The following is a 57,671-nucleotide window of genomic DNA, read 5'->3' as shown; positions in this document are numbered from 1 at the left end:
ATCTAACAGAAAATACAGAGAAAGGCATTACCAACTATATTTTTGCAGAGAACAGCAAGCAAATTGAGCGTTTCTATAGTATTTTTGAAGATATGGAGGTGCAGATCAATTGGCATGCAGTTCCCAATGCCATCCACCAAGGTTTTGTTGATCATCACTTAAAAGTTGCTGCTTATACCGATCATCAAATATTTGAACGCTACCATCGTTCTCGTTTGCGTCAAGGGTTCGACAAAAATACAGCCTTAAAAATAAAAGCACTTAGTGAGTTAAAACCTGGGGATTATGTGACGCATATTGACCATGGTGTAGGGCGTTATGGTGGATTAGAAAAAATTGAATTGCAAGGAAAAGAACAAGAGGCAGTTAAGTTGGTTTATAAGGATAATGACATTCTATATGTTGGTATTCAATCCCTACACAAAATCTCTAAATTTACAGGAAAAGAAGGGACTTCTCCTAGTATTCATAAATTGGGTTCCAATGCTTGGGCAAATACGAAGCGCAAGACCAAGAAGAAGATCAAAGAATTGGCTTTTGATTTGATTAAATTGTATGCCAAACGAAAGTCTACGCAAGGAATTGAGTTTCCTGCCGATAGCTATTTGCAAAATGAACTAGAGGCTTCTTTTATTTATGAAGATACCCCTGATCAAGCCAAAGCAACACAGGAAGTTAAAGAGGATATGATGAAACCTTATCCAATGGATCGCTTAATCTGTGGTGATGTTGGATTTGGTAAAACAGAAATTGCCGTTCGTGCTGCTTTTAAAGCTGTTGTTGCTGGCAAACAGGTTGCCGTTTTAGTTCCAACAACTATATTGGCTTTGCAGCATGCACAAACATTTCGAGAACGCCTCCGAAAGTTTGATGTAAAGGTAGAATATATCAATCGTTTTAGAACCTCTAAAGAGAAAACGGCTATTTATAAAGCCTTGGAAGCTGGTGATATTGATTTGTTAATTGGTACGCATGCCATCTTAAACAAAAAAGTCAAGTTTAAAGACTTGGGCTTGTTGATTGTAGATGAGGAGCAAAAGTTTGGTGTAGGGGCAAAAGAGAAACTGAGAAACATGCGTGTTAATGTAGATACATTAACCTTAACAGCAACACCTATTCCAAGAACATTGCAGTTTTCTTTGATGGCAGCTAGAGATTTGTCGGTTATCAATACGCCTCCACCTAATCGTCAACCTATCGAAACAGAAGTTCGAGTGTTTAGTGGCGATATGATAAAGGAAGCTATTGAGAATGAGGTCAATCGAGGTGGTCAAGTATTCTTTGTTCATAATAGAGTACAAAGTTTGGCGGATATGGCCTCTATGATAAAGCAATTGTGTCCGAATACAGATATTGCAATGGCACATGGCAAAATGGATGCGACAGCTTTGGAACAAACCCTGATGGATTTTATCAAAGGGTATTATGAGGTGTTGGTGTGTACCAATATTATTGAAACAGGATTGGATATTTCGAATGCTAATACCATTATTATTAATAATGCCCATCATTTTGGGTTAAGTGATTTGCATCAATTGCGTGGTCGGGTTGGGCGTTCTAACAAAAAAGCCTATTGCTATCTTTTAGCACCACCACTTTCTACATTGACTTCTGATGCAAGAAAACGACTGCAAGTAGTAGAGCAATTTTCGGAGCTGGGAAGCGGTTTTAATATTGCGATGAGAGACTTGGATATTCGGGGTGCAGGAAATATGTTGGGAGGAGAGCAAAGTGGTTTTGTTATGAATATGGGATATGAGACGTATCAAAAAATTCTAAATGAAGCGATCCAAGAGTTAAAGCAGACAGATTACAAGGATTTGTTCAAAGAAGAGTTAGAGCAAAAACGGGAGTTTGTACAAGATGTCAATATTGAATCTGATTTGGATTTAATGATTCCAGATGAGTATGTTGTCAGTATTCAAGAGCGATTGAGTTTGTATCAAGAGCTGAATAAAATAGAAAATGAAGCTGGTATTGCTAAGTTTAAAGCTATGTTGGAAGATCGGTTTGGGCAAATACCAAAAGCTGTCAACAATCTCTTTGAAGCTATTCGCATTCGTTGGAAAGCTAAGGGGCTAGGATTTGAACGAATTATGCTTAAAAATCGCAAGCTACGTTGCTATTTTTTGAGTGATCAACAGTCAAGCTTCTTTGATAGCGATTTCTTTGGAACTTTACTAGCTTACATTCAAAAAAAGAGCGATCATCGCTTCTTTTTGAAACAATCCACGCGTTATTTAATGTTGGTTTGTGAGAATGTCAAAAATTTTCAAGAAACCTACCAAATTTTGGAGCGTTTGGAGAAAGAGGTACTAGAGGTGGTTGAATTGAAGAAGGTGGAGTGATGGATGTCGATATGTTCGGAATAATAGAGTTATAGATAGGGAATATGAGAAATAGGGTTGCCTTTTAGTTTCCAATATAATTTGGAATAATTGTCTTTTCTATTGGTAATAGAAGGGTGTAAGACACTAATGTTATTGTTTCGCAAGTCAAAGTATTGTACAGATAATGTGTCAACAAAAGCAGGTAGTTCTGTAATAGAATTATTTTGTAGGGATAAATGGGTAAAAGAATGTTTGGAGATCGAAATTGGAAGCTGTGTAATTTGATTGTGTGAAGCTGCTAGATTTGAAAGATTGGTTGTTTTAAAAATACTGTCATCTAAAGAGTTTAACTTATTCTTTGATAAGTCTAGTTCCATAAGATTAGGGAATGTTAATGGCAATAATTCAAATGTAGAGAGGGCATTACTAGCAAGATTGAGGCTTCTTAAAACATTACTTGAAGGAATTTTTTTCGCCTCAAAATTTTTAATTTTATTAGATCGAAGGGATAATTCTCTTAACCCTTTTGCATGGAAAATATTATAGTTGATAATTTCAATGTGATTGTTGGATAAGTCAATCTTTTGAAGGCTACTTTGTGCGAGTATATCAGGGATTACCTTGATTTTATTTTGCTTGATTATCAATTCTTGTAGACCTTGATGGTTTAAGATTGATTTAGGAATTTCTTGCAATCTATTTCGCCCTATATTGAGGTACTTTAAATGTGGCAAATGTTCTACGAAACTCCAGTCTGTAATCGAACAACCTTCTAAATTGAGCCACTTTAGGTGGTGTAATGCTTGTAGGCAAGTAGGGTCAATAAGTTGGTTAGAGGAAAGATTGAGGCGTTCTAGTTTGGTCAATAGAGACAACTCTTTTCCAATCTCATATTTACAACCAGCCATATCCAATTGATTTAAGTGTTCTAAATGACTCAATGTTTTTAAAGAAGGATTGATTAAAATGCCAGTTGTTTTTTGCAGGTTAATACGAGTAAATTGATGGCATTCTTTGATTAGGAGAGGGAGAGATGTGTTGTATTCACCATTTAAAGAAAATGTTCCTCTGTAAATATCTTTAATAGTTGTATTCTCGCCAGCAATTAAAGCATGTAAAATTCTAAACGTCATTTCATCTAGTTCTACTTCATGATAAAATAGGCGGTCAATTTTATTTAGAGTACTACCAGAACGCCTAAGAGAAATTTTGGTGTTTTTGATATAATTATAAGTTGTACTAGAACCCAATTTTTTGAATAATTTCTCTGCTTTTTTGGCAATATTTTTATTGGGGTGTGCCATCATTAAAACAGCTAACATTGTTAACATTTTTTCGGTTGCACCACCTCCGTCAATAATTTCTAATGCTAATAAAATATTTTCGGTTTGATTACTAAGAATTAATTTTTGAACTTGAAGAGTAGAGTCTTCATTTTCCTTTTGACGTAACCATGGAGATTCTATTTCTATTAAAACCTCTTTTAGTTGATCTTCTGTAGCTATCTGTTGGGTTAATAAAAGTGCTTGGATGGCAAATTCTATAGATGTTTTTGGGTTAAACAAAACTATATCGTCCTTCATAAAGCCTTCTTTTGTTGTAAAAGATACACTTTGTAAAAGTTTTTTTGTCCTTTTCTTTAAGGAAGGAGATAGTTGGTGAGAAAGGTATATTGTTTGAAAAGGAGTTTCATTTTTTAGGAATGCTTTAAAGGGATTCTCAACAAGTTGATTTACTAAATTTAATTGGTTAGAGTAAACTGCAAATAAAATTTTGCGTTGAAGGGAACTAAAATTATGTGGATTCACTAAGTGTTGAAATTGCTTATTTAAAGGCTTGCTATTCCACCAAAGAGAGAAAGAGGCTTTTTTTAATAAGCCTATGGATAAGAAATCAGTATTTTTATGATATGCTTGTAGTCTGATTTTGGACAGATTATCTAAGGAAATAATTGAATCGCCAATCTGCTTAAAATCGAGTTCAAAATTGAAATAAACTTCTTTAAGAGATTTTGACTCAGCTATTAATTTAACTAAATCAAGATGAGCAATTTTTTTTCCAATTTTTGAATGTAACTGAAGATATTTTAATTGTCTTAACTCACTTATTGCTTGAGGGAGTTGTTTGCCCTTGAAGGTGTCTAATTTTAAGCCCTGAAGTTGCTTAAATTGGTAAAGCACTTCTGAAAGGTCTACTTTATACGCATTTAAGTGCAAGTTTTTGAGATGATGGGCATTGAGTAAAATGACATCAGGGAGCTGGTTTATCTTATTATTCGTAAATTGAATGCTTTGTCGAACAGTTAGTTTATTTAGACTATGTGGAAAAGACGCTATATTTTTGGCATCAATATTCAAAATATCAACAGCTGAAATATTTTCAAAAATATATTCGGGAAGTTCCGTTAATTTACCTTTGAAGTCATAAATGGAAATTTCATTGGGATTAATTTTAACATATTCATCGTAATTCATACCAAATGTTTTAATTGTTAGACACTTAATAGGAGATTTTTAAGGAGTGATTGTCTTATAGATTAGCTCATATAACAAGTTCTAATGTACAAATTAATAGTATTAAATGAGAAGAAGTGTATAGATAGAATCGAATCGAAATAGGTCATGAGTATACATAAAAAAAAGCATCCTGAACGAATTCAAGATGCTTTGTGGCCTCTGGCAGACTCGAACTGCCGACACACGGATTTTCAGTCCGATGCTCTACCAACTGAGCTAAGAAGCCAATACCTTTCCTTTGAAAGCGACACAAATATACGACATATCCTTTCAGTTTTCCAAATTTTTTCTCAAAAAAAGGAAATTATTTTTTCTTCAAAGCAACAATGTTTATTTTATTAGGGTATTTTATATATAAACGCTCTTGTGCAATACAGAGTTGCTCTAGTTTTTCGCTCAATATTGGTAATTTAATTTCTTTTGTTAAAAAAGATAAAAGATGATACGTTTTAAACTTTTTATGCTCAACATAGAAAATTTGCCCTTCGTAAACTTGAAAATAATCCAAATCAAGAATTTCAATTGTCTTGATATAGTTGCCAAAAATATCAAATACTAAGATGCCTATATTCGGAGAGTTGAGATATACCCTAGCATTTGCTTCGATTAATCGGTTGGGATCTATCCCTTCTGTTAACAGTAAACTCAAATCAGGGCTTTCGGCAATCACTTGATTTTGGCTGTCTACTTTTTTTAGGGTATAGGTATTGTTATCGAATATCCAGATATTGTTGTCAGAAGCAGTTCCTAACGCACGAACTTCTGGAATATCCAAATCAGATAAATCATGCCTTTGGATTTCGCTAAGGGTGCGATCTAAAAAAATGACGGTTGCATAATCATTGTAGTAGACCAAAATACGAAACGGGTTGCTAACATCAATATAAGAAATTTCACCAAGGCTATTTTCATTAAATTGGTACAGCAATTCTCCTTCTGGACTATACTTGAGTAAGGTATGGGCATTTTCAACCAAATACAATTGTTTCATTTTGTCAACTTCCATCCAGCGACTAGTTTTCGGAATACTCTTCAGTTCTTTGAAGGTATAATCCTGAGCATAGCCAATGGTTGAGTAACTAAAACATAGCAAAAAAAGTAGTATCGGCATGATGTACATATTTAACGTTATAGGAATTAACGAATGGTGGTTATCTTAAAAGAAGGATTCTCAAATGCTTTTAAATGCAGTTCTTGCCCATCAAATTCTGCATAGGTACATTGGTTGAACCATTCTCCTAAATTGATATAACGACTGTGCTGGTTGTCTAGTAAAATATCTAAGGGCAAATGTCGATGGCCAAAAATAAAGTAATCTATAAAGGGCAATTGTTTGATTTTATAATTAGCATATAGCAACAACCATTCCTTATCTTTTCCTAAAAAATACTCAGGCTCTATTTGTGCGGTACGACTAGCTGAAGACGAACGGTTGGCAATGCGCATGCCTATGTCAGGGTGCAGCCATCCAAAAAGCCATTGGCAGAATCGATTGGTAAAGATTTTTTTTAGTCGTTTGTAGCCATAATCTTCTGGACCTAAACCATCGCCGTGCCCTATGAAAAAATACTTGCCACCTAACTCCAACTGAATGGGGTGGTGGTGTACGGTTACTCCTAACTCATTGGGAAAGTAGTCAAACATCCAAATATCGTGATTACCAACAAAAAAGTGAATATCAATGCCCCGATCACTTAACTCAGCTATTTTTCCCAGTAGGCGAATGGCTCCTTTAGGAACAACTGTTTTATATTCAAACCAAAAATCAAAGATGTCTCCAACTAAAAAAATTGCTTTTGCATCATGCTCAATCCTATTTAGCCAACGTAAAATTTTTTGTTCTCGAAGTCTGCTTGCTTCGGGGGTTGGTACCCCAATGTGAAAATCGGACGCAAAATAAATTTTTTTCATAGTAGCTTCAAAGGCAAACTTTTTGGATGAAATAATGTTAGTTAGTATATGGAAAATGTATTACGTTTGCAATGTTTTGAGAAAGGTTTGATTCAATATTATTATTTAACAAGATAAAAATTGTAAAAATAATACTTTAGCGGTAATAAAAAGCCAATAATTGTCGTTAAGGAACAAATATCAAAAACAAACGTTAATGTTTCTTAAAAAAAAGAATTTATATCTAATGAGGATAGCAATTAGCTTCACTACTTAGTTCAATAAAATAAAAAATTGCTATCAGATGTATTTGCAAAATTACACGCAACTATCACAATCAAAATCAATAATTATAGATGCTTATAGGGAAGAGTATCTAATATTTTCTTAATAAAAAATTAGTATACAGAATCGCTTAAACAATAGTCAATTAGGTATTTTACTATAGTTTTTAATAGGAATTGTATATATTTGCGCTATGAAACTTAATAACCTTATTAAGTCGCAGAATATTAGTCTTTTATGGCTGTTTCTTGTGACAATGTTGACATTAGGAGTGGTTGTTCCATTGGATACAACTGCCAACTATTTTTTGTCTAGTCATGCTATAACAATTATGTTGTTGTTTCTAGGGACTGGATTTGTTGGGTTTGTACTTCGAAATAACACCATTATTTTTCCTAGTTTTTTGGCTTGTATTGTCCTTTGTACTTTTATAAAGGAATCGCTAACGCAAGAATTTACCTATTCGACCCCTACAGACGATATAGAGGTTCGGGTAGCACATCTAGTTTTAGATGACAAAGAAAGTATTACAGCTTTTGCACAGTCATTTTCGGGATTAGAGGCTGATTTTTTGTCCATACAAACGCCAATAGAACCTACATTAGAACTTCGATTAACACAGGAGTTGGGCAAGAAAATGCCTTACTGGAACAAAACAATTTGCAATAACAATACAGCCATGTTTATCTTTTCTAGTTATGAATTAAAAGATTTGGACACGGTTTATTATAATGGCAACCAAGCAGTGAGCTTAGTTGGATCAATGTTTATTGATAGTACACACGATCAAATTTCTTTTTTGAGTACGAGAGTTCCTGTAGACCGAGGTTTGCGCCAAGAAACAGAGAAACATCTTGAACGATTGAGTCAGTATATTAACAATAACTTCCAAGATAAACCGCTTTTGACGCTAAGTGGTACTAAATTGGCTTCTTGGACACCAGAATTGCAAGAGTTTAGAACAGCGCACCGTCTAAATGATAGTGAAATGGATCTGGAACTAAGAACTAGAGACGAACATATTTTCTATTCCAAAGATCTCGTTTGCACAGGGTTCTCAAATATTTTGGATGGAAACGGTGTTTTGGCAACTTATCAATTTAGAACGCCGAAAAAAACAGCATACAATTATAAAAATGATATAAAAGGGGCGGCACTGTAAAGAACAGCATGTCCTCTTTGGAAAGCCTGTTAGATATCTGGTCTAACAGGCTTTTTATTTATAATTGGCGGCATTAGCTATCAAAAAAAGCCGTATTATTGCAGGATAAATGATGTATTGAACTTTGGGGCTTTGGGTATTTTTAATCATGAAAAAGTGATATTGATTGATAATCAATTGAATAGGATGTAAGGTTGAAGGAGTCAAAATGTCGTAGAGTTTTAAAATAATAGAAATATGAAAAATATGCAGGTGGTCTCTTCTTCATGGACCTTAACCTTAAAGTTACTTTTGCCCACCTTTTGGTTTTGCTTTTTTGGTGGTTTAACCTTGGCTTTACTTTTTTATCCACTAGAAAATTTAAAGGAACCTTTTACTCCTACAACAGCTCGTTTGATGATGGTTTCCTTTGTTTTGTCAACCGCTGGAATTTACTACCTTGTGTTTTTGCCAATAAAATGGGTGGCAATGGATGCGGAACATCTTTATGTTTCTAACTTTATGAAATCGTATCAGTATACCTATGATAGTATTGCTAGAGTAGAAGAAAATCGCTTGTTGTTTTGGAATAAAGTTACCATTCATTTTCACCAACCGACTCAATTTGGAAAGACAATTGTTTTCTTTGGAAGCTACTATTGGTATTATTTTTTGAAAAAGCATCCAGAAGTTTTGCAACAATTGTTGCCCCAAGAAATACTTGAAAATTTAGAAAAAAATAAATCACAGGATTAAATTATCACACAATGAGTACATTAAGAGAATCAATAGAAGCCGCTTGGTTAGATCGAGGACTGTTGAAAGAGGCAGCAACACAAGCAAATATTCGTAAAGTATTAAATTTGTTAGACAAAGGGGAGCTTCGTGTCGCAGAACCGACAGAGGATGGATGGAAAGTCAATGAGTGGGTTAAAAAGGCTGTTGTTATGTATTTTCCTATTCAAAAAATGGAAACTATAGAGGTGCCACCTTTTGAGTTTCATGACAAAATTCCATTAAAGAAGAATTATGCAGAATTAGGGGTTAGAGTAGTGCCTCATGCGATAGCAAGACATGGCGCATTTGTAGCACCAGGTGTGATTATGATGCCAAGTTATGTGAATATTGGTGCATATGTAGATTCTGGAACAATGGTAGATACTTGGGCGACAGTTGGTTCTTGTGCTCAAATAGGCAAGAATGTGCACCTGAGTGGTGGTGTTGGAATTGGTGGCGTTTTAGAGCCTTTGCAAGCCGCACCTGTCATTGTTGAAGATAATTGTTTTATAGGATCACGATGTATTGTTGTAGAGGGCGTTCATATTGAAAAAGAGGCGGTTTTGGGAGCCAATGTCACGATTACTCAATCTACTAAAATTATTGATGTATCGGGAAGTGAACCTATTATATACAAAGGGCGTGTGCCTGCTCGTTCTGTTGTAATTCCTGGTAGTTACACTAAAAAATTCCCAGCAGGTGATTATCAAGTCTCTTGTGCTTTAATCATCGGACAAAGAAAAGAAAGTACCAATAAGAAAACTTCTCTAAATGATGCTTTAAGGGATTTTGACGTAGCTGTGTAGTAGAGCAAATAGATAAAAATGAAAGCGATTTCCAAACTTGTAGAGGGGATCGCTTTTTATTTGTCCATTCATTAGCTGAAATGGTCTATTCAGGGGGTATTTTGTATCGCTCATTAACTCGACTTGCAAAGTTGCATCTAGCTGATTATATTAGCTGTATATTTTATCGATTTTAGGTGCTCAAATTATGTAAATGATAATTTATTGGTCGTTGATAATGCGAATTTTGGTTGTTGTTTAATTTAAAACCTAAGATATATTTCGTTCAGAAATTATGAGGGTACGCTTGTTATTTAGTTTCTACTTACTAGTATGTTATATCTTGACGATTCAAGGACAGCACCCCTATGCCTGGAATTTAACCATAGAGGATGGATTACCTAGCTCAGAAGTATACGATTTGTACCAAGATACCAAGGGATATATATGGATAGGAACCGATAAAGGTCTGTGTAAGTATAATGGCAATAAATTTTTTTATTACCAAAATAAGGAGGAATTAAGCGAGGCGGTATCAGGGATACAAGAAGACTCAATGGGGAGAATTTGGGTGCAAAATTTTAAAGATCAAATTTTTTATGTAGAAAATGATAGCTTACACTATTTTGAAATACCTTCCAAAATTACAGTTAAAGATTTTTTAGTAGGGACTACTGGAGAAATTTGGGTTACGGATAAGAGACGGGATAGTCTGTATTGTTATAAACAAGATGGTCGATGGAAAAGTTGGCGCGTCTTTGCTGCCGATACTACGCTAGATAATGGGCGAAAAGGAATCGTAAGCATAATAGAAGGTGCTAATAATATTATTTATCTTACTTCAAGTTATGGTTTGTTTAAATGTGTGGATGATAAGGTGCATTTTATTACCAATAAAAACTTTGCAAGATCCTCTGCCAATAGTCGAAGTATTCTTCCTGTTTATTTATTTAAGGACAATGAAAATTCTTTGTTTTTTCTTCAGAGTGAGAAAGGCAATGCCTACCAAATCAGTCAGTTAATAGGCGAAGATCAGGTCGGAATTGTTTGGAACTCTTTTAGAAGCGATTTTTATGACGCTAGAAACCATACATTAAGAGTTGACAATGAGAATACAATTTGGCAACTTACTTTAGATGCAGGTTTAGGACCTATTTTTAATTCAAGTGCAACCAGCAAAACAGACTCTACTTTGTTGCTATTTCCAAATGAAGGTATTTCAGACTTTGTGATAGATCGAGAGGGAAATTACTGGATCAGTAGTTTATCTAGAGGGGTGCATATTATTCCTAGTTTACAAATATATCAGTATACAACTCAAAACTCTATACTTGAATATGATGGTGTTGGAAAAATTGAAAAAAAGGATGATGAAACAATATTTATTGAAACGGGAAAAGAAAAAATAGTATCGCTTAATGTAAAAGAGAATGTCATTGAAGATGAATTTAAGATACCTAAAGGAAGTTGCAATCAACTGTACTGGAGTCGAGGTATGTTGTTAGTCAATGGAAATATCTATCAAGAGATACATATACCATCTGCTATACCTAGTAAAAAATATGAATTTAAGCCTTTGGTCATCGCTATGCGAAATAGCTTTTTCTATAAAAAAAATAACATAGTTAACCTTACCTCAACTGGGAGTGCTATTAGTTCTTTTTCGCCCAATATAGGCTCTCAACAGCTTGATGAGAACTTATTTTCTTACATCAAGACACAGGAAGTAGTTAATTTTGATGTTATCAAATACAATAAGTTATTGACCAAATTATCTAGTTTTTGTGGTATCCCAGATGCTATAAATAATCGAATCTTAATTGCTAGAGACGACAGCTTAATGTGTTATCCTGAACGTAGTCACCCTTTTGCTATTTTGGATGTAGAGGGAAATGCTATTAGAGGGGTTTATATGGAAAGAGATCAGAAGAAAGATATTATCTGGGTATGTACCATTAATAGTGGAATTTATGGTTTGAATAAAGACTTAAAGATTAAGTATCATTTTTCTATCAGAGATAATTTGATTAGTAATAAAATTCAAAAATTAAAAATTGATGGAGAGCATTTATGGTTGCTATCTAATCAAGGCATTCAACGATTTACTCCTAAAAATAAAGAGAGCCGTATTTATACTGTTGCAGATGGCATTCCTACTCATGAAATTCAAGACATAGCTGTTGTGGGAGACCGTGTGTGGTTGAGCACAGCTAAAGGTCTAGTCTCTTTTGATAAAAAACTACCGAGTCAAAATCTAGTTTCTCCCTCCATTTATCTCAAACGGATTGCTATTCATGATAAAGATACTGCTTTAGCGTCTCATTATCATTTGAATTACAAACAAAATAGTTTGACAATTTACTTAGAAGGAATCTCCTATAAAAGTAGGGGAAACTTTAAGTATACCTATCGAATGCTAGGGATTGATAGTAGCTGGATTTCTCAGCCTAGTACAATCAACGTGATGCGCTTTCCTCAATTGAATCCAGGTAATTATCTCTTCCAAGTAAAGGCAATCAATGAAGATGGAATCGCTAGTAATCGGACAATTGATGTGCAATTTGTGATCGATAAACCTTATTGGAAAATTTGGTGGGTGCAAGGGCTTTTTGGTTTGTCTATTGTACTTGTAATTGTGGCTATTGTGTTGGCTCGTTTCCGAAATAAGCAGCGGGAAGAACAGCAACAAAATAAGATGAATTTGCTTCAGATGCAGGCCTTGCAATCACAAATGAACCCTCATTTTATTTTTAATATTTTAACTGCTGTTCAGAATTTATGGCTTCAGCATAAAAATGAACTCGCAATGGATTTGCAGTCTAATTTTGCAAAATTATTGCGTAAGATTTTTCAATATTCAAGCAAGAAGGTTATTTCTATGGATCAAATTAAGGATTTTTTAGAAAATTACTTAAACCTTGAACAGATTCGTTTTGAGAATCAAGTGCAAATTGACTTCAAGATAGAAGAGGATTTGTTAGATGGCTATTTTATTCCTCCATTATTAATACAGCCTATAATAGAGAACAGCTTCAAGCATGGTCTATTTCACAAACCGACCGATAAACAGTTAAAAATATCCATTCAAAAAGAAGGAGCCTATGTTTACTGTTGTGTAGAAGACAATGGCATCGGTCGACCAGCAAAGACAGACATGGAAAATGTTAAACGTTCTTCTGGGTTAAAAACGACTCAAAAACGCTTGCTTATTCTCCAACAAGATGTCTTGAAGGTGCCTCATCCTTATAATAATTTGAAAATAACAGACTTAAAAACTGCAGATGGCAGTTCTAGAGGAACAAGAGTAGAGTTTTGGATTCCTTTTATTACATCTGATTTATGAGATACTTTCTTTGCATACTTATTACTTTTGCAAGCCTCTCTTTATTGGCACAACACCCTTATTCTTGGACGTTAACAACAGAAGATGGTTTGCCAAGTTTAGAGGTATATGATTTATATGAAGATAGTAAGGGGTATATATGGATAGGAACGGATAAAGGGCTATGTAAATATAATGGTGTAACTTTTTTTTATTATAAAAACAAAGACCAAAAAGGGGAAGCTTTGTCAGGAATACATGAAGATAAACAAGGCAGGATATGGGTACGTAATTTTAAGAAGCAGGTGTTTTATGTTGAAAATGATAGTTTGCATCGTTTGACAGAAATAGATGAATTAGAAATGGTTGATTTGACCGAATTTCTAGTTCAAAAAGATGGTGTAATTAACATCCTTGATAGGCTAGGAGGGATGTTATACCGATTTGAAAAAATAAAGAAAGGTTGGGAGGTTGAAAAGGTTAATTTGCTAACCTTGAGTCAAAAAGATGGATATTTTTTAGTTTACCAAATTGTTTTAGATGAAAAGAATGATTTGTATGTTTTAACAAGCAAAGGTATTTATCAATTAGAAGAAGATAGTTTGAGATTTGTAACGAACCAAAAACTACTTAAAGTTCCTTATAAAGGTAAATCCATTTTTACGGAAGGACAATTGCTTAATGTGGGCAATCATATATATATTATACAGCAAATCAAAGAAAATTACCCTGTTATTAATACATGGTCTGAGGCGACTAACATGATAACAACAAAATTTGCAAATCTTTTTCATTTAAAAGGGAAAAGAACGCTCTATATGCGGAATACTTTAGATGGTAATTATTGGGTATTAACTAGTGATGGAGGAGCTTTAAAGCTGTCTTCTAATCCTCTAGACAAACAGGTGCTCTTTCCCAAAGAAGGTATTTCTGATATATTAATGGATCGAGAAGGAAATTATTGGTTAAGTAGTCTAAAAAAAGGTATACATATTATTGCTAAACCTTCGTTAGAGTTGATTCCAGAAACCCAACTGAGTGTACTAGATTTAAGCCTAGGGGAGATGCTAAAAGGAAAAGACGATAATTTGCTAATAGGGACAGACCAAGGACGTATAATCTCTTGGAATTTTCTAACCAAGCAATTAGGACATTATTATGAAATTCCTAAAAGAAAGGTAGTTCAGTTGAGTTGGAAAAATGATATTTTGTCTATAGAGGGAGACGGTTATCAATGTTATTTTAACAAAGAGCAGAGTAGACCTTTTAAAATGCATGTTGATAGTCCGCAGCTTAAAAGAGTTATTATGTATAAAGATACTCTGAGAATAATAGCAATAGGAAAAGGCGGTTGCTGTATATACATGGAAGGTAATGCTGGAGTTCAACCAATTCCTAATAAGTATTTTGCTTATATTCCAACTACAATATTTAAACATGAAAAACTTCAAAAACTAGTTTATAGGAAATCAGTTGGAAATAAAATTTGTAACTGGGTAATAGGGGATGAGTTACACAATCGATTTATTGCAGCCTATACAGATACATTGATGTGTTATCCAGAGCAAGGGGAACAGTTTCCAATTCTAGACCAAGCAGGAAAAAGCATAAAAGGAACATTCTTAGAAAAAGGCAATAATAATTTAATTTGGATTTGTACTGTGGAGGAAGGTATTTATGCAATAGACGAAGATTTACAGGCTGTCTATCATTTTACAACTAAAGATGGATTAATCAATAATATGATTAAGAAATTAAGAGTGGCTAGAGATGGTACATTGTGGTTGTTGGGAAATGAAGGAGTGCAGTCGTTTCATCCAGAAACAAAAGAAAGTCATTTGTATACGCTTCAAGATGGATTGCCAACACATGAGATACGAGATATACTTTTATTAGATGAAAAAGTATGGTTAAGTACTGCTAAAGGCTTGGTGACTTTTGATCAGAATATGCCTAGTAAAAATAAGGTAGAACCATTAATTTATATAAAAGGGGTGGCGATTCATGATAAAGATACTACTGTTCAAGAGCAATATAATTTGACTTATAATCAAGATAACATTACGATTCAAGTGGAAGGATTAGCTTATCGGAGTAGAGGCGCTTTTCAATACAAATATAGAATGTTGGGAATTGATACTTTGTGGCGTTATCAAGAAGGACAAATAAATTTTATGCGTTTTCCGCAGTTACAACCAGGTGCTTATCAGTTTGAAGTTAAAGCAGTTAATGAGGATGGGATAGAGAGTGAAAAAATAGCAAGTATAGTATTTAATATAGCGCCTCCTTATTGGAAAACGTGGTGGTTCTTCTTGTTATTTATTTTTGGAATAGGTTTGATTCTCTTTAGTATTATTTGGAATTATTGGAGTCGACTAAAGCTAGAAAATCAGAATAGCAATTTGAAGATGGAGGCATTGCAGTCTCAAATGAATCCGCATTTTATATTTAATGTGTTGACAGCCGTACAAAATCTATGGATGCAACACAAGAATGAACTAGCAATGGATTTGCAGTCTAACTTTGCAAAGTTGCTGCGCAAGATTTTTCAATACTCAAGTAAGCGAGCTATTACGATTGAGCAAGTAGAAGAGTTTTTAGAAAACTATTTGAATTTGGAACAAATTCGCTTTGAAAATAAGGTAGACATTGATTTTAGAATAGAGGAGATACTGCTAGAAGATGACTACTATATTCCGCCTCTATTAATACAGCCAGTGATAGAGAATAGCTTCAAGCATGGTTTGTTCCACAAAAAGACGAATCGCCACCTAACTATTGTATTAAAAGAAGCATTTCCATACCTTTATTGTTGTGTAGAAGATAATGGGGTCGGTCGTAAATTGCCTTTAAAGAGAAAGAAAGAAAGACGATCTTCAGGCTTAAGTACTACTCGCGAGCGATTGCTTATTTTGCAACAAAATATTATCAAGAAACCGCACCCTCATCATAACTTAAAAATAACTGATTTGAAAAACCCTGATGGTAGCCCAAAAGGAACTAGGGTAGAACTTTGGATTCCTTTTATTACCTCTAAAAACTAAAATTATAAGAGATGCAGAAAATTAGAGCTATTATTATTGAAGATGAACCACAAGCACGAGAAATGCTAACAACACTGTTGGAAGATTATTGTCAAGATGTCCATATTATTGGTACTGCAAGCAATGTACAAGATGGTGTTGCTGCTATCAAAAAATTAGTACCTGATTTGATCTTTTTAGATATAGAAATGCCCAATGAAAAAGGACTGGAATTGTTTAAATATTTTCCGAAAGTAGATTTTGATGTTATTTTTACAACAGCATATGATCAATATGCTATCAATGCTTTGCGCTTGTCGGCTTTAGATTACTTGTTGAAACCCATTGACTTAAAGGATTTGAGAACCGCACTAAACGCTTTTAGAGAAAAGAAACATCAAACCTATATCAATCAAGCACTACGCTACCAATTTGCTGCTGAACAGCAGTCTTCTCAGTCCAAAAGAATTATTTTACCCAATGGAGAGGGCTATATATTTATTGATGTAGAGGATATTATGTACTGCCAAGCAGAAAAAAGTTATACTTCTTTTATAATGAAAGATGGCAACAAACATTGGGTTTCTAAAACAATAAAAGAATACTCTGATTTGTTGGAGGGATTTGGTTTTTTAAGGGTACATCGATCTTCTTTAATTAACCCTAAATTTGTAACAAAATTAATTAAGACACGCCCAAGTTCTGTTATAATGAAAGATGGCGAGAGTATTACTATCTCTAAAAATAGACGAGATGAATTACTAGAAGATTTGTTGAATATTTAAAGCTATATATAGTATTTTGTTTATTATTTTGATAATTACTTGGATATGGGGTTAAAGAGGTAAGGCATATTGATAACCAGTTTTAATAACTTGAATGAAGTTTTTCTGATGATCAATATGCTGTACTTTTATTAGATGGATAAGAAGCCAAATAGTTATCTCTTTTCTACAATAGGAATCCGTCGAAAATACTTCTTATTGTCTCTAAAGTAGAGATCAAAATTATTCTCCTCTTTAATATAATCTAATGTTATGTTGTTAAAATTGCGGGTAGAAAGGGTTACCTCTAGCTCTTTCCCATTTAATTTTTCTACTCGCATCAACGTATATATCAAATCTGTGTTGGATTCAATAGTGAGCCCTGTAGGAGGTTGTTTGTAATAATAAAAAATCTTATCGTTAATCCACTTATAATTGTACCCTGCATTAGGTTTGATAGCTGTTGGTGTTTTTGAAGCACTTTTGGGGACTTTTAGAAACCCAAACTCTCCTTTTTGTACAAAAAATTGGAGGGACAGGGAGTCATTAGAGTTTTTATCCTCCCACAAGCCATACAAACGAGCTGTTTGGCGTTCTTTGTTTAAATCTAAACGACGGTATCGAGCTTTTCTTTGTCCTATGTAGGGTTTGAAATTTGCTTTGTTTTTTACCAAAGAATCCAGTTTACTTTTTTCTATGTCAATATCGGATAAATGGACGAATAGTAAATCTTTAGAAATAGAATCTATTTGAAGAAATGTATAAGTGGGGGGATATAAGGCAGCTTGCATTTTATTTTCAGAAGGAAATTTAGCATAAGCAAGGATATTATCATCCACCCACTGATAATTGTAGAGCTTGTCTCTAGTCAATTCTAGTGGTGCTAATAATTTAGATTGAGGAATTTTTAAAAATGCGAGTAGCTTATTCTCAAAGATGAATTGATAAGAAGTACTATTATTAGAGGCATCATCTTCCCAACGTCCCAAAAGCTCTGTTTGATACGATTGAGTCATACCCGTATTGATATACAAAAAAAATAACCCGAACAAAATGGAAGTTTTCAACATGGTAGTGATTTATATGTATTAAAAATGTGCTTTTTTTTTCTTTTAGTAAAAAAGCAACGAACTGCTAAGTAGTTAATATAAGACCAATTTTTTTAACTGCCATTTTCCTGTATGTTTAATTGATAAAAAGTGAGCCGCTTTAGCAAAATAGAGGTAATTTAATGTTCGGTTTATTGAAGTATGCGTATTGAGAATAGTTTTATTCTAAATAAAGAGTTCGTTATGAAAATGCTATTTTATTTTATTTTTTTCTTGTTATCTTTACTCAATAGATGCTAAAAAATTGTTGATTTTTTGCTCACTTTCTTTATGCTTATGAAGTTTTGGTTACTTGATTATATTATCACAAAAAAGAAATGCATTGATTCAGCAAATAATAAATAGCAGAAGAGTATTCTACAATAGTTCGTTGGAAAACTTTATTAGTTTGATAATCAACAAGTTGTGAATTTGTTATATTTTTAGATAAAGTATTGATTGTCAAATTAATATAGATGTTGTTTTTTATCTTTTTGGTAAAAAAGTAAAAACTAAGCTTGCGCCCTCATGAGCGTAGCGAACTAATCAACGAACTACTAATTCTAATAATACTGATATAGATTTTTTAACAATTAATAAAACTGAAAATTATGTTACGCATATTGTATTTGGTCCTTTTGGCTTACACATTTGCTGCTTGTGGAGGAAATGAATCGTCAACTACAGCAGAAAACCATGAAGGACATGAGCACCACGATCACGATCATGCTGGTCACGATCATGACCACGACCACGACCATGCAGGGCATGACCACAACCATGACCACGATCAGCCAGAGGGTGATGGCATCCATTATGGTGCTGAAATTACACCTGAAGGAGGTGTGGCTTTGTCTGAAGTGTTGTCAAAGGTGAAAAATGAAGAAGGAGCTACAGAATTAGATTTGGGAGAAGGAAATACTGTAAAAGCAGTTGCTACAAAAGTAGAAGGTGAGGTGTCGGAAGTTTGTAAAAAAGCTGGATGTTGGTTGAAATTGGCTACAGAGGATGGTCAAGAAATTTTTATCACAACTAATCATGAGTTTTTCGTGCCTGTTGATATTGTAGGAAAAATAGTAGTTGTTGATGGACAAGCATACAAATCGGTAACGACAGTAGATGAGTTGCGTCACTATGCTGAAGACGAAGGTCAATCGGCAGAAGAAATTGCAAAAATTACAGAGCCAATTACAGAATATAAATTGTTGGCAAAAGGCTTGGTAATTAAGTCTTAGGAAATGTTAAAATACTAAGAAGCACTAACATGATGCGTGTTAGTGCTCTGTTTTTTGAGGATGGGAAAGTTAGATTGTAGGCATAGCTTCCAATTGTTTTTTTAGTAAAGTAGGTGCTATTTTTTTCTGTCAAAGAAAGATTCTTGGAATGGTTGGAGGAGGCTTGATAAAAGTAATTTTAGATTTTTTTTAAAATAAATCTGAAAAAATTTGCAACTTTTCAAATTATACGTATATTTGCAACCGCTTTAAGGGAATAACATTCAAGCAAAAGGTAGATTCTGTAGCTCAGTTGGTAGAGCATTTGACTTTTAATCAAAGGGTCCTGGGTTCGAATCCCAGCAGGATCACAACTTACTAAAAATAAATTTTTTGCTTGATATACGCTTAACGCAGGTAGATTCTGTAGCTCAGTTGGTAGAGCATTTGACTTTTAATCAAAGGGTCCTGGGTTCGAATCCCAGCAGGATCACACATTAGCTTCTTTTGAACTTCAAAAGAAGCTTTTTTTATGCCCCAAAAGAAGCAGGTTAGTTCTAAAAAACCGTTAGAAGAATATTAATAATTGGTTAAAAAACTGGGACTTAGAGCATTGTCAGAAGCCAAACTTTACTTCAAATTATTTCTTGTTTGAGGGGCAGTTTAGAAATAAAAACACAAGAGTTATATAACTTCGGTTGTTCTCAAAAACCTTGAAATTCTTTGTTTTAGCGCCTGTTTTTAGGGATAAATAAATATTTTACAGTCTAAACATCAATGAGAGAGGATTTTATTATCTTTAGATTGTTATTTCAGAATAAAACAAACTATCTTTGTCAAACTTGAACAAATCTTGTTGATTTAAGGTATAATACTTGCTCATTCCTAGTTAGTTTTGTATTCTTATTGCAAAACTATCTTTTATATAATTTTCAAACAACCAATAACAATAAAGCCAATATCGATGAAATTACATTCACATATTGTCATGCTTTTGATACTTTGTATGTCAGTTGCTCAGTTATCTGCCCAATCAGCAGATGCACTGATCAATAAGGCAAATAAAAAATACAAAGATTTAGAGTTTCAAGAAGCTATTGAACTCTATGAACAAGCATTAAAAAAAGAAACCAAACCCGCTGCGCTCTTTGCTCTTCCTGACTGTTATCGAAAAGTAGGGAACCACCTCAAAGCTGGGCAATGGTACGCAAAAGCTGCTGAACACCCCGAAGCACCTTCTGAAATTTTCTATTACTATGGATTGTCTTTGATGTCTAATGATAAGTTTGAAGAAGCTGAAGCCCAATTTGCAAAATTTAGAGAAAAAGAAAGTGCTCAGTTAAGAGGGCATAATATGATGATCGCTGTTAAACCAGAGGTACATAAAGATTTGCTAAATGCAGGAGCTTTGTATGATGTAGAAGTAGTGCCAAATTTGAATACTCCTTATGATGATTTTGGGGCTGTTTTTTATGATGATGGTGTTGTCTTCAGTTCGGATCGCGATACTACTAAGGTGACGAGTCACAGAGGTTCTTGGTTGTACAAGCCTTACATTCAATCGTATTACATCGATGCTTTTATGAAAGATAAGGATACCAAAGAGTTTGAATATGGTAAACCAAGGCTTTTTAGCTCAGACGTGAATATGAATTACCATGATGGTCCTGTGCGATTTGATGGTCTTCAACAAACAGCCTACTTTACAGTTTACGGCACCAATGATAAAAAATCAAATCGTAGAGCAAATGTCCTAAACACTCAAATTGCATCTAGCAAACGTGTTGGAGAACAGTGGACCAAACCCAATCAAAAACTAAAACTAAACAGTAGAGAATATTCTGTTGCACATCCAACTGTAACTCCTGATGGAGATAAAATGTTTTTTGCTTCTGATATTCCTGGTGGGTTTGGAGGCTTTGATATTTATGTAAGTTACAACGAAGCGGGAGAGTGGTCTAAGCCTATTAATTTGGGACCAGAGATTAATACAGAAGGAGATGAGGTATATCCATTTTGGGGACTAGATGAAAATCTATACTTCTCTTCAGATGGACAAGCAGGATTGGGAGGCTTCGATATTTACTACTCTAATTCTACTGCTGGTAGATGGGCTCCTGTAACCAATTTGGGAGCGCCATTGAACTCTGAAAAAGATGAAATTTCTTATATCATGGATTCTACAGGAACGTATGGTTACTTTTCATCGAATAGAGTAGCGAAACGAAATATGGATATCTATTATTTTAAGCGGGTTGCCTTGGAGTCTCAAATCTTGGTGTTTGATAAAGCAACAGGTCAAGGGGTAGCTGGTGTTGAAGTAACTAGCGAATGCTTGCCTAAAAACCAAAAATGGGTCACGAATATAGATGGTCGCATTTATGCACCACTACCTTTGGAACGCAATTGTAAATTAATGTTGACTTCAGAGTTGTTTACAGATACGGAAAAAGATGTTTCAACAGTAGGTTATGTTCCTGGTTCAGAATTGTTTATTAATGTTCCGTTGCAATTAAAAGAAGCCGAGTTTATCGTAGAAGGAACGGTAAAAAGTGCTGCTACCAATGAACCAATTATTGATGCTACTGTCACTTTGATTAATGGTTGTGGAGAGGAACAAGTGAATATTCCAGTTTCTCATGAAGGAAAGTACTCTATGAAATTGTCTAAAAATTGTTCCTATGTCTTGAAAGTAGAACGAGAAGGATATTTTACCAATACACAGACATTTTCTACCAAAGGCTTGCGTTTGTCAAAAACATTTACAAAAAATATAGCCATGCCAAAATCTGCTGGTTCTTTTTAAGAATTAAGCTTTACGAATATAAAATGCAAAGTCATCCCGAATTTGTTTCGAGGATGGCTTTTGTATTCAATATAAATTATTGAGTTACACTGATAGAATAGACCGCTTAGACTTTATTGATCCATTTAGATAAAGGTAAAAAATGCAAGTTGTCGAAAGCTTGTCTGCTATTGTTGAAGATTTAAGTTGATGTTGTGATGTGTAATAGATGAGACGCACAAAGGAACTGGCTTAATGTACAGGCAGAAAATTTAGCCAAGTCGATTAATTGTTGTTTTAGATTTATATTACTTCATGAGAAAATTAGAAAGGGGGATTACTATTTTTATCGCCAAAGTAGTATAGGTTATTTTTTGTAAAAGAAAACGAAATTCGTATCCTCATAAACACAGAAAATATCATGCAGTAATAGCATAGGCAGCTAAGCCATTTCAAAAAAATACCACGCAATAGCAATTTACTAAATACTCAAACAGTTATAGTTATAATGTTAAAAAAACGTCTCATTTCTCACAATCCTATGATGAATTACCAATCTTTTTTGATTTTCTTTTTTGTCCTTACAAGTATATTTGCTCAAGCACAAAATAATGAATTGGCGCAGGCCAATACCCTTTTTAAAGCATTTCTATTCAAGGAAGCAATTCCTTTGTATGAAACCGCCTTAGAAAAAGACCCTTATTTGGGGGATGCCATGGTGAATTTAGCAAAATGTTATTATTACACTAATAACGCAACGAAAGCAGAGACTTGGTATGCTAGAATATTGCGATATGATGGTTACAAACAATATGCTTTTGATTATGGGCAGGTGTTAAAAATGAACGGAAAATATGCGGAAGCAAAACGTTGGTTCAATACCTCAACCAAGGATGATCATACGCGTGGTATGCATTATGCAAAATCATGTGATTTTGCCACAGGAACAACTCTATTAAGTAATATATACAAAGTAAAAGCACTACCAAAATTGAATTCAAAAAGCGCGGACTTTGCTCCTACTTTATATGATTCCGACTTGATTTTTAGTTCTTCTCGATCGGTAGCGGTAGAAAAACAAGGGCAAGTAGCTTGGACTAATGATGCATTTAACCAACATTATATGGCAGAAAAAGATGCGCAAGGTTTTATTAGTACAGGAAAAGCCCTGCGTTCTTTTATTGGGAATGATATTAATGATGCCCCAATGAGTTACCTTCCTTCTGTTGACATGGTAGCCATTACATCGAATAACTTCATGGATGGTATTCGTCATATTAATGGAAGTGGATTGATGATGGACATTTATTTGTACAATAGCAAATCAAAAAAAGAATGGGATCATAATAGTGAGCAATTTTTTCCCTTTAATGCTAATGTAGATACCAAAACGCCTTTTTCTACGGGGCATCCTTGCTTGAGAGATAATGGAACAACTCTTTATTTTTGTTCTAATAAGGCAGGTGGTTATGGAGGATATGATATTTACGTCAGTCGTCGCACGGCAACTGGTTGGAGTATGCCAGAGAACTTAGGACATCCGATTAACACACCAGGAAATGAAATGAGTCCTTTTGTAGATGATAATGGTCGTTTGTACTTTTCTTCGGATTGGCATTTGGGTTATGGTGGTATGGATGTATTTACAGCAAATCGCTATGCTTATGGATGGGGAAATGTCGAAAATATGGGGAATCAAGTAAATTCTCCAAGTGATGATATGTACTTTGTTTTTGATACAGAGAGAAAGATAGGATACTTATCTTCTAATCGACCTGGTGGAAGAGGAAATGAAGATATTTATCAAGTAATACAGACACAAGATTTGCCTAGGCGCCAATCATTAGCGCTGAATATTGGGGATAAATTTGTTTTGGATGATCGTTATTTTAGACCAGGAGATGGTACCATTCAAAACACAAGTAGTCAGCAACTTTTTGATATCTTGCAACGGTTGATCGACAATCCAACGGCTGTAATTCAGATTAATGGGTACACAGATGCGGCAGGAACAGCTAGTAATAATTTGACACTTTCAAAAGATCGAGCCAATTCACTCCTGCGATTTTTTACATCTAAAGGAATTGATGCCAAGCGTATTAGAAGTACAGGCTATGGAGAGAGTTTTTTAGTCAATCGTTGTAGTGATGACGTGCCTTGTTCTGCTGAAGAGCGAGCTGCTAACCGACGTATTGAAATTTTTGTTGTAGGTATTGTGGATGTAAATGGCGTTGTTAGTATTTCTTACGATGCAGCACCTGCTCCGAATGCTGAAAAAATTGTTGAAGATGCTGTAACACGTGCCGTAGCAAGCAAAAAGGCAGTATCACGTTCTTCTTCTTCTAGCCGTTCTTCTAAGCCTCAACGAAAAGCACACTACGCTATTGGGGATGTTATAGAAGTGGCTAGTGTCTTTTATGAGTTGAGCAAGTCAAAAATTGATGAGCGCAAATCTCCAGGATTAAAGCAATTGTTAGAGATTCTGAAAGAACATGAGCATGTAGTAATTGAGATCGGTGCGCATACGGATGCATCTGGTTCTTCCAAGTACAACCAAGAATTATCAGAAAAGAGAGCCAAAGAAGTGAAAAAGTATCTAGAGAAAAAAGGAATTGCTTCTTCTAGATTGGTTGCCAAAGGATATGGAGAATCAAAATTATTAAATAAGTGCAAAGATGGTGTCAAGTGCTCAGATAGCGAACATGCCCAAAATCGACGAACAGAATTTAAAGTAATTGGTCAAAAAGGGTTTGCAGTGGGCGATATTATTAAAGTAGATAATATCAATTATGAACTCAATAAGGATAAGTTAGATATGAAAGATTCTAGAGGTCTAACAGAAATTATAGAGTTGCTTAAAAATAATAAAATTAGTGTTGAAATTAGATCGCACACCGATTCTAGAGGTTCTTCTAAATACAATCAAGAATTATCAGAAAAGAGAGCTAAGGCAGTTTACAATTATTTGGTAAAAAATGGGATTAGCAAATATCGTTTGAAATATAAAGGATACGGAGAGTCCAAATTGCTAAATAAATGCAAAGATGGAGTACGGTGTTCAGATAGTGACCATGCAAAAAATCGACGGACTGATTTTAAAGTAATCGGTTTGCGTTAGGAATTCTTTATCAAAGTGTGGATAGAGCGTTGAAGGTTTACTCAGGAACCCTCAACGCTTTTTTTATTTTTGTACTTTTTCTGGTACTCGAATTTGATCCACGACATTTAAGATTTTTCCAGACTGGTCTAATATCTTAAATTCGACACGTCTATTCAGTTGGCGACCTAAGGTGGTGTCCTCCCCGTTTGGAAGCTGATTTAATGCTATTGGGCTAGATTCGCCAAAAGGTTTTTTTATAATTTTGGTTCTTTTTACACCTCGTTTTGCCAAATATTCTTGTGTCGAAACAGCACGACGCATCGACAATGCATTGTTGTATGTTTTGGTGCCGCGAGCATCTGTGTGTGCTAAAATTTCTACTTGATAGGTTGGATTTTTTTCCATTAATTTGATCAAACGATTCAACTCTATTTTAGCATCTTCTCGAATATATGATTTGTCAAAATCAAAGAAGATACAATGGAATTTTTCAGGAGAGTTGGAAGAGCTAGAAGAAGGATATGGAAATAATATATTTTGATTTGTAGCTCTTTCTATATCATTCGTAGCATTATAAGACGCAGGAGTATTATAGGGGCTTTTACGGTTAGGAGCGAAGCCTAGATTACTCTTATTGTTATGGCTAGGAGTATTGCTTTCTAAAGGATTGAAGGGACGAATTTTCTTGCCCGTCTTTTGAGGAGGATTATATTGGCAAAGAGCATCACAGTCTTTTTTTAGTTGAACAAAATCGATGATACGAGCATTGATAAATCCTGCAGCTTTGACTTCCTTTTTCTTGGTTTCAGCGGTTTCCAAGGTAGGCACATATATGTAATAACGGTAAATATAATTGACATCTAAGGTTTCGTAAACCTCTTCGATCTCCCCAAAATAACCATTGGGGACAGGTTCTGCAAAAGCGGCAACTTCTACAGCAAAAGGCATTTTACTTTGTGCGTTAATGGTTGCAACAATTAGAAAAAAATAAAAAGTGTAGATAAATCTATACATAGAAGACTTCATTTTAGTGTATTATAAGAAAGGGGCAAAACAAGATAATGAAATCTATTCTATCTATTGCAACTAATGATAAGCTAATTTTTATGAAAGTAATTAAAAATTTGGCGTCTTATACTAGTATTTCGTGAATTAGCTTGCTATGCTCATGAAATTGTAAGTACAATTGCTTCTTTTTCATAAAAAACAAAAAAAAATCTTTCTAGCAACTTCTTTTGATGATCAAAAAAGAAGTTGTTTGAAATTGCATCTTTTTTAACAACTTCAATAAAGCAGTGCTGTGCCTAACCAAATTTTTCTTCGTACAGTTTTTTGAGTGCTAGCATATCATCTCTATGTTCTGCTGCGGTTAAGAAATCCATATCTTTGGAGGCGCTTTGCATTTTTTTCTTAGCCTGTTCGATTGCTTTTTGTAGTTGGTCAGGTCCCATGTATTGTACGACAGGATCCGCAGCAATATTATTAGCAGTATCGTCCGCATCCAAGTAACTCTTTGTTCCGCCAACTACTGTCTGTTGCAAGATTTCTTCTTTAGATTTTTTAATTGTTGTTGGTGTAATACCATGCTTTTCATTGTAAGCAATCTGCAACGAACGTCTACGAGCAGTTTCGTCAATAGTAGCCTTCATAGATCGTGTAATTTTATCAGCATACATAATAACACGACCATTTGAATTACGAGCTGCACGCCCAGCAGTTTGTGTCAATGATTTTTCATTTCTCAAAAAACCTTCTTTGTCAGCATCCAAAATGGCTACTAAAGCAACTTCAGGTAAATCCAGTCCCTCTCTTAATAAGTTAATTCCAATCAAAACATCAAACACCCCCAAACGTAGGTCTCTCAATATTTCAACTCGTTCCAAGGTATCTATTTCGGAGTGAATATAGCGACATTTAATGTTTAGCCTAGTCAAATATTTAGAAAGTTCTTCAGAGCTTCGTTTGGTAATAGTCGTTACTAAAACTCGTTGATCTTGCTGAATGCAGTTGTCGATTTCTTCCAACAGGTCATCTATTTGATTAATACTTGGGCGCACATCAATAGGAGGGTCAAGCAGTCCAGTTGGACGAATAATTTGCTCAACAACCGTTCCATCTGTTTGTTGCAATTCATAATCTGAAGGCGTTGCACTAACAAAGAGGATTTGGTTGATTTGATCCTCAAACTCATTGAAACTTAGCGGACGGTTGTCATAGGCAGAAGGCAAACGGAAACCGTGGTCAACCAAGGTCGTTGTTCTTGCTCTATCTCCGCCATACATTGCTCGGAACTGTGGCAAGGTAACATGACTTTCATCAATAATCATGAGATAATCATCAGGAAAATAGTCTAAGAGGCAAAAGGGGCGAGCGCCAGGCTTTCTACCATCAAAAAATCTAGAATAATTTTCAATGCCCGAACAATAGCCTAATTGACGCATCATTTCAAGATCTAGAGTGACCCGTTCTTGAATCCGCTGACTTTCTTCGTATTTGTGTTCGTCGTTAAAATATTCAATTTGCTCATGCAGTTCGTCCTCTATATCTCGAATGATTTCTTTCATCCGATCTTTTTGCGCGACATATAAATTGGCGGGGAAGATAGCAATCGTATCCAGTGTTTCAATGCTCTTGCCTGATTCCAGTTCAATTCGTTCTATTTCTTCTATTTCATCGCCCCAAAAGGTAACTCTAAAACCATCTTCTGTATAAGGAAGGTTGATGTCAACAGAATCTCCACGAACTCTAAACGTTCCTCTAGTAAATTCTATTTCTGTTCTGGAATAGAGACTATCTACCAGCATATACAAAAACTTATTACGACTTAAAACTTGTCCAGTTTGTAGGCGAATAACACTATCTTTATAATCCTCTGGATTGCCCAAACCATAAATACAGGAAACCGAAGCAACGACGATAATATCACGACGTCCAGACAGCAGTTGAGCACTCGTTCTTAGGCGAAGTTTGTCAATTTCTTCGTTAATAGCTAAATCTTTCTCTATGTAAGTATTGGTTGCAACAACATAAGCCTCTGGTTGATAATAATCATAATAAGAGACAAAATACTCGACCGCATTGTTCGGGAAAAATTGTTTGAATTCCCCATACAATTGAGCCGTTAGTGTTTTGTTGTGAGACAAGATAATGGTAGGGCGTTGCGTTTGCTGAATTACATTCGCCATGGTAAATGTCTTACCAGAGCCCGTAACCCCTAAAAGGCATTGTGCTTTTTCATTGGCGTTGATTCCTTTTACGATTTGGTCAATAGCTTGAGGTTGGTCACCAGTAGGTTTAAATGGAGAATGCAGTTCAAATTTCATAAGAATTTTTTACGTAAAAATAAAAAATGCCTTCCAAACTAGAAAGGCATTTTTTAAAATATTTTATTGAGATTATTAACAATCGCCGTCAACTAGTTTTTTGTAAGTTTTTTAGAATAATCTCTTACAGATAACTTCTAGGGCTATTGAATTAATATTCTTACTCAGCACTTTTAGCAGCAACAGCGGTTGCTTTAGCTGAAGGAGTTACACTAGCACTAGTTGCAGTCGTTGTTTTTGACTTCGTACAAGTTTTTCCAGCTTTAGACTTGCAACAAGATTTTTTAGTTGTTGCAGATGTTCCGCTTACAGCAGTTGCTTTTGCTCCAGCAGCAGCAGATTTAGAACAAGCTTTTCCGCCAGCTTTAGATTTGCAACAAGCTTTTGTTGTAGTGGCAGTACTAACAGTAGCAGCAGTTGCTGATTTAGATTTTGTACAAGCAGTTTTAGATTTTGTACAAGTTTTTGTCGCAGTTGTATTAGCTGCAGCCTTTGCCGCAGATTTAGGGCAACCTTGAGCATAAGAAGTTCCTACAGCAACAAACGAGAACATTACAAGCAATAATAGATTTTTCATAATAATAGTCATATTTAAGTTTGAATAGTTTTTTTCGATATTATACTTACACAATTTAAGGCTTTTCCAAAATTAAACCAATTTTTAAAAAAACTTAACAAAACAATAAGAGATAAGTAAATGTAGTTGGAATTTAACAATTTGTTTTTGAAAAAGTTTTGAATATCAATTATCTAAGCTAAATAAAGGAGCTTTTATTAAATAAAAAAAACTACTATTTGTAACTACTCATCTATTTTAAATGACCAATTACAGACAAATTACCTTCAACCATATCGTCGATATTGACGTTAATTTCGGTTCCAAGTGGTAAAAATAAGTCGACTCTAGAACCCAGTTTTATGAACCCCATGTCTTCGCCTTGCTTAACTTGGTCACCAGCTTTTAGGTAGTTGACAATACGACGAGCTAAAAAACCAGCAATTTGGCGCATAACCAAACGCTGTCCATTGGGTAATTCATAGGCAATGGTGGTGCGTTCATTTTCTGTTGATGCCTTGGGATTCCACGCCATTAGAAACTTACCAGGATGGTATTTGCTATATTTTACCAAACCACTAATTGGATTTCTGTTGACATGAACATTTAATGGAGACATAAAAATAGATACTTGAATGCATTTTTCGTGCAAGAATTCGTCTTCTGTAGTTTCTTCAATTACGACAATTTTACCATCAGCAGGAGCGTAGATGACATTATTATCTAGCTTTGCAATTTTGCGAACAGGATTTCTGAAAAATTGCAAAATGAAGATAATTAAATCAATAGCAACAACAGTTAATACTATTTGTAGCCAAAATAAAGAACTGGGTAGCAATAACCAAGACGCTGCTATGATCCCTATTGCAACTAACCCAACTAGTGTAATGGAAGCCTTACCTTCCTTATGAAAACGAAGCATAAATTTTATTTTAAAAAGTCTAGATAGTTTTTGTTTGAGTTCTCTGAAAAAAGAACATTAAGATAATTATAATTAGTAGTTCGTTGATTTTTTACCAAAAAGATAAAAAAGTACATTTATATTAGTTAGCTGCGCTGCTACTTCGTGGTTTCAACGAACTATTGGATAATCAATTAGAGGCGCAAATATACAGTTTATTTTTTAGGACAAGCAGCAAAGTAAAATTATTCCTTTGGGGGTTTGTAATTGGTCAAGAATTTTTGAGGCTCATTTTCTTTTAAAATGGTTTGCATAATTTCTTGATCTAATTCTCTAGCAGATAAATTAGGTTTTGCACTTTTTAGCCGACCTCTAAGTTGGCGTTCATAGGATAAAATCATACGATAGCCCAACCAAGAACCACTGTTACCTGGAAGATCAAATTGAGGCTTAAATGGACCTTTGGTAACATATTTGTTGATTTTTTTTGTTTCGCTAGAGTACATTAATTCTTCGCTTGTAATATGCTCATACAAGGTGTATTCTCCTCTTTTACAATGACTCATTTGGCGACTAGAGAATCCAAATAATAAACTATCTTCGACAGTTGGTAAAAACAAATCGGTCAAATACATTACTTTGCCATTGTACAACATCAAATCAATTAAATGGTTGCCTTTGGGCTTTGTTATTTGAGCCACTAAGTTTTGCGCAATAGCATCTGCCGCTTTGGGAACTAAATGTTCTTTGGTACAGGTGCGTTGATCATAAGCAGGTATTTTTAGGAAGGTATACGGAGGATAACCTTTTCCTAAAGCCATATCTAATGGAAGTCCAACAAAACCTTCCTCAACAATTGCCAAACGATCACCATGATATTCTGACAAATAAGTAAATGCCTTGGTTAGTGGCACATTATCAGGAAAATAGTATTGATAATAAGTTGCTAATTGATTAAGTTGTTCTTGAATTTGGGGCATTTTGCCAAATACTTGCTGAACCGTGTCATAAGTATATCGAGCATCTGGATAACTGAGATAACCTAAGACCTGTTTGCGAACAGTAGAAGAGTCTCTTACTCCCAAGACAGAACTTAAGTAGCCACCTGTAAATTCAGGATATTTGTCTTCTAGTTCCTTCAATGCTACTTCTAGATTTGCAGTATCCAAATTAAAGAATGCTTGTTCAAAACGAATCAGCTCAACAGAGGCGTTGATGCCTTTGGTTTCAGGGATATATCTTGTTTCTACAATTGTTGATTCACAAGAAATTAAAAGGACACTTCCTAAAAGGAACCAAAAAAAAGCGTTAATTATTTTGGGTGTTTGCATATTGTTTATGATTTTGCTTAATATTTTAGAATTCATAGAATAGATAAAACTTGAAATGTCTACAATTTATAAACTAGGCAATAGTCTATTTAACTGGTGATACCACGATGTGGAGTTATCAATATAAATTTTAGTTGTTTTTTCGAAAATAAGATGCTTTTGTTTTATGTCGTTGATTATTAGTTAAATGTAGTTTGAAATAGTTGTGATTTATAACAACTGATGTTTAGTTTTCTATGAATGATTGAAAACAAGATGATTATTGATTTGTTTTACCAACATGGGTCGGTGAATCAATATTAAACTAAGTGAACATACAAATACAATCTCATTAAAAAACCAGTGGAATTATTTCAAAGTTATTTGTTCCTATTTAACTTTTTTAATTTTACTATAAAAGAAATTCTATGTTAAAAAAAATTGCCTTTCTAACGATATTTTTAGCGCAAGTAGTATATGCGCAAGCTCAAGGAATTAAATTTGGGGTGCATGTTGACCCTTTTATTTCATTTCTAGATAGTGATTACTCAAAAATCAAGAGCAGTGGTGTGAATGGAGGTACAGCATTGGGGGTAGAAATGGAATATGGTTTTGATGCCACTGGAAATTATGCTCTAACTTTTGGAGTTGACTTTAGTTTGAACAATGGTGGTTCTTTGTTGTATGAATATGGTGGCATTCTATTACCCAATTCTCAATTTGATAACAAAAGCTCGTTTAGAAACTATGTTGGTGAACAGCCCAGTACTTCTTCGGGAATAGATATGCAGGCGTTTACTAAAATCAATCATAGAGTAAATTACATCGAAATTCCAATTGGATTAAAATTAAGAACCAATGAATTAGGTGGAAGTTACATGCGTGCTTTTTTCCATATTCCTTTGATTAAGGTAATGATTCCTGTTACTGCTGGAGCAAAAATCTTTTCTCCCGATGCAAGTGCAGCAGGATTTTATGACGATAATGATTCTACCAAATACGGTGTTCCTCAAAGTACAGAGTCTATTACAGAGCGTAATGTATGGAAAGATGTCACACCAATACAAATTAGTGTAGGAGCAGGTGCTGGAGTAGAGTTTACTCCAAATGCAGACGGAGGTTTACGTTTGTATGCGGGAATCTATTATCATTCAGGATTAATTGATGTTACAGGTGGATTTTCTGGAAAGACAACCTATTCTTCAGCGAATAACGTTAATAACTTACCTGTTGATAGACAAGATAGAAATCCTCGAAATGCCATGCACAATATTGCACTGCGTATAGGGGTTATTTTCTAGATGCGTATAGACATAACATCTATAACAAGGGCAGTTTTTTTGGAAAACTGCCCTTGTTTTTTATCACTTGTTTGGAGTGTCCTTTGATTTAATATCTTAAGATAAGATCTTGATCTAAATCGGATTCTGTCATAAAGACAAATGGTTTCTCTTCGAGTAGTTGACTGACTTCTGGCTGGTCTCCTAAGACGATATGCGTTGTATTAGAGGTTAGCTCGGTTGTAAATTTAATGCCTTGCCTTTCTAATTTTGTAATCCGATTGCGGGTTGCAAAAGAGACAAAACCCAAGATAGCAATAGAGGCATTGGACGGGATTTGACCTTTAAAAACGGCTCCTTTCCAATTTAAAATTTTCTCTTTGGCACGTTGTTGTATCAGCTTATTATGATTGGACAAGGCTTCAAATAAATCTATGATACTTAATTGTTGCAACGCAGTATCTTTATTCATCCACAAGGCTAAAAAAATATTTTGTTCTTTTTGAGAAGCATGAATTTTTTCATGGTTGACCAATTCTTCTATCTCTTTCAATAGCTCATGTTCGGCATAAGTATAGTTGCTTAAAGTATCTTTAGGATTTGTAATAGTTAAATAATTTAGTCTGCCCAATTGTTTAATTTGTTGTAATAATGGAGAAACATTAAATTGGTTGTTTTGGGCATACAAGCGTTGAAGTCGCTGCAAAGTAGTAAAACTAGGAGGAAGCTCTGCTAAATTATTTTCCGCAATATTTAATACTTCTAAAAATCGAAAATGGTCCCAAAAATCGGGCAAGGTTTTTAAGTCGTTTCCCCAAATTTTTAAAATCTGCACTTGTTTTTCTTGTAGTATGATCTCAGGAATACTCTTTAAGTTGAGCCCTCCCAAGTTAAGTAGAAAACGCCCTGTATGTTCCCTGCTTTTGAGTAAGGGCAACATTTCTTTTTGGATATCAGGGGAACCATACTTAAATAAAAAACGTATGATAAAATCTTGATTTGGGGTAGGAAACTGTACATAAATGCGTTGACATAGTAGCTGGAAGTCTAAGTTGAGTAAAGTGGCATGAGCTTCGATTGGAGCGTCTAAATACAAAACATGTTCGTTGAATTCTGGAAAATCAGAGAATTGTTTTGTCCAGTATGTTTTGAATAAACGAATTACTTTTTTTGCCAACTGATTTTCATCTGCCCAGATGAGTCGATTATAAATCCAATAAATGTCGTCCACCAATTCATTGGTCATTCCTCTACCGTTGATCAACTCAAATGCTAATAAAACATTATTCAAGTCAGCGTGCTGCGCCAACATATGAATTTTAGATATTTCATCAGAAGTATATAGCATTTGGCAGAATGAAAATTTAAATCAACAAAAATAGAGTAAGAGTATATCTTATAACAAAAATTGTCTTTTTTTGTTCCTTAATACAAAACTTCTAAAGAGATAAATTTATAAGTAGTGCCCCACTCGTCCCTATTAAGTAAGTGTCCCAAAGAACTTGTACCATAAAAATAGTTCTTTTTAGTTTGAGGGTTTCTGCACAATTACTTAATACCACCTTTAAATTTAAGTATGTTACTAGTTAGCTATGCTGCTACTGCCTGGTCGTTGAAAAAGTAATATGAATAAGTTTTTTCATCTTTTTTTGTGAAAAAAAATAACTAAGCGATAGCGCTCTCACGATTATAGGGAGTAACAAAGCACTCAAGAAGTTACTATTATTTCTAAATAGCATAAAATACAATAAAAATATAACCTGTTGGTTATTAGTTTGATGGAGTCTTTTGGTGAACCGTTGAATTAAGAAAATGCCCGTTTAATGAAAAATATAGGAGCAATACGGCTATTATTAATAGCTAATTTTATTTCTGGAATAGCGCAAGGAATTAGTATGATTTCTATTCCTGCTTATTTTGCTAGAACGAATCAATCCAATTGGTTTAACATAGCTTATGCAGTTATAACCTGTGTGAGTTTATTTTGGTCGCTTTATGGGGGGACACTCATTGACAAATATAATCGCAAGAACATATTTCTAGCCTTAAATATTTTTAATGGACTTGCTATAGGGAGTATTGCTTATTTGGAGGGAATGAATTTAGGGGATACCAATTATTGGGCGGCAGCTGTATTTGCCCTTACTTTTTGGAATTATAATTTGCATTATCCCTGTTTTTACGCATTTATGCAAGAGATTACAGAGAAAGAGAATTATAATAAAATAGCCTCCTATATAGAAGTACAGAGTCAGTTAGCCTCAGCATTGGCGGGTGCAGGTGCTGCGTTGTTGTTGGGAGGAGGAATAACAACTAGTTTTTTGGTTTTGAAAATAGAACCTTGGAGTTTAGCACAAATATTTGCATTAGATGCCTGTACTTATTTTGTGGCTTTATTTATCATCTATATTATTCGATTTGTTCCTATCGCTGAGCGAAAAGAAGAAGTCGGAAGTGTGGGTGAGCGTCTAAAAGTAGGGTATCAACACCTAAAAGATCGTCCATATATTTTTCTTTTTGGAGTTGTAACGCATGCTGTATTTGTGGTTGTGTTATTGCATGTCTTTAATTTGGCACCCTTGTATGTTGCACAACATTTAGAAGCACCATCGCAAGTGTTTGCTATTTCAGAAGTTTTTTATGCCACAGGGGCAATTATAGCTGGCTTGGCGATTCACAAAATATTTGGAGGAACTACCTTTGTGAAAGCTATTATAATTATGATGGCGGTAACTGTATTGGAGTTGATTGGGCTTATTTCTAGTGCAGAAGTATGGGTATTTTATGCGGTATCTTTGTTGTTGGGAATTACCAATGCGGGGATTCGAGTAATTCGAGTTTCCTATCTTTTTCAAGTCTTACCCAACCAAGTAATGGGGCGTGCCAATAGTATCTTTTTCTTAACTAATGTAATGGCTAGAATTATTTTTCTAACGCTCTTTAGTTTAGCCTTTTTCCACCAATCAGGAAATGTAATTTATGCTTTTTTAATCCTAAGTATTTTTATCTTTGTATGCCTATTAATTTTGATGTTCTTTTATACTAAAATTGCATTAAATAAAGAACCTAATGAAGCCTAATGGGGTTATATTAGAAAATAAAGATAAAGATGAGAACAAAAATTCGATTGGCGATAGATTGTAGTATTCAAGTACTTTTAATCAGTATTTTATTGCTTCAAATAACATCGACTCCTGCACAAACAATTCAACATTTAGGAGTATTTGCTTTTTTAATTTCAATTTGGCAGATATTTCATGCAGTGTACGTTGTTCAAAAGCATCAAGATTGGTATAGAGGGTTGTATTTGAAAAAAATAAAACAAGTAATTTTAATCGCCAGTATTGTATTAGGGGTGGCAGCTACAATTGCTATCGCAACCTTTGGTTTATTTTTGCCCTATGTACTTAAGGGGTTACAGTTGTTAGGTTTAGGATTGAGTTTGATCGTAGCGCTGTTAGCGTTTCAATATTTTGGTCGGTCTCTTTTAAATCTATACTCTTATTATAATCGACCGCGTTCTTTTTGGGATTTGTGATTCATATGTCAAAAGGACTATTAAAAAATGGACATTTCCAGTATTGGGAATGTCCATTTTAGCTAGTAAATGTATGGTGAACCTATTTAGTTTGTTCTTTTTTAGGTTTGCTATCTGTTTTCTTTTTTCTTTCTGGTGCACTTTCAGGAGTATCTTCTTCTGTAGAAGGGGGAGCAATTTCATTCGCTTTGATTTCCGCCTTATTGCTGACACTTTTAGCCTTGGCAATACGTTTCTCTGCGACAACGATCCGCAATTCTGCAATCTGAATTCTTAGCTCGGCTGCTTTTATCTTTGCTTCTGCTCTAGCCCTAGCTCGTGCTTCCGCTTCTGCTTTTGCCAAGGCATCCTCTTCAGGATCGATAGGTTCAGGTTTGGGCTCTTCTGTGCCTTTTTTAGGGCGTTTGCCTTTTGCCCTATCTTTTGCCTCTTTAGCCAAGCGAGCAGCTTCTTCTGCTTTTTCTTTGGCTTCTCTTGCCAAGCGTTCTGCCTCTTTAGCACGGGCTTCGGCAGCCAATTTTTTAGATAAAGCGTCTGCCACTTTGGCTTTTGCAAATGCTTCTGCCTCAGCTGCCGCAGCAGCGGTTTCTTTTGCACGAGCCTCTGCCTCTTTGGCGCGGGCTTCGGCTTCTTTGGCTTTAGCTTCTGCCTGTTTGGCTTCAGGTGTTCCTGTTGCAGCCTTTGCTTTTTCGGCAGCTTCTTTAGCACGGGCTTCTGCTTCTTTGGCGTCTGCTTCGGCTTCTTTGGCAACAGCCGCAGCCTCCTTTGCTTTGGCTTCTGCTTCTTTTGCTCTAGCTTGTGCTTCAGCGGCAGCAACAGCAGCATCTTTAGCTTTGGCTTCTGCCTCTTTGGCTTTAATTGCGGCACGTTTGGCTTGTTCTTCTGCGCGTTTAGCTTCGGAAGCAGCTCTTAATGCACGATCTGCTTCTGAAATATAAATGGTCGCATAATCAGGTCCCAACCTCCTTAATTTCATGCGATTGCGTTTTTTGTTGCCAATTGGATTTCGGGTAAGTTCCAATTGTCTTAATGAAAATAAAGGATGGCGGACATTTTTTTCTTTATAAAAACAAGGTGGTAAGGTAGCCAACTGATTGTCTTTTAAAAAGAGATAAGTGATGTTTTCCAGTTCACCAAGTTCATTGGGAATTTCTGTCAATAAATTATGATCTAAACTAAGTATAATTAGACTCTTTAACTGTCCAATACTTGTTGGTAATTCTGAAATTTTATTGTGGGATAAAAAGAGGCGTTTTAAGCTTTTGAGTTTGCCTAAAGAGTCTGGTAATTCTGCAATCCTATTGTTGTTGGCAGACAATGTCTGTAAATTAGACAAACCAGAAACGCAGGAATCAGGAATACTTGTTAATTGATTCTCATGGATAAACAAAACTTCTAGATTTTTTAAATCGGAAAGAGCTGTCGGAAACTCTTTGAATTGATTATTTTGCAGATAGCAAACTTGCAATTTTGTTAAGGCACGCATACTATTGGGAACTGCTGTTAGTTTATTGTTGTCCAAGTTTAATAGCTCTAATTTTGTCAGCAAGCCAATTGATTCGGGAATGTTGCTCAAGTTGTTGTCTTCTAAATGAAGTGCTTCTAGTTGATTTAGCAAACCAATACTCTTGGGGAGTGTCTTTATGACATTTTTTTCAAGGTGCAAGTGTTGTAAATTAACTAATTGGATGATTTCTTTAGGTACAACCGTTAAGTTATTAGAGGCTAAATTGAGAGTTCTAAGATTTTGATTTAAGCCAATACTTGTTGGAAGTGCCGAAAATTTATTACCTGCTAAATGACAGACTCTTAATTCAGTTAACAATCCAATATCTTTAGGTAAAACAGCAATGGAGTTATTGTCTAGGTACAACTCCTGTAAACTAGAAAATTGACAGATGCCATCCGTGATTTCTGTTAATTGATTATCACTCAACATGATTAATCGAAGTGCTTTTAGTTGATCAAAACTATTGGGCAATACCTGAATTTTATTACTATCAGCTCTAAAAATTTCTAAATCTTTCCAGTCTCCAATGTTCGTGGGAAGGTTGGCAATAGCATTATTATTAGCAATAAATGTTTTTAAGGCGACCAATTGATTCATGTCTTTGGGTAATGCCTTTAGTTGGTTTTTTTGAAGATAACACTCCTCTAAATAGCGCAAAGAACTAATACTAGGAGGCAAGTTAGTGAGTTGATTGTTGTTTAAATGAAGTTTTCGAAGATTGGGAATTCTATCAAAAACATCGGGCAATGTTTCTAAATCATTGTAAGCTAAGTCTAAATGGATAAGCTTAGGTAGTTTCATTAGGCTATCTAAGTTGTAGTAAACTTTACTCTTTTTTATGGTTTTTATTTTTTGTTCCCACCGTGCAATAATCTTTTCTCGTCCCATTACTCTACGACTACTACTACGCAAGGTGTTGATACTGTCTTGAAGCAGTAAAATTTCTTGGTCAATATCCTGTAGTCGTTCATTGATACCTCTCAATTTGAGTTTGTAAACTTCATTGGGTTTTTCCAAGGCTAACCGTAAAGAAGTGAAAACGTATTTTCTATCTAAAGCTGTTTTTAGTTCTAAGGAATCGAAAACTTGTGCTGAGACAAGTTGAGAGAAAAAAAACAAAAAGGGAATCAACAAAATAAATTTCATAACAATAGTTTTTCGATATATACTACATGCTAGCCCGCCAATTATTCTTTATTACTCAAAGGACTGTATCAACTAGAACATTCTATTGGGTTCTCAGTAGGTTGCTAGTGCACGTGAATTGGATTTGTTTTTAACAAACGATTACAATTAATACTTAGAACTGTGTTGCTACTTTGTGGTAGCTCGCCACGGTCATGAAAATGCAAGCCTAGTTTTTCATTTTTTGCAAAAAAACAAAAAAGTACTTTTGCATCCGTTTGATTATCAATTTTTTAATGATATAAGTAATGGAATGCATTTTCTTGATAATCAAATGGATGTGATTTTCTCATGAAGTAATGATAATCTAAAATATCAAAAAAAAATGTGCTAGAATAATAAATAGCTATAAATAAAAAAAATCTAACTCGGGGAGGAGTTAGATTAAATTACAACAGTCCATTTAGGATAGACGGGGATTCTAAGATTATACTTTGGTTATATTTTTTCGTATTCAGTTTCTTCTACAGTCTAGACATAAGTGTCTTGTTTTGTGGCGTTTGTTGCATTTTGTCAACAGCACCTAAATTGCGTTTGCCATACCAACTTCCATTTCCTCTACAACCTTTGCGCTTTTTGTATGGGCTACTGCCACAAGATGATAATAAGAATATAGTACAAACAACGGTTAAAACTAAACTTACTTTTTTCATAAAGGGGTATGGTTTGATTAAGTAAAGGAGACCATTCATTTTTTGAAAAGAGACAAAATGAAATGTTAAAGTTTTAAGGTAATTTGTTTCTTAATGGGAGAGATTTTGAAAGTATTACCGCTAGAGTAAATTTTTTGTTAAAAAAAATCAAAAAAAATGATTTAAGGGCAAGATTGTTTAAAGAGCAAGATCTAATTTTATTAACTATTGTTAGACTAATACGATTTACTGCGTGAGCGCTTTGCTTTTAGTTAGCTGCGCTGCTACTGCGTGGTTTTAACGGAGTAATGTTAGACACGAACACATCTAAAAATCAGATAGGAATGTTGAACAAGATTCAACATTCCTATCAAGTTATTTAAGGTACTAATCGAGTTGCTTTAGCTATTTAGACTTGTTGGGCAAACTGTCTGCACCAATTCTTTTAATTTTTCTAGTTCTTTTTCTGGATGAGGCCACCAAGCCTTTGACCAAACTCGGAAGATTTTTAGACCTTGTTGCTCCAAAATACGCTGACGATGCAAGTCATAAGCATAAGCTTGCGGAGTATTGTGCCAAGGAGCACCGTCGCATTCAATAGCGATGCAAGGTTCTTGGTTGGCATTGAGAATAACAAAATCAACATGATAGCCACCCATTTGATAATCTGAAATCAATTGATCTTCATCAATAATATCTGTCAAATAGTTGTACAATTCATCTTCAAAAGGCGTTTCAGTAGGGTCGTCATGAATGGCTAAGCCTTCTTCATCACAGGCATCTTTTAATAGATCAAGTATGGTTGCCTTTGCTTCTTCATCCCCTTCTTCGATAGCATGTGCATAATCCAAATAAGCGTAAAGAATAGCTTTGCCACGATTGCCCTTTTCCAATATTTCGCTGGTGTATTTTGTAAAATACTCTTTGGGAATTGACGAAAAGACGCAAAGTTGTTGCTTGGCTCTAGTGATGATTACATTTAACAAACGATAACCTCTTTTACTATTTAGAAGCCCAAAAGATTGTTTGAACTCACCTTCTAGGTTTAAACCAAAGGTTGTTGATATAATAATAATATCACGTTCATCTCCTTGGACGTTTTCTAAGTTCTTAACAAACCAATTGTCATTGGCGCCAATTCTATTCATTTTTTGACGGAACAGGCTATCTTGAATGGTTTGTTCATGGATCAAGTCTTTGATTAGATTGCGTTGTTGCATGTTGAATGTTGCAATACCCAAACTAGGATAACTACCATCTTCATTCGCTGGATAATCGTTTTTTAGGAAGTCAATGATTCGAGTAGCTTCCACCAAATTAGTTCCATTATTACTATAGACACCTTCTAAATGAAAAAATCTTAAAGGTTTATAATTGTTTTGAGCAGGTAAGGCAATTAATCTAGAACCATAGAAGGCCGCATTTGAGAAATTGATCAAATCTGGATGATACGATCTATAATGAAAATCTAGATAAGAGGTGTGTACTCTATTGGGATTTAGATTGTTGCCAAATTCTAGCAATGACTCACTTTCTGCTAAATAAAGCGGATTAGACTTGTCAAAATGATCTGTTTTTGTATTGGTCTCGCTCAAAAAATCGTTAGAATCCACCGAAATATCGCTCGAAAAATAATTGGAAGGAGGCATCTGGTGTTTGTCGCCAGAAATCACCTTAATGCGCCCACGAATAAGAGACGGATACGTATCTTCCAAACGCAGTTGACTAGCTTCGTCAAACAAAACAACATCAAATAAATTGGGTTTTAAGGGCATAATAGAGCTAGCTACTATTGGATTGACAAGAACAACAGGAAAAATATTTGTAAATAAATCAAACTCCTCATGCAAGATATTTCTCAATGAGTTCTTGCGAGAATATTTGCTGTTTTTACGATGGTTAAAGAGCCATTTAATATTACTTTCTCGATTGAATTTTTTGATACTTTGATGCTGTATGGCTTCCCATGTTTTTAGAATTTTTCGCTTTTGCAAACGTTGTAATTCAGCCTGAATAGCGGTAATTTTTTCTAATGTTTTGTTATTTGTATTAAAATCACCTAAACGAGAACTTTCTAAGTCTATTAATAAGTAGAGATAGTTGTATTTGAACACTGCGTCCCAATGCTCAGGAGTGCTGGCATTTCGCAACGTACTTAGGCAGTCTTGGATTAAGTCAGCAGTCGATTCAAAGAAAATACGCCATTCAAAATACTCTTTGAATACCGATTTGTATTGAATGCACTTGTCTAATTGTTCTGTGATATAAAGCACATCTTCCATTCTAGGAACTGTTTGCTTTTCTTCTTCAAAAAGCTCATTTTCAACTTTTTGGAAATTAGATTTTTTGAGAATTTTATTAATTTTTAAGCAAATAGGCGGTGCTTTTTGCCAAAAATTATTGATAACTTTTGCTTTGCTAGAGAACAATTTCATCGCCTTGGTAGAGCTGGATTGTTTGAGTGTATCCATGGTGTCAACTTCTGGAATAGTTTGTACAACTGTTTGAAGTTGCATCAATTGCTCTTGAAGCTCCGTTAGCGTTTTGATATGGTTGTAAATCTTTTGATAGAAAAGACTCAAACGCCTAACTTTCATAGAAAAACCATTCGGGCGAATAATAGACGTGTGTTCTAAATGTTGATTTAATTTTAATAACAACCGATAACGCTCTTCCCAAAACTGAAGGGCGTGTTCTACGGTTTGTACCATCGCTCGGAAGAATTTAAAATCAAAAGTAGTTTTGAATGTACTTGAAAATTCTTTCAACTCTACAGGTGCATTGGCAACAGATAGTTTATCAATACCAACATCTAGCAAAAATTGTTTTTCTTGCTTGATTTTATCAAACATTAGCCGTTCGTTTTTAATAGAATAAGTCATTCCATCAAAAAAACGAGCCGCTAAACCATCAAAAACATAAGCATTGGCATCTACCTCTCCAAACAAGTCACTTCCTTGCTCAATATAGCGGCTGATGTAGTCAAACTCCCTTTCTGATAGTTCTAACTCTAAATTCTCAAATAGAATATCGTCAATAGGAGCTGCTCGTTTGTAGCGCAAATAGTCGGTAATAATTTCCTTTAAGTTAAAATCTCTAAATGTATTTTTTAGTAGATTTCTATGTTTATGGTTAAACTCTAAGATAAGCTTGTTATAGCGTTTGAGTTTAGAGCTATAGTTTTTTTCGTTAAAACGTTGGTGCTTTAGCTTGACAACATCTGTGATCTGGCGAACCGTACTAACAATCTTCTTGCGATCTCGGTCAACATCATCAATAATTGCCACTAGTTTTTCTAAACCTAACTTTTGAAGGTTGCTAAAGATGACATTAAGTGCTGTTTTCTTTTCACAAACCACCAATATCTTGCCTTGGTTTTCGAGTGTATTGGTAATAATAGCCGTCAAACTTTGACTTTTTCCTGTGCCAGGAGGTCCTTGAATGACTTTGAATTCTCGTTCGTCTAATGTTCGGATAATTTCTTCTTGACTAGGGTCAGAATCAACAGAAGTGTTGTTGGATAGGCGAGGCGTTTTTAATCCCAAATCATTGAAGCCCATTTGGTCAAAATTGGCAATCAATTGATCGGTATCTTTGATGATACTCTGTTTTTGAGTTCGAAACATACCCAAAATACCAGCCCAATGAATTTGAGGCATTTCGGAAGCTGTTGACTCAATACTTGCCTTATCCAAAACAGGATTAATTTGGATGTCCAAGTTGTTGATTTCATAACTAAATTTGCTTAACAGGGTATGTAAAACCTCTTGTAATTGTTCTACCGAAATTAAATTGTTTTCTGGAAAATGAATGGGCGTTTCATCTATATTAATCCCTTCTTCTGTATTAATATAAGAGAGCAAAACATCGTTGACGTAAATGGGAGAGTCAGCACTTTTGGAAATAATCCATTGATTTTTGGTGGCATTGGAGCGGTGTATGTCTAAACTCCAAATTAACAAAGGTGCTTTGATAATTTTATTAGGATCGGTTGTGCTTTGTTTGATTAACAATGGGTATCCCAAGCCAAAAGTACGGATGCCATGCTCCAAGAAATTATCTTCGTTTTGATTGTAAATAGCATTTAAGCGCTTTGCCAAATCATCGTACAGTTTCTTATGCTCTCCAGAAAGCGAAGAAAAAGGAACGTCGTCAAAGCTAATTTTATATTGAAACTTGGGTTTGGATAATAGGTTTCGCAGCAAAAAATCTTCGGAAGTATGCCCTGTTGAGGTTTCAAATAGAGTCTCTGTTCCATGGTTTCCGTCAATTAAGTCCAATGAAGTTAAGTCTAAACGCGTAATGTATCGCCCTGGAAGTGCGTTAAGATGTATCGTATGTAAATTCCCAGTTTTTAATTTATTATTGAGATAAGTAACAAATTGCTTATTCATGAAGTCAACGTTGGATATGTATGTTAAAAAACAGCTACTGTGTATTGGTTATACTTCATGATGTTTCATGAGAAAGCAAGCTTTGTTTTTTATGAAAATCAAAAAAGCATCTCTATACTACCACGAAGTAGTGATTAATTGAACGGTTTGTTCTTTGAATGTGCTTTTTTTCTTTTTGCTAAAAAAGTAAAAAAGCAACAAACTATTAAACTATGTAAGGTACAAAAAAGAGCTATAAAACATAACTTGAAGGTCGTAAAAAAATAGGTTCAAATTTAGTATGTTGTTTGGTGTGATGGTACTGATTTTTCAACGATCTATTTTGTGTAGATTGACTGGATAGCTTGGAATCCCTTAAAAAAAAGAAGAGAATAATGATAGAAAGGGGCTGTCTCTGATTTTTATATCTACCTGCTTGTTTATAATATAAAAAAGCCCGAATTCAACTCAACCTCATAAGTCAAATTCGAGCATACAAATAGCCGAAACTACTTGCATTAAGCATCCATTAGGTTAGTTTGTAAGCGCAGCAGCCTACCTAAAAATTGTATTGGTTTGATAGGTGTTTGTTTGTAAACGAAAACAAGCTATTCTATCAAGTACTTAGTGTACGTACAATCTTGTAAGCAGATTGCTGTCAGTGGTAATACTCTTTAACTTTTTATATTATTTTATTATATTAGAAATTAGCGGTTAGTTGTGCTGTTTTAATACGGCTTTAATGACTATACAACTAACTATTGAAAAATGAAATTTAGAGTTTCAAATCTCTTGAGACTTCTATTTTTATAATACGCAAAAAACAAAAGGTTACAGGTAGAGCAAAAAAAATTGTATTTTGCACAGTCCTATTCTTTAGTAGTCTACTCATTGTTTAGTACAAATACAATACAGATGCCTACTAATCTTTTAAGCGAGTCTTTAATATATTCGCTTTGTCTTGTCTTGATAATAAGGTATTGTTTTGAATAGATTGTACCAAGTTAACATATTAGACAGAGAGAGAAAAAATAGGTCCAACGTAAAAACGATTTAATTGATAGGGCATCTAGTGATAAATAGTAGTTAGCTTTGTTATTCCCTGCGATTGCGAGCTCTCATAGCTCGGTTCGCTGCTGCTGCGTAGCTGGTAAAGTTGCACAGTAACGCAGATAACTATTGTGACAAAAAAAATTATATAATCAAACAGTAGTTGGCTATTGAAGCGGATTACTAATTAAGTAGATATAAAAAATGAAAAGAATACTTCCTATTGTATGGATTCTTATAGGTGGTTTATTACTGTCGTTTATTGGGGTAAAAAATCATCCTAGTCAAGGGCATAGAATGGTGATTGTTAAGCATAGACCGAGCTTAAAAATAGAATACTATTCTCCCATAGGAGACTCTAAGAAATTACTAGAAGAATTGAGCCCAGAAGAGCAGAAAGAAGAACTATTGTATCGAGAATTTGTTAAACGTCCAGAGTCGCACACAATTGACAATATTGCCTTGGTCTTTTTTCAACTTGGAATTTATTTAATTGTACTCAATTTGTTGAAGTTGATCTTTTTTAGAAGAAAGTATCGGTTCAAAATGGGACGGTTTATTTCCTTGAATGTCATTGGTGTTGCCATTGCAATGGGAGTCTATCAAATTTACTGGACGAAAGACATGGCTTTGTGGGTGGCTGTATTGGGGCAAGTCATTTTAAATATGGTACTAATTTTCCCACGACTGCGCAAAAATGCTTAAAAACAAATTTTAAATCAAGCCAAATGAAAAAGACCAACAAACTGATTCATGAAACGAGTCCTTACTTACAACAGCATGCATACAATCCAGTAGATTGGCACCCTTGGGGAGAAGAAGCACTGGCAAAGGCAAAAGCAGAAGACAAACCAATTTTAGTAAGTATAGGTTATTCTACTTGTCATTGGTGTCATGTCATGGAGCGGGAGTCTTTTGAAAATGAGGCTGTTGCTGATTTTATGAACGAGCATTTTATTAATATAAAAGTAGACAGAGAAGAACGTCCAGATGTTGATGCAATTTATATGGAGGCTGTTCAGTTGGTGCAGAATGGACAAGGAGGTTGGCCCTTAAACTGTTTTTTGTTACCAGACGGGCGCCCCTTTTTTGGTGGTACTTATTTTCCACCTCAACCCGCTTATCAAAGAGCCTCTTGGATACAAGTACTACAAAACTTATCCAAAGCTTATAAAGAAAGAAGGGAAGATGTTGAAGCACAAGCCAGTCAAATTGTAGGATATATTCAAAAAGCCCAAACACAGTTTTCTAATAAAATTGATATTCCAAAAGGCGAGCAAGTGTTTGATCGTAAGTTTGTTAAGGATGTTTTTCAGCGCTTGGCTCAGAATTTTGATGAAGAAAATGGTGGTTTTGGAAGTGCGCCAAAGTTTCCAGGAACCATGCCCTTGCAGTTTTGTTTGAATTACTATTTGGCAGAAGGAGAAAAAAAGGCTTTAGAACAGGTCTTACTTTCCTTAGATAAAATGTCCAATGGTGGTATCTACGATCATTTGGGAGGTGGCTTTGCTAGATATACAGTTGATGCTGCGTGGCTAGTGCCGCACTTTGAGAAAATGTTATATGATAATGCGCTCTTAGTTGGATTATTGGCAGAAACCTATAAATTAACGACTAGTCCCCTGTACAAACAGCGTATAGAGGAAACGTTGACTTGGGTAGAGCGAGAAATGTCGTCTGAAGAAGGGGGATTTTTTGCTGCTTTGGATGCAGATTCAGAGGGCGTTGAAGGTAAGTTTTATGTATGGGACAAAGCAGAAATTGATGCTGTTTTAGGAGAAGATAGCAAGTTGTTCTGTGCCTTTTATGACGTTTCTGAAGAAGGAAATTGGGAAGAAAAGAATATCTTAAATATACCGACAGATAAAACAGATTTTTTGAAAGCGCATGCGATAAACGATACGGATTTTGATTTATTCTTGAAAAACTGTCGAAACAAATTGCTAGCAGCTCGTGCGAGTAGAGTTCGTCCAGGTCTAGATGACAAAATTCTGTTGGATTGGAATATGATGATGGTAACGGCATATTGCAAAGCTTATCAAGCGCTGAGAATCGAACAATACAAAGAGCGGGCATTAAAAGCCTTGAATTTTGCGCTTCGTGCCTTCCAAATAGAAGAAGATAGTTTGCATCTGTATCATAGTTATAAAGATGGGAAAGCCAAGCATCATGCTTTTTTAGATGATTATGCTTTTTTAATCGAGGCACTCATAGAAATGCACCTTATTACGCAAGAAATTCATTATATCAACTTAGCAAAAGAGTATTTGGATTTTGTCAACAACGAATTCTTAGATCATCAGCAGCATTTGTATTTCTTTACTTCAGCTAAGCAGCAAGATATTATTTTACATAAAAAAATAACTTATGATGGGGCAACTCCTTCTGGAAATGCTACAATGTTACACAATTTGCAACGTTTAGGCGTACTATTAGATGCAACAGCATACAGGGAACAAGCTGTAAAAATGGCACTGATGATCAAAGAGCAAATAAGAGAGTATCCTTCTTCTTTTGGACAATGGGCAAATGCTTTGTTTTTGGAAGTATATCCTCTTAAAACGGTTGCTGTGATGGGGACAAAATATGCTGCAACCATTCAAGATTTGTTAGCTAAGTCATTTTTGAATACCTTTATTTCAACAGAAGCAACAAAAGCAGTAAGAGGTTTAACGATTCCCAAAGTTACGGGAGAGACCAGTATTGTGGTTTGTAAAGATTATACTTGTAGCCTACCTGTAGATACTGTGGACGCTGCTTTAGAATTGTTGTCGGAATAATTAAGGAAAAGCACTCGATAAAGATTAAGAGATGAAAATAGCGGTTAATACTAGGTTCTTGATGCCCAATAAACTGGAAGGAATTGGATGGTTTACACATGAGACATTGAAACGTTGGGTAGAGTGGCATCCAGAGCATGAGTTTATTTTTATTTTTGATCGTCCTTTTTCAGAAGAATTTATTTTTGCAGATAATGTGGTTGGGGTACAAGCTTTTCCTCCTGCACGTCATCCTATCTTGTTCTATTGTTGGTACGAATGGGCAATTCCTAGTATCTTAAAGCGTTATCAGGCGGATGTATTTGTGTCTCCCGATGGCTTTATGTCTTTGAGAACCAAAGTGCCAACCTTAATGGTTTTGCATGATATTGCGTGGAAACATTTTAAGAAACACGTGTATTATACCGCCATGAAGTATTATAGCTATTACGTTCCTAAGTTTGTACAAGCAGCCAATCAGATGGCAACTGTTTCAGAATTCTCAAAACAAGATATTGTAAGAGCATTTAATGTTGACCCTGCTAAAATAGATGTTGTTTATAATGGCAGTCATCATAATTACCAACCATTATCAGAAGCAGAACAAGAACAGATACGAATGCAATATAGCAATGGAAAACCTTATTTTTTATACGTCGGTTCGATTCATCCACGCAAGAATGTACCTAATCTACTTCGTGCTTTTGAGGCGTTCAAAAAACAAACGAATGCTCCCATTCAGTTACTTTTTGCAGGGCGTATTATGTGGCAAGGAGGACCTGTGGGCGAATTGTTAGCAACCTTAAGTAGCCAACAAGATATTGTGTTTTTGGACTACGTTCCGAATGAATTATTGCCCAAAATTGTAGCTTCTGCCTTTGCATTGACTTATGTTTCACTCTTTGAAGGTTTTGGAATACCGATTTTGGAAGCTATGTATTGTGATGTGCCTAGTATAACTTCTAATTGTTCGTCTATGCCAGAGGTGGCAGGGAAGGCAGGTTTGTTGGCAGATCCGAATTCTGTTGAAAGTATTTGTGAGCAAATGCTTGTTTTGTGGAAAACTCCTGGTTTGCGTCAAAAACTAGTCGAAGAGGGAAGAATACAACGCCAACATTTTTCTTGGGACTTAACTGCCAAACGTTTGTGGGATAGTTTGGAAAAAGTGCTGCCCAAAACATTAGAATAAAGCATAGAGTTTGGGACCCAAGATAAGCGCTCCCACCAAAGCTGCCCCTATCGCAGACAAAAGCACTGCGCCCGCAGCAATGTCTTTGGACTTTCCTATCAACTCATCGTGTTCAGGTGAAATCTTATCGGCTAGATATTCTAAGGCAGAATTCATGGCTTCCATAGCCGTTACGAGCGCAATACAGAGTATTATTAAAGCCCATTCTATCAATGTAATTTGAAGAAAAAAAGCTATTGGAATAACTAGGACGGTCGCTAGTAAATGCACTTGTGCATTAGGGTGATTGGAGAACAAATCTTTTAAGCCTTTTATAGCCCATTTGAAACTAGCAATTCGTTGTTGTATAAACTTTATCATAATACTTAGATTGTGCTTTCAAACTTAGCAAAAATCTTTATAAGGAACGAATATATTGTTATTCTGTAACGTGTTTTTATACCTTACGCAATCATTTTGGGAGACTTGGAGAGATTGGTATGTCTGTTGTTTTTTATTATCTAATATTTTGGTTTGATAGTTGTCTAATTGACTGATAGTACTTACAACATAATGGTTTGACGCAGCTCGTAGAGCAGTAATGCCGTTGTTTTCAGAGAAATAGGCAAACTAAAAAGCTATGAACAAAACTTGTCCATAGCTTTTTAGTTTTTAGTATTACATATTAATAGCAATGCATCCTTTTTTCTTCGTTCTTTTGCGTTTCTTGAGTAATTTTTTTTGTTTCCTTTTAGTTGCGGTTGTTTCTGGAAACGTAATTAAATGTTTATTGGCTACAGGTGGTTTGTAATTTACAGGAATGTGCACCTTAACCTTTTTGGAAGGAGTTGGGCTAGTTAGAGGCGCTGCTTTTTTGGTTAAATTGTTTGTAATATTCGTTTTGGATCGCCCCTCACACATTTGACTGTATGTAGGGATGCTCAAAAATAAAAGCAATACGCTTATTAAAACAAGTATAGGTGTAGATTTTAATGTCATATGATTGGATTTTTATTAAGAAATAACAACAAGATTGTTTGTTGATGTATATAAATTGATTTACTAAAATCTCAGCCATCAGTATTTAGTAAATGGTGTAGTTGGAGGTATCTTTGGTTTATTTTTTATGATAATGTGTTGTAAGACTTAAACTTATCTATAATATAAAACGCAGAGGAAGGATAAAAAGTTAGGTGATTATTCACTTTTTTATGTTAAAAAGTGCTTAAATTTTTTGAAGAGATGGCTAAAAAAAAAGTTCCTAGCAGGGTCGCTAGGAACTAATTTGGGCAAAAGAGGGTAAACTCAATCACTTTTTCGGAATTGCATTAGGAGAATGCGCATCACAATAGATACCAACAATAATTTTTAGTTTTTTTACTTAATACATTACTCCGTTGAAAAATCGTATTAGTTTGATTATCAGCAAGATGTATTCCTACTAACCTTTATGCTAAAAGACTGATAATCAAACTAATGCAAGATGCTTTTTTACGTTTTTACTTCGTGAGCCTACGGGTTCGTAGGAAAACTAAAAAATCAACGGAGTATTATTAATATATAACTACTATTGATGAATACAAAATCATCACAGATTAAGCCATAGGCTATCGTACAATCAATTTCCCAGAATTGAGCAATAAGCCATTTGCTTCTAAGCGATAAAAATAGATTCCTTGTTGTAGGTTTCTCCGCTCTAAGATAATCTGTGAATCATTTTGACTATGTTTCTTTACAATACTTCTGCCCATTGCATCAAATACCTCTAGGGTAATTGTTTGATATTCTGTTTCACTTTCGATTTTTAAGGTTGTATACTGTTCAAAGGGATTAGGGTAAACATGGACTTTTACTTGAGGTACTAAAACCTTATCAATATTCGTAAATACAATAAAGTCTTGACCAATAGTATGGAATGTTTGATTGGTAATAACCGCAGGATTTTGATCAAAAAAGATAGCAGCTTGATTATAGATCACTGTTCCAATTGGGTTATTGGGTTTTTGTCGAATTCTAAAGTCTACAAAACCATGTGAAGCTGCAAAATTTGTTGAGCTATCTGGTAGCATGATATTATTAAAACGAAATTCAACGACATTGTTCTTCAATAAGCGCCAAGTATAAGTATGACTAGATACACTAGGCAAGATACTCGTTGGATCTAAATGAGGCGATAATGTGTCCAAAATAACGACATTGGTCGCAAAGTAAGTCCCTGTATTTTGGAAGCGAATTCTATATTCAAGCTCTATATTATCTTCAATATAGTGTGGAGCACTATAGCCTACTGGAAAAGCTTGTTTGTCATTAGGGTCCCACGAACCAACATTGGGCTGACAGTCAATTGAATAATAAGGAGAACCATCGTTTAGTGTAAAAATGTTAACAAAACCAGTACTAATAGGATTGGGGTTAGGAGCACTAGTTGTTGAGCAACCTTCTACCGTTGCTGACGCTTGAACATTCCAAGGGTGCCCTTGCACTTGAGGTATTTGCAATCTAAAGGTTGCTCCTGTCGCCTCAAAATTTTCCCAAGGTGTAGCGCCTCCAGATGGTAAGGTAATGCCTGGGCTGCTGTGAAAAATAATATCGTCTTCTATAACCCAATAACTTTGAGGAGCAACCATGTTTTGATTGCCCGTATTTCTAACACGAAACGCAACAGAGTCGTTTGCGCAACGAGCTTCTACCTCCAAATTAGGTCCCATCCATGGCAAACAAGAACTATCGGGATAAATATTGGCAGAAGCACAGTGTGTCCTTGCTCTATTACTGGTATCGCAAGCAGGATCTAGAATGCCATAAATTCTGAAATTATTGCAAGTATTAACTGGTACATTTCCAATGTTAAATGTATAGGTAAAACCTATTTGACTTGCGATGGGAATCTGAGTACTATCAATAACAAACAAAGAATCTAAAGTAACCTCTATATACACATTAGAAGCGTCTATTGTCCCGTGGTTGCAATATTCTACGGTGTAATAATTGCTCGCACAATGCACCAAAACAGGAGCCGCTATATCGACATACATGTAAGGACATAGAGTTGTTGGTTGCATTGGGAAATTAATAATGGCAGAACTATTATAGGTGCCTAGATTGGCGGTAACATTGGTGTTACAAGATGACCAATAAGGGTGTATGGGCATCACATTGACTGTATAAATACCCGTATCTACAGCCGCAGAGTAGGTTCCATTTGGATTGGGTGTGACATAAGTAGTAAAATTACCCTTGCTAATGGCAACCATAACATCAGTGTAGGCTGATTCAAGCGGAGAGACAAAGCAGTTGTTATTGGAGTCGATGGCAATACGACCTGTGATTTGTGCACAATTATTGGGGGGCAATATCGAAAAACTAAAACTCTGAAAATTAGCAATAGGGCATGCATTATCTGAAAAAGCAATAGAAAATACATTGTTTTGAACCGCAGGAATAATAACATCTAATAAAGCATTGTTTTGGTTTCCTGCAATAGGATAGCTCAAGTTAATTGTTGCGTTAGGATAAGCTTGAAATATACTTGAATAGTTACTAGAAATACTTAGAGAGTCTATCGTGTCAGCATCAGATAAGCTTAACTGAAAGTGCAAGTCTTCTCCTGGGCAAGCATCAAAGACCGTAGAGGTTCCCTGAGATTGTACAATGCCATTTCTAACCCTAGCAACATTGTCTAAGGACAAACTATTGTTATTACATGACATAACAACGACTTGCATGGTACGCCTTGTATGACCAATTAAAATACCAGCTCTGTATTCCTCTACAAAGATATCCATGACAACAACTTGATTCGTAGTAGGAATAAAGTTTAGCTGCCCACTTTGTGTATTAAAATTCACTCCTGAAAGTGTGTTTAATGGATTGGTAGGCGTAAATCCTGGATTGTAACCAATAGGGGTATTGGCTGCGGTTAGTGGAGCAACTAAAGAGTAAACAACAGAATCTCCATCTGGGTCAATAATAGAATTAGAGACGGACTGAGCCAAACTATCACAAACAACAAAGATAGGAATATTGGCAAAAGAGGGAGAGCTATTACACGTGATACTACCATCGAGTAAGGTTGTTTCTATGTATAAGCTTTGAGTAGAAGGGTTCGCTAGGTTGGTAATAGTTGTATTTCGACAGCAACTAGTGTAGCTAATGGTCCAAGTACATCCTGCAGGGGCAGCAGAGAGATCCAAAACCCCTGTATAAGTATTTTCTTCATAGCCTGGCACAAAACCTCCATTACAAGTGCTTTGTCCTGCAAATGCAGAACAAGCAACGGGAACCTCACTAACAGATGCCAAGCTTAAGGTTATCGTTTGCGAAAAACCATTACAGGTTCCACTACCAGCAACATCGATATTTAGATTAGGTGCTAAAGCGATACCACTACAGTCTCGGTACATTCGAAGGGTAATTTGATAACGATTGTTACCCATACAGGTATAACTTAGATCGGCAGCGGCAGCATGAGATGCTTGTATTTCAGAGCCTAAAAACAGGATGATGAAGAAAGAAAAGTATATTTTGAGGTAGTTCATATGTATATAATTTTGGAGGAAATATTTGAGCAGCTATTAGCCAGTACTCAAAGAAACATTAATGCGGTTCTTTCCACGGTACTAAGTTCTAAAATTCCACTTGTGAAATCAAAGACATTAAATTCAATTTATAGATAGTTTTTTGTAAATTGTGATGAATAACTTATTGCTAAATAGTAGTTTTTAGTTTTTTTTATAGACTGATTATGTATAAAAGTAAATTAATAGAAATCTTTTCTGCGCTGTCCAAAACAGAACAAAATCGCCTGAAAAAATTTGTCCACTCTCCTTATCACAATACTCATGAAGAAGTACATCGTTTGTTGGATTATTTAATGGATAATAAGAGTTATCGAATAGAGGATGCTTTTAAGCGTGTCTTTCCCAAAATGCCCTATCGCCCTCAAAAAATACGGAATACAATGTCCTATTTGCAGAAACTAATTGATAAGTTTTTGGTATATGAGGCATTAGAGACCAAAGAAGCTGTACGAAATAAAATGTTGCTTTCTGTTTACAGAACGAAAAAATTAGAGAAATGCTTTAAGTCTACTCTAAAATACAGCGAATCATTGTTAAATAAAAGTCAATATAAAGATGCCGCTTATTATTACCTTGATTACGAACTGCAACAAGAACAATTTTTATTTGCCGAAGAAAAAAAACGTTTGGAAGCCAAAAATGTACAGGAAGTATTAAATAGTTTTGATATATTTTATATGGCCAACAAGCTCAAATATTGTGTAACGGCACTGACCCATCAGAATATCTTTCGAACAAAATATGAGTTGAGAATTGTAGAACCCATTTTAGAGCAAATAGAAAAAGAAGGTTGGTTGAAATATCCTTTTATTGCTGTATATTATCATAGTTATAAGGCAATGACAGATTTTGATAATATAGAAGCCTTCTTTCAACTCAAAGCTACTTTTTTGGAGCATAGCCATCTGTTTAGAACAGGTGAACTAAAGGATTTATATATTACTGCGATTAGTTTTTGCATCAAACATCTAAACCTAGGTAGAGAAGAGTTTACAGTTGAAATTTTTGACTTGTACAAATCTGGACTCATTAATGGGGTGTTGGTCGAGGATGGCAAGTTATCAAGGTTTACCTATAAAAATATTGTTACTATTGGTTTGAAATGTGGCAATTTTGATTGGGTACGTCAATTTATCAGCGACTATGCACCTTATCTTAATGTAACTCATAGAGAAAGTTATACCAATTATAATTTGGCAAAACTCCATTATATGACAGGAGATTATAAGCAATCAATGAAAATGTTCTTGACACTAGGAAACACGGATAGAGAGTTGATTATGGGAACCAAAGTCTCGCTTCTGAAGATTTATTACGAACAAGGGGAATACGATGCTTTGGAATCTTTGTTAGAGAGCTTTAGAGCATATATAAAGCGGAATAGAGAGCTAAGCGATTATCAAAAACAAAGCTATTTAAACTTGATTCGGTACTTGCAAAAAGTACAAAATCATAACTTTTATGACAAAAAAGTACAACAGAAGTTATTAGAAGAGGTGAGAAATGAGCCGCAGTTGCCCGAACGTCAATGGATTATTAGCCAAATAAAATAATAGCTTAATTCTAATTGAGGTCTTGCAAAGTTGAAGGACAAAAAAAAGCAACATGCTTTAGCATGTTGCTCTCTAAGATTTATGAGAAGTTTAAAACTTCTTATTTTTTGTCTTTGTTGATAACAATAGTCTTAGTTTTGCTAGCACCAGTCTCATCTTCGATAACGAACTTGTAAGTACCGTCTTCCAAAGATTGAACGTTTAGAGCATTGTAGTTGTTACCATCTTCTACTTGAAGAACACGGTGAGCTGCAGTTTTGTAGCCTTCCTCATCAAATAGTTTCATAGTCAATTTTCTTTGCTCTTCAGACTTTAGAGAGAAAACGAATACGTCATCGTTTACTTCATCTTCAGCAATCATCTCGATGTCTAAAACTTTTGCTACTTTTTCAGCAGCCATTAAAGACGTGTAAATAGTAGCAACGATTTGTTGATCATCACCATCATCCATCATTAATACAACAGCAACCATTTTATCTTCTTGTGCTGGTGCAAACGCAAAAGTAGATCCCATTGTTACTACCATTGCTAACATTAACGTTAAAAACTTCATAGCTAATTAGTTTTGTTGTTAAAAAAAAATTGAATTCAAATTCTTTATCTTTGTTAAAACAATAAAAAAATCAAAATAGTTTCTTATTGTTAGAACTTTCTTTTTTGCTCATAATGAATCATTTGCTATATCAAATATAAGGCTTTTATTCTTCAAAGCAAGTTTTTTAACAAAAAAAAAGAAGTTTTTGTTTAAAAAGCTATGAAAATAGATTCATAAGTCCATTTGTTGACAATAAAAAAAACGTTAAAAACAGATAGTCAGAATCTTATTCTATTTGAATGATTTTATTTGAAATATTAATTTTTTATAACTTTGGTTGTTTTGTTAAAATAAACCCAATATTTTTATGTACAAAAAAATACAAGAAGCAGTTGCCTACCTTCAATCAAAATCACAAAAATTTGAGCCTCAAATAGGTGTTATTTTAGGAACAGGATTGGGAGCATTTCGTCAAGAAATAGAAGTAGTGGTCGAAATTTCGTATAATGAAATTCCTTACTTTGCGGAATCTACTGTAGAAAGTCATGCAGGGAAATTAATCTTTGGTTATTTTCAAGGGATTCCTATCGTAGCAATGGCTGGTCGTTTTCATTATTACGAAGGATACAGCATGGAGGAAGTTACGTTTCCTGTTCGTGTATTGAAGTACTTAAATATCGAACGATTAATTATATCCAATGCGGCAGGAGGAGTACAAGCGCATCTTTATCCAGGAGACATTGTCTTTATCAAAGATCATATCAATTTGCATGCTCAAAACCCACTAAGAGGAAAAAATGATGCTCGATTGGGCGTTCGATTTCCAGATATGTTAAAGACCTATGATGTTGCCTTAAATCAAAAGGCAATTGCTATTGCTCAAAAGAATAATATTCGAGCGTTTGAAGGAGTTTATGTGGGAACCCAAGGTCCTAACCTAGAAACGCCAGCAGAATATAACTTCTTTAATATTATAGGTGGTGATGTAGTTGGAATGTCTACTATTCCTGAAGTATTAGTTGCTAAGCACATGGAATTACCCGTATTTGTTGTTTCTGTGGTTTCTAATCGTTGTTTTCCAATTGACGAAATTACGGAAACAACAGTAGAAGAAGTTATCGAAGTGGTGCAACAAACAGAATCTAAATTGACCTTGATTCTTAAAGAGCTTTTAGCAGAACTTTAGCCTTTTGAAATTATATGACTAGAATCGTTCCTAAAATTAGAATAGGGAGGAAAGAGGTTAGGCTTTGTGTTGGAGATATAATTTTAAGTGGTATGCTCTAAAATGCAGCAATCCTTTTTGGGGAAGCAGCACTTCTTTTTGAATATCTATGATTTAATTGTATTTTTGCAACTCTATTGCCTTTCTCTGAAAAAAGAATAGATGCTATTGCTTGTTTGATGATTCATACATCGATATTTTTACGCAAGTTACGAGAACTATTATGGTTACACCATACTGTGCCTAAAGAATCAGAGATTTTTTACAATGGTCCACTAAATAAAGTGCATTAACTTGATAATTAGTAGGATGATTTGTTTGTAACGAACTTTTTAGAAGTAATCATCAGACTAATATAGGGTGTTTGTTTATTTGAAAAATATAAATTAGCGGACGACTATTTTTATAAACATTAACAATAATGATTGATAAGTTAAGAGCCTTAAAAGATAAGTTCCAATTACTCGAAGAACAACTTTCTGATCCAGAAGTGACTTCAGATATGAATCGCTTTATGAAAATTAATAAAGAGTATAAGGATTTAAAACCTTTGGTAGAGGCACACGATTCATATAAAGCAATGCTAGATGGTATTGCCGAATGCAAAGAAATCATAGCAGAAGGGGGAGATCCTGATTTTGTCGAAATGGCTAAGGAAGACTTAAAAGAATGGGAAGACAAAAAAGGTCCCTTCGAGGAGGAGTTGAAAATGATGTTAATTCCTAAGGATCCAGAGGATGAGAAAAACGTTACCATCGAGATTCGCGCCGGGGCAGGAGGTGATGAAGCTGCTATCTTTGCGGGAGATATGTTGCGTGTTTATGAACGTTTTATTGATAAACAAGGATGGAAAAGAGAATACATTGCTTCTAATGAAAGTGAATCGGGGGGCTTTAGTAAAGTTATTTTAGAGGTAACTGGAGATAATGTATATGGAATGTTGAAGTATGAATCTGGAACACACCGAGTGCAACGAATTCCCAAAACAGAGTCACAAGGACGTGTGCATACATCAGCTGTAACTGTTGCTGTCATGCCAATTTTTGAAATGGAAGATGTAGAAATTAACAAAGCTGATCTGTCTTGGGATACCTTTCGCGCAAGTGGTGCAGGAGGACAGCACGTTAACAAAACTGAATCGGCAGTACGTGTAACACACAAACCAAGCGGTGT

General features: G+C 34.9%; 36 protein-coding genes and 3 tRNA genes (2 of these 39 cut by a window edge). 21 read left to right on the top strand and 18 right to left on the bottom strand.

All coding sequences use genetic code 11. The annotated features are described in order from the left end of the window. A protein-coding gene (gene mfd / locus QP953_RS27930) for a transcription-repair coupling factor (protein WP_052596952.1) crosses the window boundary here: on the top strand, window positions 1-2,348 show its 3' portion. It extends 1,051 nt beyond the left edge of the window; the window shows 2,348 of its 3,399 coding nt (coding positions 1,052-3,399); its start codon lies off the left edge, out of view; the stop codon is at window positions 2,346-2,348. A gap of 29 nt (window positions 2,349-2,377) precedes the next feature. Here mfd and QP953_RS27925 read toward each other — a convergent pair whose 3' ends face one another. From QP953_RS27925 to QP953_RS27910, 4 genes are all read right to left on the bottom strand, one after another. Next, a complete protein-coding gene (locus QP953_RS27925; RefSeq protein ID WP_309553583.1) occupies window positions 2,378-4,804 on the bottom strand; it encodes a hypothetical protein in 2,427 nt (808 codons plus the stop codon). Between the two features lie 195 nt (window positions 4,805-4,999). Further along, window positions 5,000-5,072: transfer RNA gene (locus tag QP953_RS27920), tRNA-Phe, on the bottom strand. Window positions 5,073-5,150: 78 nt separating this feature from the next. Then, the gene (locus QP953_RS27915; protein ID WP_309553582.1) at window positions 5,151-5,957 is read right to left on the bottom strand and encodes a hypothetical protein; all 807 of its coding nucleotides are present in this window, start codon (window positions 5,955-5,957) and stop codon (window positions 5,151-5,153) included. Between the two features lie 26 nt (window positions 5,958-5,983). Beyond that, on the bottom strand, window positions 5,984-6,757 hold the full coding sequence (locus QP953_RS27910) for a UDP-2,3-diacylglucosamine diphosphatase (protein WP_052596960.1): 774 nt from the start codon (window positions 6,755-6,757) through the stop codon (window positions 5,984-5,986). A gap of 457 nt (window positions 6,758-7,214) precedes the next feature. On the opposite strand from QP953_RS27910, the gene QP953_RS27905 reads away from it, so the two are divergent. The 6 genes from QP953_RS27905 (at window position 7,215) to QP953_RS27880 (ending at window position 16,854) form a co-directional block, all read left to right on the top strand. Then, window positions 7,215-8,183, top strand: coding sequence for a hypothetical protein (locus QP953_RS27905; protein ID WP_309553581.1), 969 nt, complete (start codon window positions 7,215-7,217; stop codon window positions 8,181-8,183). Between the two features lie 237 nt (window positions 8,184-8,420). After that, the gene (locus tag QP953_RS27900; RefSeq protein WP_052596965.1) at window positions 8,421-8,918 is read left to right on the top strand and encodes a hypothetical protein; all 498 of its coding nucleotides are present in this window, start codon (window positions 8,421-8,423) and stop codon (window positions 8,916-8,918) included. A gap of 11 nt (window positions 8,919-8,929) precedes the next feature. Next, on the top strand, window positions 8,930-9,745 hold the full coding sequence (locus QP953_RS27895; RefSeq protein ID WP_309553580.1) for a 2,3,4,5-tetrahydropyridine-2,6-dicarboxylate N-succinyltransferase: 816 nt from the start codon (window positions 8,930-8,932) through the stop codon (window positions 9,743-9,745). A 274-nt stretch (window positions 9,746-10,019) separates the two neighbouring features. After that, a complete protein-coding gene (locus tag QP953_RS27890; protein WP_309553579.1) occupies window positions 10,020-13,067 on the top strand; it encodes a histidine kinase in 3,048 nt (1,015 codons plus the stop codon). Then, window positions 13,064-16,090: a histidine kinase gene (locus QP953_RS27885; protein ID WP_309553578.1), complete on the top strand. Its 3,027-nt coding sequence runs from the start codon at window positions 13,064-13,066 to the stop codon at window positions 16,088-16,090. The genes QP953_RS27890 and QP953_RS27885 overlap by 4 nt, the downstream gene beginning before the upstream one ends. Before the next feature lie 11 nt (window positions 16,091-16,101). After that, entirely contained in the window at window positions 16,102-16,854 is a 753-nt protein-coding gene (locus tag QP953_RS27880; protein ID WP_052596972.1) for a LytTR family DNA-binding domain-containing protein, read from the top strand. 155 nt (window positions 16,855-17,009) lie between these two features. Here the strand turns inward: QP953_RS27880 and QP953_RS27875 are convergent, their stop codons facing one another. Further along, the gene (locus QP953_RS27875) at window positions 17,010-17,903 is read right to left on the bottom strand and encodes a hypothetical protein (protein ID WP_052596973.1); all 894 of its coding nucleotides are present in this window, start codon (window positions 17,901-17,903) and stop codon (window positions 17,010-17,012) included. Window positions 17,904-18,532: 629 nt separating this feature from the next. Between QP953_RS27875 and QP953_RS27870 the strand changes: the two genes are divergently transcribed. From QP953_RS27870 to QP953_RS27850, 5 genes are all read left to right on the top strand, one after another. After that, on the top strand, window positions 18,533-19,156 hold the full coding sequence (locus tag QP953_RS27870; RefSeq protein WP_309553577.1) for a DUF4920 domain-containing protein: 624 nt from the start codon (window positions 18,533-18,535) through the stop codon (window positions 19,154-19,156). 277 nt (window positions 19,157-19,433) lie between these two features. After that, a tRNA-Lys gene (locus QP953_RS27865) sits at window positions 19,434-19,506 on the top strand. 49 nt (window positions 19,507-19,555) lie between these two features. Further along, a tRNA-Lys gene (locus tag QP953_RS27860) sits at window positions 19,556-19,628 on the top strand. 471 nt (window positions 19,629-20,099) lie between these two features. Further along, window positions 20,100-21,941, top strand: coding sequence for a carboxypeptidase regulatory-like domain-containing protein (locus tag QP953_RS27855; protein WP_052596977.1), 1,842 nt, complete (start codon window positions 20,100-20,102; stop codon window positions 21,939-21,941). A 487-nt stretch (window positions 21,942-22,428) separates the two neighbouring features. Then, a complete protein-coding gene (locus tag QP953_RS27850) occupies window positions 22,429-25,038 on the top strand; it encodes an OmpA family protein (protein ID WP_309553576.1) in 2,610 nt (869 codons plus the stop codon). Between the two features lie 63 nt (window positions 25,039-25,101). Here QP953_RS27850 and QP953_RS27845 read toward each other — a convergent pair whose 3' ends face one another. From QP953_RS27845 to QP953_RS27825, 5 genes are all read right to left on the bottom strand, one after another. Beyond that, window positions 25,102-26,034 (bottom strand): OmpA family protein, encoded by a 933-nt coding sequence (locus tag QP953_RS27845; RefSeq protein ID WP_309553575.1) that lies wholly within the window; start codon window positions 26,032-26,034, stop codon window positions 25,102-25,104. A 290-nt stretch (window positions 26,035-26,324) separates the two neighbouring features. After that, on the bottom strand, window positions 26,325-28,343 hold the full coding sequence (uvrB, locus tag QP953_RS27840; protein ID WP_309553574.1) for an excinuclease ABC subunit UvrB: 2,019 nt from the start codon (window positions 28,341-28,343) through the stop codon (window positions 26,325-26,327). A gap of 160 nt (window positions 28,344-28,503) precedes the next feature. Continuing rightward, window positions 28,504-28,920 (bottom strand): hypothetical protein, encoded by a 417-nt coding sequence (locus QP953_RS27835; RefSeq protein WP_156039769.1) that lies wholly within the window; start codon window positions 28,918-28,920, stop codon window positions 28,504-28,506. A gap of 232 nt (window positions 28,921-29,152) precedes the next feature. Further along, window positions 29,153-29,821 carry a phosphatidylserine decarboxylase family protein gene (locus QP953_RS27830; protein WP_309553573.1) on the bottom strand — a complete coding sequence of 223 codons (669 nt, stop codon included), beginning with the start codon at window positions 29,819-29,821 and terminating at the stop codon, window positions 29,153-29,155. Window positions 29,822-30,045: 224 nt separating this feature from the next. Next, window positions 30,046-31,131, bottom strand: a complete 1,086-nt coding sequence (locus QP953_RS27825; RefSeq protein WP_309553572.1) for a hypothetical protein — start codon at window positions 31,129-31,131, stop codon at window positions 30,046-30,048. A gap of 407 nt (window positions 31,132-31,538) precedes the next feature. Between QP953_RS27825 and QP953_RS27820 the strand changes: the two genes are divergently transcribed. Then, complete coding sequence (locus tag QP953_RS27820) at window positions 31,539-32,411, top strand: outer membrane beta-barrel protein (RefSeq protein WP_052596991.1); 873 nt, start codon at window positions 31,539-31,541, stop codon at window positions 32,409-32,411. Between the two features lie 88 nt (window positions 32,412-32,499). Here the strand turns inward: QP953_RS27820 and QP953_RS27815 are convergent, their stop codons facing one another. Next, window positions 32,500-33,738 carry a hypothetical protein gene (locus QP953_RS27815; protein WP_309553571.1) on the bottom strand — a complete coding sequence of 413 codons (1,239 nt, stop codon included), beginning with the start codon at window positions 33,736-33,738 and terminating at the stop codon, window positions 32,500-32,502. 475 nt (window positions 33,739-34,213) lie between these two features. Here QP953_RS27815 and QP953_RS27810 point away from each other — a divergent pair, with 475 nt between their 5' ends. Beyond that, window positions 34,214-35,470, top strand: coding sequence for an MFS transporter (locus QP953_RS27810; protein ID WP_309553570.1), 1,257 nt, complete (start codon window positions 34,214-34,216; stop codon window positions 35,468-35,470). 29 nt (window positions 35,471-35,499) lie between these two features. Then, window positions 35,500-35,928: a hypothetical protein gene (locus tag QP953_RS27805; protein ID WP_309553569.1), complete on the top strand. Its 429-nt coding sequence runs from the start codon at window positions 35,500-35,502 to the stop codon at window positions 35,926-35,928. 82 nt (window positions 35,929-36,010) lie between these two features. Here the strand turns inward: QP953_RS27805 and QP953_RS27800 are convergent, their stop codons facing one another. The 3 genes from QP953_RS27800 to QP953_RS27790 form a co-directional block, all read right to left on the bottom strand. Further along, on the bottom strand, window positions 36,011-38,584 hold the full coding sequence (locus QP953_RS27800; protein WP_309553568.1) for a leucine-rich repeat domain-containing protein: 2,574 nt from the start codon (window positions 38,582-38,584) through the stop codon (window positions 36,011-36,013). Window positions 38,585-39,087: 503 nt separating this feature from the next. Then, entirely contained in the window at window positions 39,088-39,276 is a 189-nt protein-coding gene (locus QP953_RS27795) for a hypothetical protein (RefSeq protein ID WP_309553567.1), read from the bottom strand. A gap of 380 nt (window positions 39,277-39,656) precedes the next feature. Next, window positions 39,657-43,649, bottom strand: coding sequence for an AAA domain-containing protein (locus tag QP953_RS27790; RefSeq protein WP_309553566.1), 3,993 nt, complete (start codon window positions 43,647-43,649; stop codon window positions 39,657-39,659). 1,233 nt (window positions 43,650-44,882) lie between these two features. Here QP953_RS27790 and QP953_RS27785 point away from each other — a divergent pair. Genes QP953_RS27785 through QP953_RS27775 form a run of 3 tightly spaced genes read left to right on the top strand, consistent with a single transcriptional unit; the run spans window position 44,883 to window position 48,626 of the window. Next, on the top strand, window positions 44,883-45,383 hold the full coding sequence (locus tag QP953_RS27785) for a hypothetical protein (protein WP_309553565.1): 501 nt from the start codon (window positions 44,883-44,885) through the stop codon (window positions 45,381-45,383). Window positions 45,384-45,406: 23 nt separating this feature from the next. Next, on the top strand, window positions 45,407-47,458 hold the full coding sequence (locus QP953_RS27780) for a thioredoxin domain-containing protein (protein WP_309553564.1): 2,052 nt from the start codon (window positions 45,407-45,409) through the stop codon (window positions 47,456-47,458). 31 nt (window positions 47,459-47,489) lie between these two features. Next, entirely contained in the window at window positions 47,490-48,626 is a 1,137-nt protein-coding gene (locus QP953_RS27775) for a glycosyltransferase family 1 protein (protein ID WP_052597008.1), read from the top strand. On the opposite strand, the gene QP953_RS27770 is transcribed toward QP953_RS27775, so the two are convergent. The 3 genes from QP953_RS27770 to QP953_RS27760 form a co-directional block, all read right to left on the bottom strand. Next, window positions 48,618-48,986: a diacylglycerol kinase gene (locus QP953_RS27770; protein WP_052597010.1), complete on the bottom strand. Its 369-nt coding sequence runs from the start codon at window positions 48,984-48,986 to the stop codon at window positions 48,618-48,620. The genes QP953_RS27775 and QP953_RS27770 overlap by 9 nt on opposite strands. Window positions 48,987-49,283: 297 nt before the next feature. Next, window positions 49,284-49,604, bottom strand: a complete 321-nt coding sequence (locus tag QP953_RS27765) for a hypothetical protein (protein WP_052597012.1) — start codon at window positions 49,602-49,604, stop codon at window positions 49,284-49,286. A 608-nt stretch (window positions 49,605-50,212) separates the two neighbouring features. Further along, window positions 50,213-53,143, bottom strand: a complete 2,931-nt coding sequence (locus QP953_RS27760) for a T9SS type A sorting domain-containing protein (protein WP_309553563.1) — start codon at window positions 53,141-53,143, stop codon at window positions 50,213-50,215. 206 nt (window positions 53,144-53,349) lie between these two features. Between QP953_RS27760 and QP953_RS27755 the strand changes: the two genes are divergently transcribed. After that, window positions 53,350-54,738, top strand: coding sequence for a hypothetical protein (locus QP953_RS27755; RefSeq protein ID WP_052597016.1), 1,389 nt, complete (start codon window positions 53,350-53,352; stop codon window positions 54,736-54,738). A gap of 100 nt (window positions 54,739-54,838) precedes the next feature. Here QP953_RS27755 and QP953_RS27750 read toward each other — a convergent pair whose 3' ends face one another. Continuing rightward, entirely contained in the window at window positions 54,839-55,291 is a 453-nt protein-coding gene (locus QP953_RS27750; RefSeq protein ID WP_052597018.1) for a hypothetical protein, read from the bottom strand. A 349-nt stretch (window positions 55,292-55,640) separates the two neighbouring features. Here QP953_RS27750 and QP953_RS27745 point away from each other — a divergent pair, with 349 nt between their 5' ends. Both QP953_RS27745 and prfA read left to right on the top strand, forming a co-directional pair. Beyond that, window positions 55,641-56,459 (top strand): purine-nucleoside phosphorylase, encoded by an 819-nt coding sequence (locus QP953_RS27745; RefSeq protein ID WP_156039771.1) that lies wholly within the window; start codon window positions 55,641-55,643, stop codon window positions 56,457-56,459. 460 nt (window positions 56,460-56,919) lie between these two features. Further along, a protein-coding gene (gene prfA / locus QP953_RS27740) for a peptide chain release factor 1 (protein ID WP_052597022.1) crosses the window boundary here: on the top strand, window positions 56,920-57,671 show its 5' portion. 322 nt of this gene lie beyond the right edge of the window; only the first 752 of its 1,074 coding nucleotides appear in the window; it begins with the start codon at window positions 56,920-56,922; its stop codon lies off the right edge, out of view.

This window comes from Aureispira sp. CCB-E (genome assembly GCF_031326345.1).
Lineage (GTDB): Bacteria > Bacteroidota > Bacteroidia > Chitinophagales > Saprospiraceae > Aureispira.
This window is presented reverse-complemented; position numbering and strand designations above follow the sequence as displayed.

Coding starts and splice junctions, on each gene's coding strand:
- QP953_RS27925 (WP_309553583.1), bottom strand. CDS start 4,804: ATGAATTACGATGAATATGTTAAAATTAATCCCAATGAAATTTCCATT.
- QP953_RS27915 (WP_309553582.1), bottom strand. CDS start 5,957: ATGCCGATACTACTTTTTTTGCTATGTTTTAGTTACTCAACCATTGGC.
- QP953_RS27910 (WP_052596960.1), bottom strand. CDS start 6,757: ATGAAAAAAATTTATTTTGCGTCCGATTTTCACATTGGGGTACCAACC.
- QP953_RS27905 (WP_309553581.1), top strand. CDS start 7,215: ATGAAACTTAATAACCTTATTAAGTCGCAGAATATTAGTCTTTTATGG.
- QP953_RS27900 (WP_052596965.1), top strand. CDS start 8,421: ATGAAAAATATGCAGGTGGTCTCTTCTTCATGGACCTTAACCTTAAAG.
- QP953_RS27895 (WP_309553580.1), top strand. CDS start 8,930: ATGAGTACATTAAGAGAATCAATAGAAGCCGCTTGGTTAGATCGAGGA.
- QP953_RS27890 (WP_309553579.1), top strand. CDS start 10,020: ATGAGGGTACGCTTGTTATTTAGTTTCTACTTACTAGTATGTTATATC.
- QP953_RS27885 (WP_309553578.1), top strand. CDS start 13,064: ATGAGATACTTTCTTTGCATACTTATTACTTTTGCAAGCCTCTCTTTA.
- QP953_RS27880 (WP_052596972.1), top strand. CDS start 16,102: ATGCAGAAAATTAGAGCTATTATTATTGAAGATGAACCACAAGCACGA.
- QP953_RS27875 (WP_052596973.1), bottom strand. CDS start 17,903: ATGTTGAAAACTTCCATTTTGTTCGGGTTATTTTTTTTGTATATCAAT.
- QP953_RS27870 (WP_309553577.1), top strand. CDS start 18,533: ATGTTACGCATATTGTATTTGGTCCTTTTGGCTTACACATTTGCTGCT.
- QP953_RS27855 (WP_052596977.1), top strand. CDS start 20,100: ATGAAATTACATTCACATATTGTCATGCTTTTGATACTTTGTATGTCA.
- QP953_RS27850 (WP_309553576.1), top strand. CDS start 22,429: ATGTTAAAAAAACGTCTCATTTCTCACAATCCTATGATGAATTACCAA.
- QP953_RS27845 (WP_309553575.1), bottom strand. CDS start 26,034: ATGTATAGATTTATCTACACTTTTTATTTTTTTCTAATTGTTGCAACC.
- uvrB (WP_309553574.1), bottom strand. CDS start 28,343: ATGAAATTTGAACTGCATTCTCCATTTAAACCTACTGGTGACCAACCT.
- QP953_RS27835 (WP_156039769.1), bottom strand. CDS start 28,920: ATGAAAAATCTATTATTGCTTGTAATGTTCTCGTTTGTTGCTGTAGGA.
- QP953_RS27830 (WP_309553573.1), bottom strand. CDS start 29,821: ATGCTTCGTTTTCATAAGGAAGGTAAGGCTTCCATTACACTAGTTGGG.
- QP953_RS27825 (WP_309553572.1), bottom strand. CDS start 31,131: ATGCAAACACCCAAAATAATTAACGCTTTTTTTTGGTTCCTTTTAGGA.
- QP953_RS27820 (WP_052596991.1), top strand. CDS start 31,539: ATGTTAAAAAAAATTGCCTTTCTAACGATATTTTTAGCGCAAGTAGTA.
- QP953_RS27815 (WP_309553571.1), bottom strand. CDS start 33,738: ATGCTATATACTTCTGATGAAATATCTAAAATTCATATGTTGGCGCAG.
- QP953_RS27810 (WP_309553570.1), top strand. CDS start 34,214: ATGAAAAATATAGGAGCAATACGGCTATTATTAATAGCTAATTTTATT.
- QP953_RS27805 (WP_309553569.1), top strand. CDS start 35,500: ATGAGAACAAAAATTCGATTGGCGATAGATTGTAGTATTCAAGTACTT.
- QP953_RS27800 (WP_309553568.1), bottom strand. CDS start 38,584: ATGAAATTTATTTTGTTGATTCCCTTTTTGTTTTTTTTCTCTCAACTT.
- QP953_RS27795 (WP_309553567.1), bottom strand. CDS start 39,276: ATGAAAAAAGTAAGTTTAGTTTTAACCGTTGTTTGTACTATATTCTTA.
- QP953_RS27790 (WP_309553566.1), bottom strand. CDS start 43,649: ATGAATAAGCAATTTGTTACTTATCTCAATAATAAATTAAAAACTGGG.
- QP953_RS27785 (WP_309553565.1), top strand. CDS start 44,883: ATGAAAAGAATACTTCCTATTGTATGGATTCTTATAGGTGGTTTATTA.
- QP953_RS27780 (WP_309553564.1), top strand. CDS start 45,407: ATGAAAAAGACCAACAAACTGATTCATGAAACGAGTCCTTACTTACAA.
- QP953_RS27775 (WP_052597008.1), top strand. CDS start 47,490: ATGAAAATAGCGGTTAATACTAGGTTCTTGATGCCCAATAAACTGGAA.
- QP953_RS27770 (WP_052597010.1), bottom strand. CDS start 48,986: ATGATAAAGTTTATACAACAACGAATTGCTAGTTTCAAATGGGCTATA.
- QP953_RS27765 (WP_052597012.1), bottom strand. CDS start 49,604: ATGACATTAAAATCTACACCTATACTTGTTTTAATAAGCGTATTGCTT.
- QP953_RS27760 (WP_309553563.1), bottom strand. CDS start 53,143: ATGAACTACCTCAAAATATACTTTTCTTTCTTCATCATCCTGTTTTTA.
- QP953_RS27755 (WP_052597016.1), top strand. CDS start 53,350: ATGTATAAAAGTAAATTAATAGAAATCTTTTCTGCGCTGTCCAAAACA.
- QP953_RS27750 (WP_052597018.1), bottom strand. CDS start 55,291: ATGAAGTTTTTAACGTTAATGTTAGCAATGGTAGTAACAATGGGATCT.
- QP953_RS27745 (WP_156039771.1), top strand. CDS start 55,641: ATGTACAAAAAAATACAAGAAGCAGTTGCCTACCTTCAATCAAAATCA.